The 57,671-nt window shown below is 39.1% G+C and carries 55 protein-coding genes and 1 pseudogene (2 of these 56 running past the window's edge); all 56 read left to right on the plus strand.

Annotated elements, in window-relative coordinates:
- Positions 1 to 1,950 carry the 3' portion of a flagellar filament capping protein FliD gene (fliD, locus tag Ga0466249_RS01160; protein ID WP_215827602.1) on the plus strand. The gene continues 171 nt to the left of window position 1, outside the view, so only the last 1,950 of its 2,121 coding nucleotides appear in the window; the start codon falls outside the window, past its left edge; its stop codon occupies positions 1,948 to 1,950.
- A gap of 99 nt (positions 1,951 to 2,049) precedes the next feature.
- On the plus strand, positions 2,050 to 2,265 hold the full coding sequence (locus tag Ga0466249_RS01165; protein ID WP_312889678.1) for an Rrf2 family transcriptional regulator: 216 nt from the start codon (positions 2,050 to 2,052) through the stop codon (positions 2,263 to 2,265).
- Positions 2,265 to 2,720 (plus strand): DUF8042 domain-containing protein, encoded by a 456-nt coding sequence (locus Ga0466249_RS01170; protein WP_512699360.1) that lies wholly within the window; start codon positions 2,265 to 2,267, stop codon positions 2,718 to 2,720. Before Ga0466249_RS01165 ends, Ga0466249_RS01170 begins: the two co-directional genes overlap by 1 nt.
- Entirely contained in the window at positions 2,707 to 4,572 is a 1,866-nt protein-coding gene (locus tag Ga0466249_RS01175; RefSeq protein WP_215827605.1) for a motility associated factor glycosyltransferase family protein, read from the plus strand. Before Ga0466249_RS01170 ends, Ga0466249_RS01175 begins: the two co-directional genes overlap by 14 nt.
- Positions 4,553 to 4,951 (plus strand): flagellar export chaperone FliS, encoded by a 399-nt coding sequence (fliS, locus tag Ga0466249_RS01180; RefSeq protein ID WP_215827606.1) that lies wholly within the window; start codon positions 4,553 to 4,555, stop codon positions 4,949 to 4,951. Before Ga0466249_RS01175 ends, fliS begins: the two co-directional genes overlap by 20 nt.
- Positions 4,952 to 4,953: 2 nt before the next feature.
- Positions 4,954 to 5,331, plus strand: coding sequence for a hypothetical protein (locus Ga0466249_RS01185; protein WP_215827607.1), 378 nt, complete (start codon positions 4,954 to 4,956; stop codon positions 5,329 to 5,331).
- A 38-nt stretch (positions 5,332 to 5,369) separates the two neighbouring features.
- Positions 5,370 to 6,356, plus strand: a complete 987-nt coding sequence (pseB, locus tag Ga0466249_RS01190) for a UDP-N-acetylglucosamine 4,6-dehydratase (inverting) (RefSeq protein WP_215827608.1) — start codon at positions 5,370 to 5,372, stop codon at positions 6,354 to 6,356.
- On the plus strand, positions 6,353 to 7,528 hold the full coding sequence (gene pseC / locus Ga0466249_RS01195) for a UDP-4-amino-4,6-dideoxy-N-acetyl-beta-L-altrosamine transaminase (RefSeq protein WP_215827609.1): 1,176 nt from the start codon (positions 6,353 to 6,355) through the stop codon (positions 7,526 to 7,528). Before pseB ends, pseC begins: the two co-directional genes overlap by 4 nt.
- 4 nt (positions 7,529 to 7,532) lie before the next feature.
- Positions 7,533 to 8,540 (plus strand): UDP-2,4-diacetamido-2,4,6-trideoxy-beta-L-altropyranose hydrolase, encoded by a 1,008-nt coding sequence (gene pseG, locus Ga0466249_RS01200; protein WP_215827610.1) that lies wholly within the window; start codon positions 7,533 to 7,535, stop codon positions 8,538 to 8,540.
- 32 nt (positions 8,541 to 8,572) lie between these two features.
- Positions 8,573 to 9,292: a cytidylyltransferase domain-containing protein gene (locus tag Ga0466249_RS01205; protein ID WP_312889690.1), complete on the plus strand. Its 720-nt coding sequence runs from the start codon at positions 8,573 to 8,575 to the stop codon at positions 9,290 to 9,292.
- 148 nt (positions 9,293 to 9,440) lie between these two features.
- On the plus strand, positions 9,441 to 10,451 hold the full coding sequence (locus tag Ga0466249_RS01210) for an NAD-dependent 4,6-dehydratase LegB (protein ID WP_215827612.1): 1,011 nt from the start codon (positions 9,441 to 9,443) through the stop codon (positions 10,449 to 10,451).
- Positions 10,444 to 11,154, plus strand: coding sequence for a nucleotidyltransferase family protein (locus Ga0466249_RS01215; protein ID WP_215827613.1), 711 nt, complete (start codon positions 10,444 to 10,446; stop codon positions 11,152 to 11,154). Before Ga0466249_RS01210 ends, Ga0466249_RS01215 begins: the two co-directional genes overlap by 8 nt.
- Positions 11,151 to 12,023: an NAD-dependent epimerase/dehydratase family protein gene (locus tag Ga0466249_RS01220; RefSeq protein ID WP_215827614.1), complete on the plus strand. Its 873-nt coding sequence runs from the start codon at positions 11,151 to 11,153 to the stop codon at positions 12,021 to 12,023. The genes Ga0466249_RS01215 and Ga0466249_RS01220 overlap by 4 nt, the downstream gene beginning before the upstream one ends.
- Positions 12,013 to 13,086: a radical SAM/SPASM domain-containing protein gene (locus Ga0466249_RS01225; protein ID WP_215827615.1), complete on the plus strand. Its 1,074-nt coding sequence runs from the start codon at positions 12,013 to 12,015 to the stop codon at positions 13,084 to 13,086. The genes Ga0466249_RS01220 and Ga0466249_RS01225 overlap by 11 nt, the downstream gene beginning before the upstream one ends.
- Positions 13,087 to 13,224: 138 nt before the next feature.
- Positions 13,225 to 14,238, plus strand: a complete 1,014-nt coding sequence (locus Ga0466249_RS01230) for an N-acetylneuraminate synthase family protein (protein WP_215827616.1) — start codon at positions 13,225 to 13,227, stop codon at positions 14,236 to 14,238.
- Between the two features lie 2 nt (positions 14,239 to 14,240).
- Positions 14,241 to 14,915: a cytidylyltransferase domain-containing protein gene (locus Ga0466249_RS01235; protein ID WP_215827617.1), complete on the plus strand. Its 675-nt coding sequence runs from the start codon at positions 14,241 to 14,243 to the stop codon at positions 14,913 to 14,915.
- The gene (locus Ga0466249_RS01240; protein ID WP_215827618.1) at positions 14,897 to 15,844 is read left to right on the plus strand and encodes a hypothetical protein; all 948 of its coding nucleotides are present in this window, start codon (positions 14,897 to 14,899) and stop codon (positions 15,842 to 15,844) included. Before Ga0466249_RS01235 ends, Ga0466249_RS01240 begins: the two co-directional genes overlap by 19 nt.
- Positions 15,838 to 16,545, plus strand: a complete 708-nt coding sequence (locus tag Ga0466249_RS01245; protein ID WP_215827619.1) for a WbqC family protein — start codon at positions 15,838 to 15,840, stop codon at positions 16,543 to 16,545. The genes Ga0466249_RS01240 and Ga0466249_RS01245 overlap by 7 nt, the downstream gene beginning before the upstream one ends.
- 2 nt (positions 16,546 to 16,547) lie before the next feature.
- Positions 16,548 to 20,279 (plus strand): AMP-binding protein, encoded by a 3,732-nt coding sequence (locus tag Ga0466249_RS01250; protein WP_215827620.1) that lies wholly within the window; start codon positions 16,548 to 16,550, stop codon positions 20,277 to 20,279.
- Between the two features lie 22 nt (positions 20,280 to 20,301).
- A complete protein-coding gene (locus Ga0466249_RS01255; protein WP_215827621.1) occupies positions 20,302 to 20,931 on the plus strand; it encodes a PIG-L deacetylase family protein in 630 nt (209 codons plus the stop codon).
- A 105-nt stretch (positions 20,932 to 21,036) separates the two neighbouring features.
- Entirely contained in the window at positions 21,037 to 21,792 is a 756-nt protein-coding gene (locus Ga0466249_RS01260; protein ID WP_215827622.1) for a cytidylyltransferase domain-containing protein, read from the plus strand.
- Between the two features lie 5 nt (positions 21,793 to 21,797).
- Positions 21,798 to 22,826, plus strand: coding sequence for a Gfo/Idh/MocA family protein (locus tag Ga0466249_RS01265; protein ID WP_215827623.1), 1,029 nt, complete (start codon positions 21,798 to 21,800; stop codon positions 22,824 to 22,826).
- Complete coding sequence (locus Ga0466249_RS01270) at positions 22,814 to 24,058, plus strand: DegT/DnrJ/EryC1/StrS aminotransferase family protein (protein ID WP_215827624.1); 1,245 nt, start codon at positions 22,814 to 22,816, stop codon at positions 24,056 to 24,058. Before Ga0466249_RS01265 ends, Ga0466249_RS01270 begins: the two co-directional genes overlap by 13 nt.
- Entirely contained in the window at positions 24,055 to 25,035 is a 981-nt protein-coding gene (locus Ga0466249_RS01275; protein ID WP_215827625.1) for a class I SAM-dependent methyltransferase, read from the plus strand. Before Ga0466249_RS01270 ends, Ga0466249_RS01275 begins: the two co-directional genes overlap by 4 nt.
- A complete protein-coding gene (locus tag Ga0466249_RS01280; protein ID WP_215827626.1) occupies positions 25,035 to 26,102 on the plus strand; it encodes a hypothetical protein in 1,068 nt (355 codons plus the stop codon). Before Ga0466249_RS01275 ends, Ga0466249_RS01280 begins: the two co-directional genes overlap by 1 nt.
- Before the next feature lie 23 nt (positions 26,103 to 26,125).
- The gene (locus Ga0466249_RS01285; RefSeq protein WP_215827627.1) at positions 26,126 to 27,211 is read left to right on the plus strand and encodes a 6-hydroxymethylpterin diphosphokinase MptE-like protein; all 1,086 of its coding nucleotides are present in this window, start codon (positions 26,126 to 26,128) and stop codon (positions 27,209 to 27,211) included.
- A gap of 107 nt (positions 27,212 to 27,318) precedes the next feature.
- Entirely contained in the window at positions 27,319 to 28,407 is a 1,089-nt protein-coding gene (gene gmd, locus Ga0466249_RS01290) for a GDP-mannose 4,6-dehydratase (RefSeq protein ID WP_215827628.1), read from the plus strand.
- Between the two features lie 47 nt (positions 28,408 to 28,454).
- The gene (locus Ga0466249_RS01295; RefSeq protein ID WP_215827629.1) at positions 28,455 to 29,564 is read left to right on the plus strand and encodes a glycosyltransferase family 2 protein; all 1,110 of its coding nucleotides are present in this window, start codon (positions 28,455 to 28,457) and stop codon (positions 29,562 to 29,564) included.
- 57 nt (positions 29,565 to 29,621) lie between these two features.
- Entirely contained in the window at positions 29,622 to 30,557 is a 936-nt protein-coding gene (locus Ga0466249_RS01300; protein WP_215827630.1) for an NAD-dependent epimerase/dehydratase family protein, read from the plus strand.
- A 13-nt stretch (positions 30,558 to 30,570) separates the two neighbouring features.
- Positions 30,571 to 31,803, plus strand: coding sequence for a DegT/DnrJ/EryC1/StrS family aminotransferase (locus Ga0466249_RS01305; RefSeq protein ID WP_215827631.1), 1,233 nt, complete (start codon positions 30,571 to 30,573; stop codon positions 31,801 to 31,803).
- A gap of 80 nt (positions 31,804 to 31,883) precedes the next feature.
- The gene (locus tag Ga0466249_RS01310; RefSeq protein ID WP_215827632.1) at positions 31,884 to 33,074 is read left to right on the plus strand and encodes a glycosyltransferase family 2 protein; all 1,191 of its coding nucleotides are present in this window, start codon (positions 31,884 to 31,886) and stop codon (positions 33,072 to 33,074) included.
- Between the two features lie 19 nt (positions 33,075 to 33,093).
- Positions 33,094 to 33,642 carry a UDP-4-amino-4,6-dideoxy-N-acetyl-beta-L-altrosamine N-acetyltransferase gene (gene pseH, locus Ga0466249_RS01315; protein ID WP_215827633.1) on the plus strand — a complete coding sequence of 183 codons (549 nt, stop codon included), beginning with the start codon at positions 33,094 to 33,096 and terminating at the stop codon, positions 33,640 to 33,642.
- Between the two features lie 35 nt (positions 33,643 to 33,677).
- Positions 33,678 to 33,980, plus strand: a complete 303-nt coding sequence (locus tag Ga0466249_RS01320; protein ID WP_215827634.1) for an acyl carrier protein — start codon at positions 33,678 to 33,680, stop codon at positions 33,978 to 33,980.
- A complete protein-coding gene (locus Ga0466249_RS01325) occupies positions 33,980 to 34,678 on the plus strand; it encodes an SDR family NAD(P)-dependent oxidoreductase (RefSeq protein ID WP_215827982.1) in 699 nt (232 codons plus the stop codon). The genes Ga0466249_RS01320 and Ga0466249_RS01325 overlap by 1 nt, the downstream gene beginning before the upstream one ends.
- Before the next feature lies 1 nt (position 34,679).
- Positions 34,680 to 36,029, plus strand: coding sequence for an ANL family adenylate-forming protein (locus Ga0466249_RS01330; protein ID WP_215827635.1), 1,350 nt, complete (start codon positions 34,680 to 34,682; stop codon positions 36,027 to 36,029).
- Between the two features lie 4 nt (positions 36,030 to 36,033).
- On the plus strand, positions 36,034 to 36,990 hold the full coding sequence (locus Ga0466249_RS01335) for an ATP-grasp domain-containing protein (RefSeq protein ID WP_215827636.1): 957 nt from the start codon (positions 36,034 to 36,036) through the stop codon (positions 36,988 to 36,990).
- Between the two features lie 5 nt (positions 36,991 to 36,995).
- A complete protein-coding gene (locus Ga0466249_RS01340) occupies positions 36,996 to 37,676 on the plus strand; it encodes an HAD family hydrolase (RefSeq protein ID WP_215827637.1) in 681 nt (226 codons plus the stop codon).
- Between the two features lie 32 nt (positions 37,677 to 37,708).
- The gene (pseI, locus tag Ga0466249_RS01345) at positions 37,709 to 38,758 is read left to right on the plus strand and encodes a pseudaminic acid synthase (RefSeq protein ID WP_215827983.1); all 1,050 of its coding nucleotides are present in this window, start codon (positions 37,709 to 37,711) and stop codon (positions 38,756 to 38,758) included.
- 13 nt (positions 38,759 to 38,771) lie between these two features.
- The gene (locus Ga0466249_RS01350; protein WP_215827638.1) at positions 38,772 to 38,987 is read left to right on the plus strand and encodes an acyl carrier protein; all 216 of its coding nucleotides are present in this window, start codon (positions 38,772 to 38,774) and stop codon (positions 38,985 to 38,987) included.
- Positions 38,988 to 38,993: 6 nt separating this feature from the next.
- Complete coding sequence (locus tag Ga0466249_RS01355; RefSeq protein ID WP_215827639.1) at positions 38,994 to 40,640, plus strand: HAD-IIIC family phosphatase; 1,647 nt, start codon at positions 38,994 to 38,996, stop codon at positions 40,638 to 40,640.
- Between the two features lie 34 nt (positions 40,641 to 40,674).
- Positions 40,675 to 41,499, plus strand: a complete 825-nt coding sequence (locus tag Ga0466249_RS01360) for an AAC(3) family N-acetyltransferase (protein ID WP_215827640.1) — start codon at positions 40,675 to 40,677, stop codon at positions 41,497 to 41,499.
- 11 nt (positions 41,500 to 41,510) lie between these two features.
- Positions 41,511 to 42,803, plus strand: a complete 1,293-nt coding sequence (locus Ga0466249_RS01365; RefSeq protein WP_215827641.1) for a DUF4910 domain-containing protein — start codon at positions 41,511 to 41,513, stop codon at positions 42,801 to 42,803.
- A 216-nt stretch (positions 42,804 to 43,019) separates the two neighbouring features.
- A complete protein-coding gene (locus tag Ga0466249_RS01370; protein WP_215827642.1) occupies positions 43,020 to 44,198 on the plus strand; it encodes a glycosyltransferase in 1,179 nt (392 codons plus the stop codon).
- A gap of 341 nt (positions 44,199 to 44,539) precedes the next feature.
- Entirely contained in the window at positions 44,540 to 44,833 is a 294-nt protein-coding gene (locus Ga0466249_RS01375; protein ID WP_215827643.1) for a zinc-ribbon domain containing protein, read from the plus strand.
- Between the two features lie 146 nt (positions 44,834 to 44,979).
- On the plus strand, positions 44,980 to 45,744 hold the full coding sequence (locus Ga0466249_RS01380; protein WP_215827644.1) for a basic amino acid ABC transporter substrate-binding protein: 765 nt from the start codon (positions 44,980 to 44,982) through the stop codon (positions 45,742 to 45,744).
- A 127-nt stretch (positions 45,745 to 45,871) separates the two neighbouring features.
- A complete protein-coding gene (locus Ga0466249_RS01385; RefSeq protein WP_215827645.1) occupies positions 45,872 to 46,537 on the plus strand; it encodes an amino acid ABC transporter permease in 666 nt (221 codons plus the stop codon).
- Positions 46,524 to 47,243, plus strand: a complete 720-nt coding sequence (locus Ga0466249_RS01390; protein ID WP_215827646.1) for an amino acid ABC transporter ATP-binding protein — start codon at positions 46,524 to 46,526, stop codon at positions 47,241 to 47,243. The genes Ga0466249_RS01385 and Ga0466249_RS01390 overlap by 14 nt, the downstream gene beginning before the upstream one ends.
- A 226-nt stretch (positions 47,244 to 47,469) precedes the next feature.
- A complete protein-coding gene (gene hpf / locus Ga0466249_RS01395) occupies positions 47,470 to 47,997 on the plus strand; it encodes a ribosome hibernation-promoting factor, HPF/YfiA family (RefSeq protein WP_215827647.1) in 528 nt (175 codons plus the stop codon).
- Positions 47,998 to 48,166: 169 nt separating this feature from the next.
- Positions 48,167 to 49,405, plus strand: a complete 1,239-nt coding sequence (fliB, locus tag Ga0466249_RS01400; protein ID WP_215827648.1) for a flagellin lysine-N-methylase — start codon at positions 48,167 to 48,169, stop codon at positions 49,403 to 49,405.
- A 6-nt stretch (positions 49,406 to 49,411) separates the two neighbouring features.
- A pseudogene (locus tag Ga0466249_RS01405) lies at positions 49,412 to 49,534 on the plus strand (sigma 54 modulation/S30EA ribosomal C-terminal domain-containing protein); the annotation flags it as partial.
- 201 nt (positions 49,535 to 49,735) lie between these two features.
- A complete protein-coding gene (gene secA / locus Ga0466249_RS01410; RefSeq protein WP_215827649.1) occupies positions 49,736 to 52,246 on the plus strand; it encodes a preprotein translocase subunit SecA in 2,511 nt (836 codons plus the stop codon).
- 3 nt (positions 52,247 to 52,249) lie between these two features.
- Positions 52,250 to 53,360, plus strand: a protein-coding gene (gene prfB, locus Ga0466249_RS01415; RefSeq protein ID WP_215827650.1) for a peptide chain release factor 2 whose coding sequence is annotated in 2 segments (ribosomal slippage) — positions 52,250 to 52,321 and positions 52,323 to 53,360 — 1,110 coding nt in all. Because the reading frame shifts where the segments join, the coding sequence is not laid out codon by codon here.
- Positions 53,361 to 53,374: 14 nt separating this feature from the next.
- On the plus strand, positions 53,375 to 54,067 hold the full coding sequence (locus Ga0466249_RS01420) for an LmeA family phospholipid-binding protein (protein WP_215827651.1): 693 nt from the start codon (positions 53,375 to 53,377) through the stop codon (positions 54,065 to 54,067).
- Between the two features lie 43 nt (positions 54,068 to 54,110).
- Complete coding sequence (locus Ga0466249_RS01425; RefSeq protein ID WP_312889679.1) at positions 54,111 to 56,153, plus strand: DUF5693 family protein; 2,043 nt, start codon at positions 54,111 to 54,113, stop codon at positions 56,151 to 56,153.
- Positions 56,146 to 57,240 (plus strand): polysaccharide pyruvyl transferase CsaB, encoded by a 1,095-nt coding sequence (csaB, locus tag Ga0466249_RS01430; RefSeq protein ID WP_215827652.1) that lies wholly within the window; start codon positions 56,146 to 56,148, stop codon positions 57,238 to 57,240. Before Ga0466249_RS01425 ends, csaB begins: the two co-directional genes overlap by 8 nt.
- Positions 57,241 to 57,257: 17 nt before the next feature.
- A protein-coding gene (locus tag Ga0466249_RS01435; RefSeq protein WP_215827653.1) for a YitT family protein crosses the window boundary here: on the plus strand, positions 57,258 to 57,671 show its beginning. The gene runs 432 nt beyond the window's last position; 414 of the gene's 846 nt are visible here — the first part of the coding sequence; it begins with the start codon at positions 57,258 to 57,260; the stop codon falls past the right edge of the window.

A 57,671-nucleotide genomic window follows, 5' to 3' on the forward strand; every position in this document is an offset into this window, starting at 1 on the left:
GCAACGATTAAAAACGGTTTATTTTCACTTCGGAGCGCCCTGAATGATCTGACTTACAATAGCGCCTACACGGGACGCACAGCTACTACAACGGATGCCACGATCGTGACAGGAGTATCACAAAATGGTGCTTCTACGGGTGCCTATGTTATTGAGGTAACTGGATTAGCGAAAACGACGCATGCGACAGGTGCGGCTTTGACGTTTGCCGATGGTACAGATGGTAAAGGAACTAAGGCGACTTTGACAGGTAGCGGTGCTAACACGGTAGGGGCAGGCGTGGATCGCAATTTGGCCTTTAATGATCCGACATCGCCTTATTTGGGCCGGATTACGGCTGGCTTTTTTACGGTGAATGATCAGCGTATCGATGTGACAGCTACAGATACTATCAATACGATACTGAATAAGATTAGTGCCTCAGGAGCTGGCGTTAATGCAACCATTGATGGTAGTGGTCATGTTGTATTGACGCAGAAAACTGTTGGTGCTACGCCGACAGTGAAATTTGGTGCCGAAGGCGATTCGAGCGGCTTTTTAGCACAAGTAGGGCTGAATACAACGACAGCCGTAGCAGGAACTGATCCCGATCAGCAGGAGGCCTTGAATACGAGTTTTGGTGCGGGTGCAATTACGGCGGGGTATTTCTCTATTAACGGTACCTATTTTTCTGTCGATCCGACTAAGGATACCATGGATTCCATTATTAATAAAATTAATAGTTCGACAACAGCTGGTGTATTGGCTTTTTATGATTCAACAACGAAACAGATGTCTTTGACGAATCAGACTGCTGGCAATAAGAACATTGACTTGGGCACGTCAGCGACAGATTCTTCGAACTTCTTGTCTAAGATGGGTTTGAAGGCTGGAATTCATAATAGCGATGGTACGGGTGGTTCGGTGGTACTAGGAGAGGACGCAGCTGTAAAGGTAAATGGCACTGCTGTGACACCGACTAATAATACAGTGACATTGAATGGCAATACTTTTACGATTAATAAGACGGGTACGGCTACCGTGACGGTGCAAAATGACACGGACTCGATTGTCAAAAAAGTTCAGGCCTTTATCACTGCGTACAATACAACCATTGATCAGGTTAATGGTAAACTCAATGAAGAATCATCCGATTCGACTGCGGACCATAAAGTCGGGGGCGATCTTTTTGGCGACCCTACTTTGGCTGATATTAGTGAGACACTGCGCAGCTTCAGTTATGCCACTGTTGCTGCGCAGCCTGCTACGATGCAGCAGTTATCGCAAGCGGGTATTACGACAGGTGCGGTCGGTCAATCCGTTGATGAAAGCAAGACGGGTCATCTATCCTTGGACGTGGATGTATTGAAGAAGGCACTGCAATCGGACCCTGGAGCAGTGGCATCACTATTTGGTAATTCTACCGCTTCTGTACTCAATGAAGCCGTTGGTACAAGTGACGGTGCAAAAACCGACTATACACTTAAGAACGGATCAATTTCCGCAGCTCCGACGATACAAACTGTTGATGGTAGTTTGACAACAACTTATAACGAAGTTACTACGTTCAGTACGGATGCTGCTACGCGTGCTAAGGAATATATGATTGATTATACGACAGGAAAAATTACGTTTGGTACGGCACCTGTTGCCGGAGCAACGATTAAGGCAAGTTACGATTATGATGTAAGCTCAGGCAATAATGCAGGTGTCTTTGTGCAAATGACAACACAATTGAGTAATTACACCAAGGTTGGCGGTGTTTTTGATTCTCTTACAGGATCTAATGGGTCCATAACGCAGATGGTGAAGTACAACAGTGATCGAATCAAAGATCTGCAGCTGAGGCTTAAGGATGAGCAGACGATGTTATATACGAAATATAACGCGATGCAAACGCTTTTACAAAGTTTACAAAGTCAAGGCAGCTTTTTAACGTCGGCCTTATCAAGTTCGTCTAGTTCCAAATAAATGATTTAAGAAGTAGCCAATAATTTTTATTGGCTACTTCTTAGGGGTGCAAATGTTTACTATTGTTTGGTTGTGTTCACTATTTGGGGGTAGTATTTGGTGAATAATCTGCATCAAGAGATACTATGGCTGCTTATGAACTACGAGACATCTTATGCCAAGCCGATGAATTCTGACAACATCGGCCGTCTGCTTCACGTAACGCCAGCCTATGTGCGTAGTCAACTGTCGCAGTTGGTGAAAAGTAAATTAGTTGGTGTGCGGCGGGGAAATGGTGGGGGATACTATATGATCAGAGAAAGAGGTTTATCGTGATGAAAAATTCGCAATCAGATTCATCAAAGTTCGTTCAACTGACGACTGTGTTAGCGGAAATGGCTGGATATTTACAGAATGTAGCGCAGGCTTATCAAACATTAGAGTTTGATTTTCAGTTAGACCAGCGGGCAGACTCACTAGAAAAGTTGCTTCAGGTAATGGAAGGGTTGAATTATTGTAAAAAAATGTTTAGTTCTGCTGCGTCTCTGTTAGGACTGAATGTTGCACAAAATATAGGCAGTGGAATGTCTATCAACGCATTTGCTAATGAATTGCAGAAATCCTTTGAACAGATTGATGAAGCAGCAGAAAATGGCGATTACTCCCTGCTAGCTGATCTTACGGAATATGATTTAATCTCTTTAGTTGAGCAAGCGCGACAATTGCTTGCTGTTATTCAGGAACAGTGTAATCAGCGGAAGGGATTGGAATTTGTTCATGATGGAAGATAAGTTTGGAAAAGAAAATTGGGTGGCGTTTTATAAACGCTATGGAACGGTAATCCCTGAGTATGTCGCAGCAGCCGAAAGCAAGCATCTGGAGCTGTTAGACAGCCGCAAGGGCTTGCCAACGGTTCGAATTACAACGGCGGAAGGTAAAAAAATATTTTTGCATAGCTCCGTTGACCCTGTTCAAGAAGCAGAAAAAGTTGTTCGGGGATTAGATGTTCTTTCAAGTAGTTTGGTTGTTGTTTATGGTTTTGGTCTAGGTTATCTTGTCGAAGCGCTGCATAAAAATATCGATGAAAGAATTCCAATTTTTGTCATTGAACCGGATCATGATTTGTTTCGTGCGGCCCTGAATACGCGGGATTTGCGAGCTGTTTTATCATCAGAGCGTGTCTTTATTATTGCGCCTAGTGATGAAGGATATGAAATTGCTACGAATTTTTTTGAGCTTTATGACTTAACGCGGTATAGCAACTTAGTGATTACGGGGTTGTCAGGACATCAAGCCGCTTATGCTAAGGCTTATGAAAAAACGGTTCATCAATTGAGTGATGCAGTGAATGCGAGGCTGGTTCAGGAGAAGACCATGAGCATCAATGGAGCTTCTATCATGTCCAACTCGATTTGTAATTTGCCGATTTATTATCGTTCACCAGGTATTCATACACTTTTCGATCAATTTAAAGGGATGCCGGCCATTATTGTATCAGCAGGTCCTTCATTGAATAAAAATATTCATTTATTGAAGAAAGCCAAGGGAAAAGCTGTTATTCTCGCTGTGGGTACAGCCCTAAAGGCACTCCAAAAGAACGGTATTGAACCGGACTTTATGGTGAGTATTGATCCAAATCCGATTAATTATGAGCATTTCAAAGCCGTGAATTTTCCTCATGTTCCTTTAATAACGGAAATGCAAACTTTTCCAAAAGTCTTAGAAAATCATCAGGGGCCTTTCTTTGTTACCGGGAACAAACCAATTTTAAAATGGTTTGAGGGTGTTATTGAAGAGAAGGGGACGACGGAGAGCGGCGGTTCTGTGGCTAATAATGCGTTGACAGTGGCTTATAAATTTGGTGCTGATCCGATTATTCTTGTGGGACAAGATTTGGCTTATGCCAGGGATGGGCATTCTCATGCAGCTGGAACGAATCATGAGAATATTGTTTATAATGGCGGTGAGGGTGGAAACTATTTTTTAGTGAAAGCCAATGATGGTGGAGAGATTTTAACTAATCGTGCTTTTTATCAATTTTTAAAATTCTTTGAAGTCTGGATTAAAAAATATCCGCAACCCGAATATATTAATGCTACAGAAGGCGGGGCCTTGATTGAAGGAACGAAGATCATGACGTTACAGCAAGTACTTGATGAGTATTGTGAAAGATCCGTTGATGTGCAAGGGATAATTAAAGAGGCGACAGATTCATTTACAGTGCCGGATGTGATGCCTTTCGTCATCAGACTTGAACAGTGCTTGGCTAATATAAAAACGATGGTGAAAGAAGCTTATTTGGCTATTAAGCGGTTAAATCAACTGGAACGGGCCTGCGAAAACGGGCAAGCACAAAAAATGAATCACTATAGCAAGGATGTAAAGCGTTGCTATGAAAAATTTGAGCAAAATACGGATGTTCGTGATGTAGTCGAATGGTTTTGTCACGATGATATTCAGCAAGTCCTTTATCGAACGCATCAAGCGGGTTTCAAAGAACAAGATGATTATCATGCTGCTGTTGCTGATTACAAAATATATTATGAGACGATTATTGCCGGGGCCAAGGTAGCGCAAGGTCTTATGGAAGATTGTGTGATAAAAATTAGGGGGAACGTAAGCGATGGCTGTGAATCCTTATGAACAATATCGGCGTATGCAAGTTGAAACAGCGAGTCAAGGAAAGCTGATTCTTATGTTGTATGAAGGAGCTATTAAGAACTTACATTTGGCGCAGCAGTGTATGGAGAGCAAAAACATCAATGGGGCCCACAGTTCTTTAATGAAGGCTCAGCGAATTATTCAAGAATTAAATATCACCTTGAATATGGATGCCGGTGAAATTGCCCAAAATTTGCGGGACTTATATGTGTATATGCTGGAACGTCTGGCAAAGGCTAATATGCAAAAGGATCGTGCGATTGTTAGTGAAGTGCTTGAACTATTGGCGGAACTCAAATCAGGGTGGGATGAAATTATTTTGAAGAAAAGTTCGCGAAATGCACCAGTACAGGTGAAATGAATATGAAACAGACAGGTGAGACGGAGTTGTTGTTCAAGCACTATTACAATATGCGCACATTATCCATTAAGCAATTTGAGGCCATTCAAGAAGATCAGCTGCTTATTGTGGAAGAGCTGATTGCACAAAAAGGAATCATGATTACGGAGATTAAAAAGTGGTATGAACAGCATGTCCTTTCTGACTATCCATCCGATGTTACGGCTGCATTAAGTGACATTATCCGTGAAATTCGGGACTATGAGGAAAAAAGTCAGCAGTTATTGACTGAACGGCAGGAGCAGGTGCGTAAGGTCATGGTAGTTAATCAGAAATCGAAATTGATTCAGCGGGCTTATGAAGATCAAGCTTTCCCACAGCAACTCAATATACAAAAATAATCGAGTCAGTGTGATTATACTATGAGGTGAAATGGTTCATGTTCAATAATAAATCAATTTTAGTAACTGGCGGAACAGGTTCTTTTGGCAAGCAATGCATTAAAACCATTCTAGCAAGGTATCAGCCGAAACGGGTTATTGTATTTTCCCGCGATGAACTCAAACAGTATGAAATGCAGCAGGAATATCATGCTCCTTGTATGCGGTATTTTCTTGGTGATGTCCGGGATAGCGAGCGACTCAAGCAGGCGATGCGCAATGTTGATTACGTGATTCATGCTGCGGCTTTGAAACAAGTGCCTGCAGCGGAATATAATCCAATGGAATGTATAAAGACCAATATTCATGGGGCTGAGAATGTTATTAAAGCGGCCATGGAAAACGGCGTTGAAAAGGTAATTGCTCTGTCGACAGATAAAGCCGCGAATCCGATTAATTTGTACGGAGCTACCAAGTTGGTTTCAGATAAATTATTTGTAACAGCCAATAACATCGCAGGCGGTCATCGTACAAAATTTTCTGTTGTTCGTTATGGAAATGTCGTGGGGTCACGCGGTTCCGTTGCTCCGCTATTTAAAAAAATGGTTGCCGAGGGAGCGGAGTTTTTGCCTGTTACGGACGAAAAGATGACGCGCTTTTGGATTACTCTGCCGCAAGGCGTCGATTTTGTACTCAAAGGATTTGCCCGGATGCATGGAGGAGAAGTTTTTGTACCTAAGATTCCTTCCAGTCGTATTGTAGATTTTGCCAAGGCGATTGCGCCGGATAAGCCGATTAAGATTATTGGCATTCGACCTGGGGAGAAACTTCATGAAGTAATGTGTCCGGCTGACGATGCTCATATTACCTTGGCTTTTGAAGACCACTATGTTATTAAACCATCTATCGTATTTTTTGCTCCTGTTGATTATCAAGTTAACGGTCTGGGCGAACAGGGCAAGCCGGTATCCGCAGGTTTTGAATATAATTCGGGAACGAATCCGCACTTTTTAACGATCGAAGAATTGCGGGAGATGATTGGATGATGAGTATTCCTTATGGAAGACAACACATTAGTGACGCTGATATTCAAGCGGTTGCTGAAGTATTGCAATCAGATTGGCTGACGCAAGGACCTACATTAGAACGTTTTGAGCAGCTAGTAGCGGATTATTGTGGTGTTCGTTATGCAATTGCTGTTTCCAATGCCACATCGGCACTGCACATTAGTTGTCTGGCGGCCGGAATGGGGCAAGGGGATGTAGCCTGGACATCACCTATTACTTTTGTGGCATCAGCCAATTGCGCCCTTTATGCTGGTGGACAGGTAGATTTTGTCGATATTGACGGACAAACTTATAATATGAGTATTGCAGCCTTAAAAAGCAAGTTGATTAAGGCTGCACAAGCGGGAAAGTTACCGAAGGTCGTTATCCCTGTTCATTTGTCGGGCCAGTCGGCTGAGATGGCTGCGATCTACGAGTTAAGCCGGAAATATGGTTTTACAGTGATTGAGGATGCTTCGCATGCCATTGGAGGTACTTATCGGAATGACAAAGTCGGCTGTTGCAAGTACAGTGATATGGCTGTTTTTAGTTTTCATCCGGTAAAAATTGTTACGACAGGCGAAGGTGGTATGGTTGTAACGAATCGACGGGATTTGTATGAAGAGTTGTTGCTTTTGCGTAGTCACGGTATTACGCGGGATGCTAATCTTATGACCGAACCCAGTCACGGCGGCTGGTATTATCAGCAGATTTCCTTAGGCTTTAATTATCGCATGACCGATATACAAGCTGCTCTTGGATGCAGTCAAATGACGAAAATTGATGAGTTTGTGAGGCGCCGTCGTGAGATTGCTGCCTATTATGATGAAAAATTGAGCGATTTACCCCTGCAGTTGCCTAAGCAGCATGAAGATACCTGTTCCTCTTACCATCTCTATATTATTCGGTTGAAACTTGATAAAATAGCTCTCAGTCACAAAGAAGTGTATGATGGACTTAGAAAAGCCGGTATTATGGTTAATTTGCACTATATCCCAGTTTATTCACAGCCTTATTATCAAAAGTTTGGCTATCAAGCGAGTGACTTTCCTGAGGCGGAAGCCTATTATCAAGAGGCCATCAGTCTGCCCATGTATTATGATTTAAGCACGGAGCAGCAAGATTATGTTATCGCTACTCTAAAGAATTTATTGCTTTCTTCCTGCAGGTGATTTTATGAATATTCCTATTTTTGGCAAACAAGAAACAATTTTATTTCGAGTCGATTCGTCTGTCATATTAGGCACGGGTCATGTGATGCGCTGTCTGGCCTTGGCTGACTGGTTGTCTGAGCGGGGAAGCAAAATTTTTTTTCTGTGTAAGTCTTTGTCTGGAAATGTTGCTCAACTGATATTGGATAAAGGGTATCCGGTTCAGTGGATAGATGGTGACAGTGAAGGGATTGAAGTGATCCGGTCCTTGAGCACAGGTGAAAAATGGGATTGGATGATAGTGGATCACTATGAACTGGACTATCGCTGGGAAAGTCAAGTGCGGTATTTCGTTGAAAAAATCATGGTGATTGATGATTTGGCTAATCGCCGTCATGACTGTGATGTATTGCTTGATCAAAACTATTTTGAAAAGATGGCTGAGCGTTATCGAGAATGGATTCCCAAGAATTGTGTTACTTTACTGGGTCCGCGTTATGCCCTGCTGCGCAGGGAGTTTTTCGCAGAAAGTGGCAAACTGCGGTCGCGCGATGGGATTGTCAGGCGAATGTTAGTTTCTTTTGGTGGCAGCGATCCAACGGATGAGACAAGGAAAGCATTGGATGCTCTCGAAATACTTAAGAAAAACGCGATTATTGTCGATATAATAGCTGGCGGCGCAAATCGGTGCCAGGCTGAAATAAAAGCACGTTGTGAAACTCATTCAAATTACCATTATTATGATTATGTATCCAATATGGCGCAAATGATGCAACGAGCTGATCTGATGATAGGCGCAGGCGGCACTACGACTTGGGAGCGCTGCTACATGGCTCTGCCATCGCTGACGATTGTCGTGGCTGACAACCAGCGTGAGACGACTCAGGCAGTTGCCAAAGCTGGGGCAACGATCAATTTAGGTTGGCATGAAGCGGTTACTCCGGCCATGATAGTGAATGCTCTTAAGAATATGATGTCTAATAGCGAGCTTTTACAGAAGATGTCTTGTAAGGCCCGAAAATTTATTGAATGATCCCAATGAAAGAGGTTGATCCTTTGAAAACGGTGATGATAGTACAAGCTCGCATGACTTCCACTCGGCTACCTGGCAAGGTATTAAAGGAAGTACTCGGCAAACCATTGCTGGAATATCAGATCGAACGACTCAGACGTATTTCGTCTGTTGATGAGATTGTCATTGCCACGACTGTCAATACTACGGATCAGCCGATTGTCGATTGTTGCAATCGACTGGGTGTAGCTTATTTTCGTGGTTCAGAAGAGGATGTGCTGTCGCGTTACTATGGAGCAGCTGTTGAACATCAGGCTGATGTGGTAGTACGGGTTACTGCTGATTGTCCGCTGATTGATCCGGAAGTTTGCGAAACAGCGATTCGACATTTTATTGAAAGTAAAGATAAATATGATTATTTAAGGCTTGAACACTATCCGCGCGGATTGGATACAGAAGTTTTCTCTTTTAAAGGGTTAGAAGAATGTTATAGAGAAGCGACTGCCCAACCTGATCGAGAACATGTTACGCCTTTTTTTTATCGACAGCCCGAGCGATATCGGGTGAAAAAATTATATTGCCCGGAAGATTTAAGCCATCATCGCTGGACAGTAGATACGTCAGAGGATTTTGAGTTGGTCCGTAGGGTGCTTGAAACGTTATATCCGATACAACCTTTTTTTACCATGGAAAACTGTCTGGAGCTATTACAGAGATATCCTGAGTGGTTAGAAATAAATGCAGCTATTCATCAAAAAAAGGTTGGGGAATAACATCATTCCAAGGGTGTAGCGGGTAGTAGAAAATAGGGACTAATAGACCATAGAGCTATGCAGGCCAAGATAGATAACAAGTAGAAAATATTATATTATTGAATGCCATACAACAATTACACATGGACGAAATAGGTGAGAGATTATAATGAATTTGAAAAATAAGAGGATACTTGTGACAGGAGCAGATGGATTTATCGGTTCACATTTGACTGAAACATTAGTTCAGCAAGGCAATGATGTTAGGGCCTTTGTGTTATATAATTCTTTTAATTCATGGGGATGGCTGGATCATTCATCGAAAGAAATTAAAGAGAACTTAGATGTATTTGCCGGGGACATACGTGATCCGCATGGTGTCAAAGAAGCGATGAAAGGCTGTGACATAGTATTACATCTTGCTGCGCTGATTGCGATTCCTTATTCTTATCATTCGCCGGATACTTATATAGATACTAATGTTAAAGGAACCTTAAATATTGTACAAGCTGCACGGGAATTAGGGGTGCAAAAAGTGGTTCAAACATCCACGAGTGAAGTATATGGGACGGCGCGTTTTGTACCTATTACTGAGGAACATCCACTTCAGGGGCAATCACCGTATTCAGCCAGCAAAATTGGGGCGGATCAGATTGCCTTGTCTTTTTACCATGCTTTTAGTACTCCGGTAGCAGTTATCAGACCTTTTAATACTTATGGCCCAAGGCAATCAGCAAGGGCTGTTATTCCTACTATTATTACGCAGATTGCTAATGGTAAGCGCAAAATCAAACTGGGTTCCTTAGCTCCTACCAGAGATTTTAATTATGTTAAAGATACAGTTCGCGGCTTTATAGCTATGGCTGAATCAGATAATGCAATAGGCCAAGTTACTAATATAGGCAGCAATTATGAGATATCAATTGGCGATACGGCGAAACTCATTGCTGAAGTTATGGGCGTCGACTTAGAAATTGAAACAGACGAACAGAGACTGCGACCAGAAAAAAGTGAAGTGGAACGGCTGTGGGCTGATAATACTAAAGCAAAAAAACTTTTGAGCTGGAAGCCTATGTATGCTGGTAAAGATGGCTTTAGGCGTGGATTGGAACGTACGATAGAATGGTTTTCATCGGGGGAAAATCTTAAAAAATATAAGGCAGGTATCTATAATGTCTAAGCGTGCCGTTGTTTTGGCAGGGGGAAAAGGTACTCGCTTGAGACCGTATACGGTAGTTCTTCCTAAACCATTAATGCCTATTGGCGATTATCCTATACTTGAGGTTATTATTAGGCAGTTGGCTTATTATCAATTTGATCATGTTACTTTGGCTGTCAATCATCAAGCTGATTTAATAAAGACTTTTTTTGGAAATGGCGAAAAATGGGGAATTAAAATTGATTATTCTCTGGAGCATAAGCCTCTTAGTACAATGGCGCCGCTTAAATTAATTCCGGATTTACCTGATAATTTTCTAATCATGAATGGGGATGTTTTAACAGATTTAGATTTTAATAGTTTTATGGAAGCACATATATTAGCAAACAATATTTTTACCATTGCTAGTAGTGAAAGAGAACAAAAATCGGAATATGGGGTTTTAGAATTAAATAAAGTCAATCGATTAGTTGGTTTTAAAGAAAAACCTGTTTTGAAATATAATGTTAGTATGGGTGTATATGCTGCAAGCAAGGAGATATTGTCTTATATACCGGCAGATGAAATTTACGGATTTGATCATTTGATGTCGGATTTAATCAATGACAATAATTTTGCAGCAGTGATGAAGCAAAATTGTTATTGGCTCGATATAGGTAGACCTGATGATTATATGAAGGCAATTAAAGAATTTGATCTTTTGAAAGCGAGATTTCTAAGATGACGAAGGTTTTTGTGACAGGAGCTACGGGTTTTATCGGTCAAGCGTTAATAAAAAAAATGATTTCACTTGGTTATGAAGTTCAAGGGTGTTCTACTCAAAATGGTGACATTGCTTGTCGGCAGACTTTAGAAAACTATGATTTCTCAGACGTTTCTCAAATATTTCACTTGGCAGCAAAAACCTTTGTGCCAAATAGCTGGGTAAATCCTGCTGAATTTTATCGGGTAAACGTTCAGGGTACCAATGAAGTGCTTGACATATGTCGTAAAAATCGGATTGGGTTAACCTATATTAGCGCGTATATTTATGGTAACCCACTATGTCTGCCGATTTCAGAAGATTGTTCTATTACCCCCAATAATCCCTATGGGCATTCAAAGTATTTAGCGGAGCAATTGTGCCGATTTTATTCTGAAAACTTTGGTGTATCAGTTAAAATTATTCGTCCGTTTAATGTTTACGGTAGTGGTCAAACGGAAAATTTCCTTGTTCCCACGCTTATTAAGCAGGCTTTATTAAATGATGAAATTAAAGTTAAGAACTTAGTGCCTAAAAGAGATTATGTTTATATTGATGATGTAGTAAGTGCAATAATTTCTGCCAGTCAGTTATCAAAGTTATTTGGTATATACAATATAGGGTCAGGATATTCTGTAAGCGTACAGGAAATTATTGATCGGGTTCAGCATATTCTGGGGTCTAATAAGCCCGTTGTTTCTGAAAATGAGATTCGGATTAATGAGATTAACGATGTTGTGGCGGATATTTCTTTAGCTATGAGCGAATTACATTGGACTCCGTTATGTTCTTTGGATAAAGGGTTAACAAAAATGGTTCATCATGCGAAGGAGTCTTATAATGTCCGTTAAAAATATACCGATTAATAAAGGTAATTATAGTATGGAACCCATTGCTAGAGAAGAATGTTTTGAACGCTATCGTGGCGAAGAATGGCCCAATGGATATCAAGAGTATCGAAATAACTGGACTGAGTATGCTAAAATGCAGGTTGTTTCTGATTATCCCTTATTAGTAGATCTGGAATTATCTTCTTTATGTAATTTGACTTGTCCAATGTGCTATACCATAACCGAAGAATTCAAGCAACATATACATGCAACACTGATGGATTTTGAATTATTTAAAAAGGTGATTCGCGAAATCGCTGGTAAAGTGCCTGCCATTAGATTAAGTTTACGGGGAGAACCAACGTTGCATCCCCATTTTATTGAAGCAATTAAATTTGCTAAAAAAAATGGTATTCATGAGGTTTCTGCATTGACAAACGGTAGTAAATTGTCAGCTGACTATTTTACAGATATGATGGAGGCGGGAATTGATTGGATTACTATTTCTGTGGATGGATTAAATGAGAAATATGAAAGTATTCGTAAACCATTGCAATTTGTGGACATTCTTCAAAAAATAAAAGACATACAAGTAATTAAGAAAAAAAATGCATGTCATAGGCCAGTTATTAAAATTCAGTCTATATGGCCAGCAATTAAGGAAGATCCCGAAACTTTTTATAATACTTTTGCTCCTTATACTGATTTGATTGCGTTTAATCCACTTATTGATTATCTTGGACAGGATAGTGAAATATTGTATGAGTCGGAATTTTCCTGTCCCCAACTTTATCAACGTCTAGTAATTGGTGCAGATGGTCTTGTTATGATGTGTTCCAATGATGAGAATGGTACAGTAATATTAGGTGATGCAAATATTGATACAATTCATGATATTTGGCATGGGAAAAACCTTGAGAATATACGGAAAGTGCATCGGGAACCAGATGGGTTTAGAAATATCCCTGTATGTAAACATTGTTATTTACCACGCAAGACGGAAGATTCTGAGCATGCTTGTGTTAATGGTAGAAATATTATTATTAAAAATTATGTAAATCGAAGTCAAGTTATTGGTCAATAGTTCAAAATTTTATTTGAAGATTTTTGCAGCATGATATGGTCATTTAATTGTGCAAGACAAAATTAGATGGTGGAATATAGCTGCAGATTTTAGTAAGGAAAGCATATATCAAGTGTTGAAATATTGGGAGTGATAGTTATGCTAAACAATTATTTGCAAGCTCGCTGCTATATAATTGCTGAAATTGGCGGTAATTTCACCAACTTTGAACAAGCGCAAAGATTGATTGATGAAGCTGCTGAATGTGGTGTTGACGCAGTCAAGTTGCAAACCTATCGAGCTGAAACCGTTGCAAGCAAATTGGCCCTATTTGATATGGAAAACACCGGAGTAGTTTCACAGTATAACTTATTTAAGACTTATGAGATTGATGAAGAATTACATCATAAAGTTTTTCAATATATTGCATCCAAAAAGTTAGATTGGTTTTCAACTCCTTCTCATACGGATGATGTAGATATGCTGGAAAAGTTTTCAATTTCCGCTTACAAAATTGGCTCGGATGATGCGGTAAATATTCCGCTCTTAAAATACATAGCACATCAGAGCAAACCTGTTTTTTTGGCAACGGGCATGTGCACGATGCAAGAGGTACATGACTCGGTTAATGCAATTTTAGAAGCGGGAAATGAGAAAATTACTCTTTTACATGCTGTTACCAGCTATCCTACTCATCCTGAAAATGTAAATTTGTTGGCTATGCAGGCCATGATGCGTGAATTTCCAGCATTAGCGATTGGCTATTCTGATCATACCTTGGGAACGACTGCTTGTATTTGTGCGGCAGCTATGGGAGCTAAGGTGATTGAAAAGCACTTTACCTATGATAAAAAGGCGCCCGGCCCTGATCACCTGTTATCCGCAGATCCAGTAGAGATGAAGGAAATTGTCAGTAAGGTACGTGAATTTGAGGTGATGAGGGGAAGCGGAATAAAGCGACCGGCTGATAGTGAAAAAAATACTCGTATTAATAATCGTAAGAGTATTGTTATTGTTAATCCAATACGTAAGGGGCAGGTCATTGGTGAACAAGATATTATTGTAAAAAGGCCGGGATACGGGATTGAGCCGAAGTTTTATCATCAGATTGTTGGGCGTACCGCTAATAAAAATTTAGAGGTAGACGATGTATTAATGTGGGGGGATTGTTAGATATGATTGGTGTCATTATCCAGGCACGAATGGGATCAAGTCGTCTACCAGGTAAAATTTTAAAACAAATTGGCAATAAGAAATTACTTGATCATATATTTTACCGATTGAAATTTCTTGAATATCCAGTGACTACGATATTGGCAACGACAATGTCAGTTAGAGACGATATTGTTGCAGAGTACTGTGCTTTAAATGGAATTCATTGTTTTCGCGGTAGTGAAAATAATGTTTTAGAAAGATATTATTTATGTGCAAAACAATATGAATTTCAGCATGTTATTCGTCTTACTGCGGATAATCCCTTTATCGATGTAGAAGAGATTGTGCGGTTGATTAATTTACATTTAAGGAGTCAGGCAGATTATTCACATTCATTTACAGCTTTGCCTGTTGGTGTTGGTAGTGAAATATTCTCATTTGCTGCTTTAAAACGTTGTTATCTTTTGGGAAAGGAACCACATCATGTTGAGCATGTAAATGAATATATCTTAGATCATCCTGATGAGTTTAAGATTGCTCTACTTAATGTAGATAAATCAAAAAATAGACCAGATATTCGATTAACTATCGACACGCCTGAAGATTACAAGAAAGCCTGTTATATTGCAGAACATGGCGGAAGCCAATTGATGACAACTGAAGAGGCGATACGTTTGTGTTTGCAATATGTATAGAATCTTCTCATGCTAGGGGTATGGGGCATTTTTTTCGAGCGTTAAATATCGTCGACTTTTTAAAAGAAAAGAATATACCTTATATTGTATTTGTTAATAATAATGAAACAACCCTAAATATGTTAAAAAATAGATCAATTGCTTTTGAAATTGTAGATTTATACGACTTTACAAGTAAGTGGGAAATTAAGCTGCTTGAGAAATATCCAATTGATATATGGATTAATGATAGACTAGATACTGATGCTCGGCATGTTAGAATGTTAAAATCATATCCGGTTTCTGTCATTACATTTGATGATAGGGGTACAGGAGCAGCATTGTCAGATTTGAATGTTGCTGCTATGACCTTTGAAAATATTGATGAGCTAGCAGGCCGTAAGATATTTACTGGCTTAGAATATTTGATATTGAATAAGCAAATAGATGTATATAAGAGAGTGAGAAAGAAGTGTGAAAAAATAGTAGTAACATTAGGAGGCAGTGATACTTATGGTGTTACTATTAAAGTAATTAATATTTTGAAAAAATATAAAAAAAAGGCGACAATCATATTAGGGCCTTCTTTTATCCATTGGAAATCTTTGGATAACGTATTGGACGATAATTTTGTTGTTAAATTTGCAGTACCATCTCTTATTGAAGAATTGCACAATTATGATATTGCTATTACGGGTGGAGGAGTTACACCTATTGAGGCCAATGCTGCTGGGTTACCTTGTATAATTATTGCCAATGAGATTCACGAAATTCAAATTGCAAAATATTTAGATTCTCTGGGGACATCTATTTTTGCTGGGTACTACCAAAATATGAATGAAAAAATGTTTAATAATGAATTTCAAATTGAAAAAATGAGTGAAAAAGGTCTGTCTTTAATAAAAACAGACGCTTTAGAAAAAATTTATAGGGAAATGATACTATGCTGAACTTATTAAATAAGACAGTAGTTATTCACCAGCCTGATTTTTTATCCTATTTAGGTTTTTTTGATCGATTATTAAAATGTGACTTATATGTAATACTTGATCATGTTCAATATGTCCGAGGAACAAGTCGAAGTTGGATGAATCGCGATAAAATTAAGACTGCTAACGGTGAAAAATGGTTGACACTCGGTGTAGAAAAGGCTCCTGTAGGTACGCCAATAAATCAAATTATGTTAAAAAAGAGTGTAGAATGGCGGGATAATAATTTAAATTTATTGCGAGAAAATTATCGGAAAGCTTGTTTTTTTGCAGAAATTTTTCCATATGTAGAAAAAATGTATGATTTTAAATGTGAAAGAATGATGGACTTTAGTTTGAATGCATTAGAGATATTATTGAGTTTACTCGATATAAAAGTTGAAATGGTATTATCAAGTACTTTAGATCCTCAATATAAAAGTAATGAAATGTTGGTAGATATATTGCAGAAGGTACAGGCAACTATTTATTTATCGGGAGTTGGTGCAAGAGACTATTATGATCCAGAACCTTTTGCTGCAACAAATATTGAAGTTATTTGGCAAGATTTTAAGCATCCCGTTTATCCACAACTTTATGGAGAGTTTATTCCGTATTTGAGTACTATTGATATGCTATTTAATTGTGGAACTGAACAATCACGGAATATAATTAGGAGCTAGTGATGGGAAATCTGCATTGGGAGCGAGGATCATTGTTCAATATAGTAATCAGGCGATTGCCAGACATTCACTTTATCGATACTGAGAAGGATTATACATTAAAATTATCGGAATGTGGAAGAAAAATACGATATTTGAGTGAAGTTATTCAAGTTAAATTTGGTGAGAAAAAGAAAATTGGTCTAGTTTTCCCTTCCGCTCCTGAACTAGTATTACAATGGTTAGCTGTTCTTGATGCTGGAAAAGAACCGTTAATTCTGCAATATCCCACCAAAAAACAGAGTCTTAATTATTGGCAGGGATCAGTATTACATACTATTCAAGAGATTGGTATTGAAGGCATAATTTGTGATAAACAATTAGAAGAGCTAAAGCCTATTTTTGAAGAAAAAACGACTGTGCTATTTTTTGATGGAAATTATGGGGAAGCTGATTCGGTATGCGAAAAAATAGTTAGCGGTTCTGTAATTCAATTGTCCTCTGGTACTACTGGTTATCGTAAGGCAGTAAGGTTTTCTATTCAGCAATTAGAAAAGCATGCTGTTAGATATAACAGCATGTTAAATTTAACTAATGATGATTGTATTGTGTCATGGCTTCCGTTATACCATGATATGGGTTTTATTGCTTGTTTTATTATGCCATTAATTCTTTCTATACCAATTGTTATGATGGATCCTATAACGTGGGTAGAAAATAGAGAATTGCTATTTGCGGCTATTTCTAAATATAATGGTACTATATGCTATATGCCTAATTTTGGATTTGAAGTAATGGCACATGTAAAATGGGGAAAACCATTGTCTACTATGAGGCATTGGATTTCTTGTTCAGAGCCGACGTATTATAAAACTATTGAGAAATTTTGTAAGGTAACAGGAACTGATTCTGGTATTGTTTCTACATGTTATGCTATGGCTGAAAATGTGTTTGCAATTTCAAAGAGTGATGGTTTTAAAATAAAGGAGCATAATGGTAAGCATACCGTAAGTTGTGGTGCTCTAGTTCCAAATACTTTTGTGAAATTTGTTGATGGCGAGATTTATGTCAAAAGCGATACATCTATTTCTTCTTATATGGATGGCGTATCTATTATAGACTCAGATGGATATTATCCGACTGGGGATATGGGGTTTATGGATGAAGGTCAGCTATTTATTGAAGGTCGAAAACATGATGTAATGATTCAGGCTGGGAAAAAATACATGCTAAGTGATTTGGATTTTCTTCTAAATGAAACTGTTCCTGATTGCAGAGGTCGTGGTGCCTGCGTGGCCATTGAGGATTCGAGAATGGGAACACAAACATTGTGTGTGATTTTGGAAAGAGAGAAATTCTTTGATAAAAGTGAATACAATGAAATTTATAAAAAGTTATCAGCGGTATTTCCTCTAGAAAGTTTTGAACTAGAGTTTGTGCCTGAAGAATTTATCACTAAAACATCATCAGGAAAAATAAACCGTAAAAAAACAGCTAATGATGTTATTTTGGCGCGAGAATGGCAGAAAAATGAAAAAGGTGTATCTGGAAAAAATATTAGGAATGAAATAGGACGTTTTTTTTCCTATTTGCCTTATGATCTACCTATAAAAGATGTGCTTGATTCACTTGGGTATGTTCTAATAAATGTTATTGCCGATGAATTTGGTATTAGTATTTCTCAGCAGATGAGTTTAGAAGAGATAATTGAAAAAGTGGACACTTTTTCTACTGATGAAGATGAATGTTTAGAAGAAGAGTGTCTGTATATTGTATCTTTATGGGATTATTGGGGGACTATCTATGAAGGAGATCCCGTTAAAACGGAACAGATTCAAAAAATTTCAGCGGAAATTGGTGTACCAATAAGATTTGAACATATTTGCCTGCCTCCGCGAGCAGAGCTTGTTTTAAATGATCTGATCTTCTCGGACTATTTTTTATGTCGGGACTACGATGATAGATATAAAGACTATTTAGATTGTATTCGCAAAATAAAACGAGCAAGTATTCTTCTTTTTAATGATGCATCAGAATATGGATTTGTAAAAGAACAATGCGTTTTTCCAAAAATGAATAAAAGTTTTAAGCGGAGTTCAAGTGCTGATTATCTTGCTGTTAGGTATCAAAAATATGCATGGCAGCATCATTTGTTGCCAATTGATTTAGTGGGAGCTTCTGAATTTCCAGTAACTAATCGAGATGAAATTTTCAAAAATCTTGTTGAGTATCTTGATATTCCTATATTTAGGGCAGCTTATTCGGGGACATGGCGGGATTATACTACGAATTGGGAATTTAAAGATTTTAATAATCAAAGTAATTATTATAAAGAAAACTTTTTTTCAGCACTTACTGATTTTCTAATCGCTAATAAGAATAAGTGGAAATTAAGAAGTTTTCCAAAATCAGATGCTATTGTCAAATATAATGATGCAATGCATTTTTGTGCATTTTGTATTAATCCTGCGGTCATAGAGAAAGTATTAAAACAATTTAATAGTTTTATAATTCATGGCTGGCCTAATAGCCTTCCTTATTTAACGAAGCGACTTAAAGAAGAAAATAAAGATTTTGTTTTTGTAACAACGCTTGATTCAAAAGATGGATTTGGAAAATTAGAACAGAAATATGAGTGTATTCTTCAGACTGGTCCATGGTTAATTGAGCGATATTGTAAGTCTTTGCTTCCTGTTATTCAGATAGTCGAGAGTAGTAGGACTACTCCTAAAATGGTTAATGTTCCTGCTGAATTAAAAATTGCAGACAGTGAATATTTTTTAGGATCCAAAGAAGAATTACAGATAATGCGTTTGTGTGATGCTAATGTCTTGGTTATGAGTGCAGAATTATTAACTGCTGATACCCATAGTGATATTTCCAGAATGATTGTAGAAAAAATGGGGTATGAATCCTATTTATGGGGAGTTGTTGATCTACATTCTGCATCTGATAATTATACTGAAGTTTTCAAGGCATTGGATATTTTGAGTACGATAACAGAGGATTGTCCGAGGTTGTATGAAAGGGAATTCTTACTTTGTGAAAAGCTTGGTGATCGGGATGGAAGTTTTCAATATCTAAAAAAATATATAGAAGTTGTTGATGATATCTCGCTATCACGCAGAATTCGGCATTACATTATTAATGTCTACGGTAAAGGCGAAAATAGCATTGAATTTTTGAGGGACGTACTACAATTTTTACATATAGAACCTAAAGATTCAAAAATGTTTTTAGTGTTAGCTGCGATCTTTTTTGAATTAGGGTTTTACGAGGAAGTATTGGAAGCTATAAGGAAGTATGAAAGTGTTGTTTTCTCGTCGAGCCAATTAACACAAATAATGGAGCACCATAGGTTATCTATAAATAAAAATATTAATGAGAAATACAAGAGTGCGGAATTTAGCGAAGGTATTTCTGGGACAAGCGAATTTGCTCAGTTGATACAATTAGAAGATGAAATTAGTTATGAAGATTTGAAAAATATAGATACGAAGTCAGAAAAAGATATAGTATTGATGAATTTGTTTGTTAGTATTACAGGATTACAGGCCATGTACCCTTTGAATTCAGAGTTTGTTTATCCTAATAAGGCAAGATGGTATTTTAACAAAGCGGAAATATGTAAAAGGTTAGGGCTACAAGAATGGAGAATTGAGTCATACAGGAAATTTCTTAGTTTTGCAGATGATTTTAGGGATGCAGATAAAATAAGTAAGGTAAATAGTTGGTTAGAGAATATCCAAAATTAAGATGGGTAAGGGGCTATTAGAAATGAATGTTTTAGCTGTAGGAGCACATTTTGATGATATTGAACTTGGATGTGGGGGAGCACTTGCGAAGCATGTGGCGTCTGGAGATAATGTTTGTGCTTATGTGGCAACTTTATCGGGTTTTACTAATCCGCAGCATAAAGTAATACGTTCAAATGAAACAGCTTTTTGTGAAGGACAAAAAGCTATGAAAATATTAGGCGTGGAACTGATATGCGGTGATTTTAAAACGCTTGAATTAGAATTTAATGAGGAACTCAATCAGGAACTTATTAAAATTGTTGAAGAGAAAAAGATTGATAAGGTTTACACACATTGGATGGGGGATATTCATCATGACCATCAAGCTGTGGCTAAATCTTCTATGCATTCTTGCAGACACGTTCCTAATATGTTAATGTACCGCAGTAACTGGTATCATTCAACACTTGATTTTAAAGGAAATTTTTATATTGATATTACTGATTTTTGGGATAAAAAGGAAAAAGCATTGTTGTCACATAGATCAGAATTGCAGCGGACCGCTTACAAATGGATTGATTTTTTTAAGAATGAGGCGGAAAACGCCGGACAAAGAATTGGTGTAAAATATGCGGAATGCTATGAGGTGGTTAAATGGCTGGAAAAGTAGAATGTTACTTAAGGCGGTTATTAGAGGTTTATTGGTTGGGAACGGGAGTAGCTTTGTACTAGATAGCGATTGTGCATTTCATTTTTATGTATTGGAGAAGAAAATATGAAGGTAGTTGGAACAATAGAAGCACGTATGGGGTCTAGTCGTCTACCGGGAAAGACAATGATGACTATTTATAAACAAGTAACTTTGTTGGAATGTGTTGTAACCAGGTTTGAATTGTGTAAAAATGTGGATGAAATTATTGTTGTTACCTCGACTAGTGAACAGGATGATGTGATAGAATCTTGGTGCAGGCAACATAATGTAAACTGTTTTCGTGGATCTGAAGAAGATGTTCTGGACCGGGTAGCGAGTGCACTAATAGAAAATAGTGCTGATGTAGTCGTACAAATGGGAGCGGATTCCGCTTATCTTGATTATGAGTTGCTTGATAAATTAGTCGATGTTTACTATTCGGGCGCTTATGATTATGTGTGCAATGACATAAAACTTACCTATCCGTTAGGAATTTATGGTCATGTAGTAAATGCAGCCAAACTTATTTCTTTGAATGAACGTGGAAATTTGTCACGGGAGGACAGAGAAGATGTGGTGCGTTATATATGGGAACACCCTGCGGAGTATAGTATCCTTAATATTGAAGCAGATGATAGATTACGATATCCGGGATTGCGTTTTACAGTAGATTATCTTGAAGATCTTGAGCAGGCCCGTGAAGTTTACGATTGTTTAGATAAAATTGATTTTACAACGGATGAGTTGATTGAGTTGTATAAATGTAACCCTATGTTGTTTGCGAAAACGAAAAATTTGGTGCAACGTTCGGCTGCTTCTATCAAAAAGGAAGAGATATAGTTATTATGAAAAAATTATCTGTTGCTATTATTGGGGCCGGTCAAATTGCTGGTGGGTATGATCAGCAAAAGATAAATGGCGATCAAGGAATTTATACTCACGCTGGAGCATATATGGCTCATGGTGGTTATGAACTTACTTCTATATGTGATGTGAACCAGGATCAAGCAGCACAATTTCAAAAATATTGGAAGGTTGAGCATAAGGTCACTGATATTGACAAACTTTTGGAGTCATATCATGATGTCGTTAGTGTATGTACGCCTGATGCTACTCACTATGAGCTAGTTAAAAGATTATTATTAAGTCATTGTTGTAAAACTGTATTTGTTGAAAAACCGCTGGCATTAAATTTGCAAGAAATTGCAGAGTTGCTTGAACTGGCCAATGCGAATCAGTGTCATATCGTAGTTGATTTTCAGCGTCAATATGAGATTTATCATAAGCAAATTCGAAGCCAATTAGCCCAGGCGATGGAATCAGTTCTTACTGTTAATGCCTATTATATTAAAGGCTTAGAGCATATTGGTGTGACGATGATTGATACTCTCGTTTTTCTATTTGGGCTGCCAGAGGCAGTTTTAACTTATAATCGTGTATATAATCAGGAGATTCGTGATTACACTTATGAATTTATTTTTTATTATTCACAGTTTAATGTGACTGTAAAGACTGTTGATTCGGAAGCTTATCATTATAATTATCATATTTTTGAAATTGATATGCTACTTACTGATCAAAGAATTGTAATTAATGATAATTCTCGGCAGATATTAGTGAGAACTGTTACTGATTATGCTTATTCGGGTGTGAAGGTCTTAAATGATCGTGAGCCGCTAGTAAATGATACTAAATATCAATATTCCTTAATTGATGCCGTTGATTATATCTCGCAAATTACAAACTCACAACGCAATCATGACGTGAGTACCCCTGTACAATCTTTTAATACGAAGTTGCTTATTGATGCAATAGTTAAGTCTTATATTAATCATCAAAAAGTATGTTTGGAGGAGAAAAAATGGAAAAGATAATAACAAAAGCATTTCCTATGTACAACCCTATTGGTGAGGAAGAAGCTCAGGCAGCAGCAGCTGTAGTCAGGACTGGAATATTATCGGATTTTTTGGGTAAACACAGCGAAAAATTTGGTGGTGGAAAGAATGTTCTTGAACTTGAAAAAAACTGGGCCGAATATCATCATGTCAAACATGCGATTTCTTTTAATTCAGCTACAACGGCATTGTTAGCTGGATTAGGTGCTTTGGAAGTGTGTCCGGGCGATGAAGTTTTGGTTATTGGTTACAGTATGTGTATTTCAGCAACGGCACCCTTGTTTTATGGTGCGATCCCTGTTTTTGTTGATATTGAAGAAGACTATTATTGCATGGATCCTGTCAAAATTGAAGATAAAATTACACCGCGTACAAAGGCAATATTACCTGTTGACTTATTTGGACAATCTTCAGATATGGTGAAGATCAATGCAATTGCGAAAAAGTATAATTTAAAAGTGCTCTCAGATACATCACATGCCCCTGGCTGTCGCTATCATGAGGGATTTGCCGGTACTTTTGCTGATGTAGGGGTTTATAGTTTGAATCAGCACAAAATTATACATTGCGGTGAAGGTGGCATTGCTGTAACTAATGATGATGAGATTGCACTTCGACTTCAATTGATTCGTAATCATGCAGAAGCGGTTGTGGACGATATGGGGTATTATAATTTGACAAATATGGTTGGCGGTAATTATCGTATGACTGAAACAGAAGCTGCCATTGCAATTGAACAGCTTAAAAAGCTGCCTGCTCTTATTGAATCTAGAATTAATTTGGCTAATTATTTGTCAGAGAAACTATCAAAATTAGAATATCTTACGGTTCCTAAGGTGCGTGAAAATGCGGAACACGTTTATTATCTTTATCCTCTGCGTTATGATGAAGACAAGGCGGGACTATGTCGTGAACAATATGTGGAAAACATTAGGAAACTTGGGATTCCTCTGTATCGTTTAGCTGGTGGTTATATTAAACCACTATATTTAGAACCGATTTTTTCTAAAAAGGAACAGTTAAAACATGGTTATCCTTATAGATTATTGAAGGATAATGAGCAACCAAATTATAGCCGTGGCATTTGCCCAGTTACGGAGAAATTTTATGATAAGGAATTTATTGTAACAGCCTATACTTATCCGCCATTAACGAAGTCAGACATGGATGATATTGTTAAAGTTTTCGATAAAGCAGCGACGATGCGATGAATTTAAATTATAATAAAGAATACAACAAAGCTATTCGAGCTTGGCTTCTTAAAAATTATAATTATGCTAAGCTCCTTTCGGAACAGAAACTGATTTCACGGGTTTGTCCAGTGTGCGGCTCGCAACAAAATCATTTTTTTGCTAATAATGGTAGTTTGAATTATGTCCAATGTAATGAATGTTCACTGGCTTTTATGAATCCTGCACCAGCTGGTGATAGCATTAATGAAGGGTTTCAAGGCGATGATGCTATTGTGATGGAATATTTTAATATTATGATGAAGTACAAAACCGCTTTGCCAGAAAAACCCGATCCGCTTATAGATAATAAATTATCTGATATTTATCGTATTAAATCCAGTGGAAGCTTACTTGATGTGGGATGTTCAGTGGGCGATTTTTTGCATAAAGCCAAATATTTTTATGATGTGGAAGGAGTAGAGGTAAATCCCTTTACTGCTGCTGTTGCTGAACAGTTTTTTACTATTCACAAGAATTATTTGTCAGAATTAAAACTGCCTGCTGATCAGTATGATATTGTGACTTTACATCAAATTTTGTATGGAGTACCTAATCCTGTTGGTTTGTTACAAGATATTTATAAGGTATTAAAGATTGCAGGAAAATTATATATTAACACACCCAATTCCGATTCTTTTGCTACTGAGTTTTACAAGGGGCAGGTGAATCATTTATATGGCTATACGACTCAACAGGTCTTTAATCGAAAGTCACTGGAAAGATTAGCTGAACTTACTGGTTTTCGGTTGCTGACTTTTCGTACTGAATGGCTCGATATATATACAACAGATATCCTTGAGTATATGCAGAACCCTCAGTTATTTATTCATAAACGAAACTGCTATGTAGAAAATTATGAGGAAAAGATTGCAGCTGAAGAAGCATTACATAGCCGTTTGAATTATTCACTGGGCAACCGAGGAAATTATTTAGTCGCAGTACTTGAAAAGGTGTAATGATGGCTAAAAAGGTGCTTTTTTTTAGTTGCGAGCCTGGTGGAGCCGAAGTTCTTATTCCTGTCATTCAATTACTACAAAATCACGATGATTATGAAGCTATTGTTTGTGGTTATGGCTACGGAAGCCAACGTTTTCAGAGAGAAGGGATTGTTCATCGCACGATTTGTTCGGTGAAATGTGGAGATTTTTCTCTGCTTGACGAGGTGCGTCCAGACTGTATTATTACGTCAGCTTGTAGCTTGCCTGAGCGGGATATGTCAGAAAAATTTTTATGGTATAATGCGCGAATGCGACATATCCCTACCCTTGCTTTTTTGGATTCTTGGCAAAATTATAGCAAGCGATTTAGTGGGGTGGGGTTGGCAGAACGTTTAGCTTATTTACCTGACTATATTAATTGTATTAATGATATTGGTCAGCGAGAAATGTTAGCAGAAGGTTTTTCAGCAATGCATTTGTTGACTTTTGGCCAGCCTTATCTGTCTAGGGTTGCCGAAACTATTTTCTTGAATGTTTCGAATATTAGACGGACTTATCATTTACCCGAAGATCGTCCTATTTATTTGTTCGTTTCAGAAGCCATAGCAGAGTATTATGGTAATTCCCGTGGCTATACACAGTATTCGGTTTTGAAAGAGTTTCTAAAAAATATTTATTCTTACTCATCAGAGGCTTGTATTTTGGTAAAACTTCACCCTAAGGATAATATTGAACTTTTTGGTGATATTCAAAAAGAGTTTTGTAAACAGGACGTGCGTTTTCTTGCTGAAGATATTCAATCTCAGGAATGTATTGCTGTTTCAAAGATGGTGTTTGGCATGACTTCGATCATGTTGCTGGAAGCTTATATTATGGGGAAAACGGTTGTTTCGTTGCAGCCAAACTTACAGGGGTCCGATTTGTGCGTATTGTCTAAATATAACTATATACCGGTTTTATATACTTCAGTTACTCGAGACTTAACTAAAATTATTCCGATCCATTCTAAGTTATTTCAATACCAATTTTGCAAGAAAAAATTTTTGGCGTTTTTACGAAAACTATTGGATGGTGAAAAATCATAAGTGAGCAAAGTAGTTTAATAACGTTGAAAAATAAAAAAATTATTCTTTTTGGAACAGGTAATGCTAGTAAAATAATTTCACAAGTAATTCCTTTTACTATTGCTTATTATGTAGATAATGATTGTAGTAAGTGGGGAACTGATTTTGAACAGCATTCTATTCAATCTCCTAAAATTTTGTGTGAAGAAGAACCCGATGATTTAGCGATTATTATTGCTAGCACTTATGATATTGATATAGCAAAGCAACTCGAAAATATGGGATTTAAGGAGAATATTCATTTTTGGAATGGTTGTGAAGTCTTTAAAGAACATTTAGGAAGAACTTTATCCACTAAGACTCCTTATGTTGAAAAGATGCTGAAGAAAAATAGTCTTCTAAAAAACAAATATTGCAATCAACCATGTTTTATTATTGGTAATGGGCCATCTGTTGCTAAGCAGAATTTATTATTATTGAAGGATAATATAAAAATTGTTGTCAGTTCTTTTCAGCAACATCCCCAATTAGCTGAACTTCATCCTGAATATTGGGTGATTGCGGATCCGGAATTTTGGAATAAACCAGAAAATGCACTCTATTCTATTTTGTCGGGTATTGAAAGAGAAAATTTTAAAATTTCCTTTTTTATGCAGAGTAAGGGAGTGGAGCGATTAGGTTCATTTATTCAAAGTAATTATTCTAATATAGATTTACATGCTTTTCACTATGATTGGAATAAAACTAATGTTAGTGATATGGATTTATCACTAGATGTTCCACCATGGGGGGAAAATGTTATTGTATGTGCGTTGATGTTGGCATTACATTTAGGATTTAATCGCATTTATCTCATTGGGTGTGACCATGATTGGTGGGGATATACCCGAGAACATTACGAACTGCAATGTGAAGGATACAAACGCTTTTATAATGAAAAGGAGCATGAAACTATGGCTGACAAGTTGTCATTCGATCACGCTGCTAAGAGCATTGAAGTTCAGCGTAACCAATATGAATTGATAAAAGCTTATGGTGATGCTAAAGGGCAACTGATTTATAATGCTACTGAGGGCGGACTTTTAGATATATTTCCTCGAATAAGTTATGAATCGTTATTTAGCAAATAATAGTAGAGAAAAATGAGACACTGGCAGAACGAAATTTTTCTATGTTTTTGGATTAGATTCATATTTTCAATGTAAGCCAGGATATTTTTCTGGAAGGAAGGTGTCACATGACTAGACGTGCATTAATTACGGGAATTACCGGACAAGATGGGGCCTATTTGGCAGAATTTTTGTTGGAAAAGGGTTACGAAGTTCATGGAATAAAAAGAAGAACTTCGCTTTTTAATACAGATCGAATCGACCATTTATACAAAGATCAACATGAAGAACATGTGAATTTTTTTCTCCACTTTGGTGATATGACTGACTCAACAAATTTGATTAGAATCATTCAGCAGGTACAGCCTGATGAAATTTATAATTTAGCGGCACAAAGTCATGTTCAGGTATCATTTGAAATACCAGAATATACAGCAAATGCGGATGGATTAGGTACTCTCAGGATTTTGGAAGCACTTCGTATTCTAGGCTTAGAGGAAAAAACTAAATTTTACCAGGCATCAACAAGTGAATTGTATGGTTTAGTGCAAGAAACGCCGCAAAAAGAAACCACACCCTTTTATCCTCGGAGTCCATATGCCGCAGCCAAACTTTATGGATATTGGATTACTGTTAATTATCGCGAGGCGTATGGGATATATGCATGTAACGGCATTTTATTTAATCATGAGTCACCATTACGCGGTGAAACTTTTGTGACGAGGAAGATTACTCGTGCCGTAGCTAATATCAAATTAGGATTACAAAAAAAATTGTATCTTGGAAATCTAAATGCAAAACGGGACTGGGGTTATGCGAAAGATTATGTAGAGGCAATGTGGCTAATGCTGCAGCAGGACAAGCCGGAAGACTTTGTTATTGCTTCAGGACAGACTCATAAAGTACGTGAATTTGTTGAATTGGCTTTCTGTGAAGCAGGCATTGAAATCGTATGGCACGGAAGCGGTATAGAGGAGAAAGGCGTGGATAGGGCTACTGGTAACGTATTGGTAGAGGTGGATCCGCGCTATTTTCGTCCCACAGAAGTGGAGTTATTACTTGGTGATCCAACAAAAGCGAGAGAAAAGCTTGGTTGGAGGCCTAAAACTACATTTGCTCAATTAGTATCTATGATGGTACAAGAGGATATAAAATCAGCACAACGTGATGTTTTATGTAGGAAAAATGGTTTTGAAGTGCGGCAATATAATGAATAGAATAGTGGATTATTCGTTATATATTTTATATTGTTGGAGGGGTTAATTTGTCATTACCCAAAATATCAATAATTACTGCTACTTTTAATAGTGAGAAATTTTTAGAGGACACTATATGTAGTATAATTTCACAGAGCTATCCTAATATAGAACATATAATCATTGATGGTGGATCTACTGACAAGACTCTGCAAATTGTTGATAAATATGCTGATAAGATAGCAAAGGTTATCTCGGAACCTGACGATGGTATCTATGATGCTTTTAACAAGGGGATAGATCTTGCTACAGGTGATGTGATTTTTTTCCTTAATTCTGATGATTATTTAGCTGATAATAAAATTATTGAAGAAGTTCTGAATGTTTTTCGATTCGATCCACGAGTGAATATTGTTTATGGCAACGTAACATTTATAGATGAAAAGAGTAAATATGAAAGTATAGTTGGCCAATTGACAACCGTGGAAGATTTAAAACAGGGTCGCATGCTTCCGTTTGCGGGTTTCTTTGTACGCAAGAAACTATTTAAACAGTATGGACAGTTTGATTTGTCTTATAAAATAACCGCTGATTTTAACTTTGTAAGTAAATGTTTTTTGAATGAGCCAGAGGCAACTTTTTATATAGATAAAGTAATTGCCTTTTTTAGAACTGGTGGATTAAGTAGTAATCCAATATTTCACAGAAATTTAATTAAAGAACAGAATGAAATAATTAGTAAACATTTTGGTATATCAGATACTGTCCAAGAGACGACTACGGATGTTAATGGTTTGTATAAGAGTTGGTTAGATATATTATTGCTGCAAAACAGAGGGATTTCTAATGTGTTACATATGTACGATGTGCAGAATGTCGCCATATTTGGCACAATGAAAACAGCACATTATTTATTGGAAGATTTAAGAAAGGAAAAAATTGATATTGTCTGTTTTTTAGACAATAATAAAAATATGCACAATCGTGCAATACAAAATATAGATATTTACTCGCCTGAACGGTTATTAGAGCATCCCAAAATTGTTGATGCGGTTATTTTATCAATTGAAAGTTATCGTGATGTAGAAATCAAAAGTGATCTTGAAAAGCTGTTAGAGGGTTCAAATATCAAGATTTTTTCGTGGAAAGAGTTAGTCAAAATGTCTACTGAAATCTAAGGATTAGGAGAATACAAAATTTAAAAATCCAGTTTTCATAAGTGAGGAATAAAAAAAATGCGTCTGTTACTAACTGGTGGATCAGGTATGGTGGGGCGAAATTTTTTAGAACATCCGGATAGTAGTAGTTTTGATGTTTTATCTCCAGCAAGTTCTGAACTAAACTTGTTTGATTATCATGCTGTTGAAAACTATCTACTGCAAAATAAGCCAGATATTATTATTCATGCTGCAGGGCGGGTTGGTGGAATCCAAGCGAATATACGTCAACCAGTAAGATTTCTGTTAGAGAATCTTGATATGGGGCGTAATATTGTTTGGGCAGCTCGGAAAGCAGGAATAAAACAGTTTATTAATCTTGGAAGCTCTTGTATGTATCCAAGAGATACTCTCAATCCACTCAAGGAAGAATTAGTACTCAAAGGAGAGCTTGAACCTACAAATGAAGGGTATGCATTGGCCAAAATTACGACTGCTCGCTTATGTCAGTATATAACAAGTGAGGATAGTACTTATCAGTATAAGACATTGATACCTTGTAATCTTTATGGTCGTTGGGATAAGTTCGCTCCAGTTTATGCCCATTTGATTCCTGCTGTTATTCGCAAAATACATGAAGCAAAAGTACAGGGGAAAAATACGGTTACCATATGGGGAGAGGGGACTGCAAGGCGGGAGTTTATGTTGGCAAGTGATTTTGCCAGCTGTTTAATAAGGGCGGTCAATCATTTTGAGACATTGCCTGCAATGATGAATGTTGGAATAGGTCGAGACTATACAATAGATGAATATTATAAGGCTATTGCAGAAATCGTTGGATATAAAGGAAGTTTTGTTCATGATCATTCTAAACCAGCTGGAATGAAACAGAAGATCGTCGATATTTCAAAACAGATAGCATGGGAATGGCAAGCAAAAACCAGCTTATGTGAAGGAATTACAGCGACATATAAATTTTTTATTGAAAATTATGTAGCACAAATAGTTTGCTGAAAGGAAGAGAAGAGTGCGAAAAAAAATTGGTGTGGGTTATGCCTATGTTAGTGAATTAGAAAAGAAATATGTAAATATGGCTTTAGATGCAGGCAGACTTTCACAAGGCGAATTCGTATATAAGTTCGAAAGACAATTCGCAAAGCTGCATAATCAGAAGTATGGAATTGCATGTAATAGTGGAACTTCTGCATTGCATGCTGCATTAGAGGCATTAAAAGAAAAATATAATTGGAAAGAAGGCAGTGAAGTTATTGTTCCGGCCATTACCTTTATTGCTACTTCAAATGCTTGTCTTCATGCTAGGCTGAAACCTGTTTTTGTGGATGTTGATTCTTTATCCTATAATATAAATCCGAAATTAATTGAAGAAAAAATCACCAAAAATACGGTAGCTATTATGCCTGTTCATACCTTTGGACAACCATGTGAAATGGACGAAATTGTAGCTATCAGTAAAAAATATCATCTTAAGATAATAGAAGATTGTGCTGAGGCTCATTTTGCTGTATATAAAGGACAACCAGTAGGGAGTTTTAGTGATATTTCTGGTTTTAGTACTTATGTGGCGCATACGATTACTACCGGGGTTGGTGGAGTTATTACTACTAATGACTCAGAATTAGCAGAAATATGCCGTTCTCTGATTGCACATGGACGAGCTTGTACATGTGAGAAATGCGTAGCTTCCAATTCGGAGTATGTTTGCAAACTACGTATGCAAACCGATATTGATAAACGTTTTATGATGGTAAGGATGGGATATAGTTATAGAATAGGTGAACTTGAAGGTGCTCTTGGAATTGCTCAATTGGAAAACCGTGAATATATTATGCAGACACGTAAAGAAAATGCAGCGTATCTTACGGAGCGGTTTAAAGATTATGAAGAGTTTTTCCAGCTACCTTATTATCCTAAGTATATTGATCATTCTTTTATGATGTATCCAATAGTAGTAAAGAAAACAGCACCATTTTCACGCAAAGAAATAATAGATTTTTTGGAACAGAATAATATTGAAAGTAGACCTATGCTTCCTCTGTTAAATCAGCCGATCTATAAAGAAATATTCGGTGATATTGAAAAGAACTATCCTGTGGCTCAATGGATAAATAATAATGGATTTTATATTGGATGTCATCATGGATTAAATGAAGATGACCTAGAATATATTGTAGCCAGGATAGCTGAGTTTATACAAGGCGTAAAGAAAGCTAAACAAACAACATCAATTGTTACTAAATAATCTAGTCGAAAATCTTATGCTTTTTTATAGGATATTTTTTTAAAATGTCAAATGAAGACTAATGAATATGGAGAATAACTATGAATTTATGTGATAAAAACATAATGATTTCAGTTGTAATCCCTGCTTATAATGTTGCAAAATATTTGGAACAAGCAGTTAACAGTATTTTGAAGCAAACGATTCTTCCCTATGAAATCATTATTATTGAGGATTGTAGTAATGATGAAACTTATTCTGTAGCAATGGAGCTTGCTAAAAATAATCCAGTGTCAATCAAGGTATATAAACAAGAAGAAAATAGTGGAGTTTCTGCTGCAAGAAATAAGGGAATTGAATTAGCGCAATCAGAATGGGTATTATTTATGGATGCTGATGATATTGCAGAACCAGCGCTTGTAGAAAAGGAGTGTCGCCGCGTTTATGAACTACAAAGTGTATGGAAAACGCCGGTTGTACTTGTGCATAGCGCCTATAGACAGGTTACGGAGGCTGGAAAATCATTAGGGCTTCTTAATTGGAAACAGGTTCAACCTGAAGAAATACTAGGATATGAATTAGTTAGAAATCATATTATTTCCACATCAGGTGTTCTGGTAAATAAGGACGTAGTACTTCGCGTTGGAGCGTTTAACACAGCCTTGAAGTATTCTGAAGATTGGGATCTATGGCTTAAACTGGCACAAGTTGGCGGATTTGGTTATGTCGATGAACCACTTGTATGTGTGCGAAGACATGATGGAAATGCATCTGGGAAATTGGCCAATATGCTTGATGGCGCGAAGGGTATTCTGAAACGCTATGATGTTTCCTTTATTGAGCGAGCAATTCATCAGCGGAAGCTATCATGGGAAGTGAATCAAGCAGATTTTATAGAGCTTCTTTATAGGCTAGATAAATGGCAAGAGGGATATGTTTTTGTTAGTACATTGATTGATCAACATCCTTCATTGGCTAGTGGCTATTTTCTTGATAGTTTATATCATTTATACTACCACAGTTGGGATAAGGCAAAGCAGTCATTGCTTTCTACAATCCACTATAACCCACAGCATGGTGCTGCCTTGAATAATTTAGGTGCAGTTTTAGGGATACAAGGAGAATATAGTCAAGCTAAAGAATATTTTAGACGGGCAAGTATGCTTTTCCCTATGTATATGGATGCAAATCATAACTCAAGTATACTAGGTAAATATAGTATGATACCAGTAAATGAAGTTAAATTTACTTGGCGTGAGTTGCGACCAGTATTGTTATCTTATACGGAGTAAGTGAATTGGAGGTGAAATAATGCCAAAACGTGAAGATTATCAGCTAAGATCCATGGCAGAAACGGATTTGGAAATTGTACTTAACTGGCGTAATTCAGATCATATACGGGCTAACATGTATAACGATCATATTATTACTATGGGAGAACATCAGGCCTGGTTTGCGAGAATGAAACAAAGAGAGGAAAGTGTTTTTCAGATATTTGAATTTCGTTCTCGTCCTGTGGGATTAGTGAATTTTACGGAAATAGATCAGAGCAGCAATAAATGTGTTTATGGATGCTATATAGGTGAGGACAAAGTATTACCTGGTTTGGGAGCCTATATGGAGTTCTTTGCTCTTGACTATATTTTTTTGGAAAAAGCTATTAGAAAAGTAAGTTGTGAGGTCTTTACATTTAACCAACATACGATTGCTATGCATAAAAAATTTGGCTTTAGAGAAGAGGGTTATCTCTCAAAACATATTCTTAAAAATGGTGCTTATAACGATATAAGGGTGTTGGCAATTTTCAATGAAGATTGGTTAAGTAAAAAGCCTCAATTGGAAAAAATATTGTTTAGATGACTAAGATAATAAATGGAGAGTTGGAGGTAGGGGTCATGGAACAACAAATATACGATTTGATCATAAAAGTATTGGCTGACTATAATGAGCAAAATGAAGAGCAGCGAATTTCTGTAGAAAAAGGAATGGATGCTCCGCTATATGGACTAGGTGGAACATTGGATTCTTTAGGTTTAGTACATTTTATTGTGGATGTGGAACAGGAGTTAGAAGATCAGATGGATGTTACCTTAGAAATCGTTAGCGAGAAAGCAATGTCTCAGACGACGAGTCCATTTTTGACCATCGGAACTTTAACGAAATTTATTCAAAAGTTGATACAAGAGCGTGATGAGTGATGGCTAGTTCTGTTACACTGATTACAGGTACGAGCAGAGGAATTGGTAAATATCTAGCCGAGTACTATGTGTCATTAGGTCATCAGGTTATTGGCTGTAGCCGACATAGGCCAGAGTGGTCGCTGGAGAATTATGAGCATTTTGAGGTTGCCGTAAATGATGAAATTGGTGTAAAAAAGATGTTTTCTGCCATTCGTAAAAAATATGGGAAATTGGATCACTTGATCAATAATGCTGGCATTGCTTCGATGAATCACTTTATGCTGACTCCAGTGGATACAGTGCGTAATGTCTTGGAAACGAATCTAATTGGTACTTTTTTGGTGACGAGAGAAGCAAGTAAATTGATGCAAAAACAAAAACAGGGGCGCATTGTTAATTTTTCTACTGTAGCTGTACCATTAAAGTTGGAAGGAGAGGCGATTTACGCTTCATCTAAAGCTGGTGTTGTTACGATGACACAAATACTTGCCAAGGAATTAGCTGAACTTGGAATTACAGTGAATGCCGTGGGTCCCACTCCCATCAAAACGGATCTGATACGTTCTGTTCCAAAAGACAAAATTGAGCGGTTGGTCGCACAGCAGGCGATAAAAAGATTCGGTGAGTTTCAAGATGTAGTCAATGTTATAGATTTCTTCTTACGCCCAGAGAGTAACTTTGTTACTGGGCAGATAATTTATCTTGGGGGGATATAACATGTATATTAATTTTTTAATGGAACGATTCGAGCAACAACGAACAAAAAAATTTATGGTTTGGCATGAAAAATTCTTTGATTACCAATGGTTGTTCCAACGTGTTAACTATTGGAAACAGATGATTGCAAATGAAGAAATCGAATTAAGTTCCGTTGTAGCTGTATATGGTGATTTTTCGCCAAATTCGGTTGCTTTATTTTTAGCATTAATCGATCATCAGTGTATCGTGGTTCCTCTTACAGAATCGGTATTACATAAAAAAGATGAATTTTTGGAAACGGCGCAAGTGGAATGTCTTATTTCCCTTAATGAAAGTGATGAAGCAAAAATAGCACGTTTAGAAAATCAAGCAAGTCATCCAATGCTTCAAGAACTGAAAATAAAAAAATGTCCTGGTCTGATTTTGTTTTCTTCTGGCTCTACAGGAAAAAGTAAAGCTGCAGTCCATAATATAACGGGAATGCTCGAAAAGTATCAAACACCACGTCCATCGCTCAAAACGATTACTTTTTTATTGTATGATCATATTGGCGGCGTAAATACTATGTTGCATACATTGTCTAATACTGGCTGCATATATACTTTAAAAGATCGCAATCCTGGTACAGTGTTGGCAGAAATTGAAAAACATAAGATTGAATTGTTGCCGACTTCACCGACGTTTATTAATATGATTTTATTAAGTGAGGCTTATAAACGATATGATTTAAGTAGTTTAAAAATTATTAGTTACGGTACTGAGCCAATGCCGGAAAGCACTCTTAGGCGATTACACGAACTGTTTCCTAGTATTAAACTTTTGCAAACATACGGGTTATCCGAAGTTGGGATTTTACGCTCTAAATCAAAGAGTTCCGATTCTTTATGGGTGAAGGTTGGCGGGGAAGGGTTCGAAACCCGCATTGTCAATGATATGTTGGAGATCAAGTCCCGTTCTGCCATGATGGGGTATTTAAATGCACCTAGCCCATTTACTGAAGATGGTTGGTTTAAGACTGGCGATGTTGTAGAACAAGATGGCGAGTATATTAAAATCTTAGGCAGAATATCTGAGATTATTAATGTGGGTGGGCAAAAGGTTTATCCGGCGGAAGTCGAGAGTGTTATCCAAATGATTGATAATATTGCTGAAGTGACTGTGTACGGAGAGCGAAATCCTATAACAGGTAACTTCGTTTGTGCTAAAGTTAGGTTAGCTAAAGAAGAGGATAAAAAGCAAGTGATTTACCGTATTAAAAATGTGTGTAAGGATAAGTTGGAATCTTTTAAAGTTCCCGTTAGAATTAAAGTGGTTCAAGAATTACAGCATAGTGCACGCTTTAAGAAGACACGTTGCGGTGGAGTTTGAGGGTATGTTTACCATACTCTTTACAGCAATCGGTAGGCGAGTGGAGCTAATAAAAGCTTTTCAGGAGTCTTTAAAAAGAAAAGGTATTGACGTAAAAGCATTAGGAGCCGATGCCAATCCATTGCTGGCATCGGCGGGGTACTTTGTGAACCAAGTTTTTCCTGTATCATGGGTGAATGAGGCGGGGTATATTGAAGCATTGCTGGAAATTTGTCATGCGCAGCAGGTAGACATGCTTGTTCCATTATTTGAACCTGAATTTTCTGCTCTTGATAAGCATCGGCAAGCATTTTTTAATGTCGGTACCTTTGTATTGCTTTCTAATCAAAATGCCCTGGAAATCTGCAATGATAAGTTTAATACTTACAAGTTCTTTGTTGAGAGTGGAGTAAAGACACCGAAGACTTTATTAGCAAGTGCCTTATCTGAAGACATTTCTTTTCCTATGTTTGTAAAGCCTTGTTCAGGTATGGGATCACAGGGAGCAAAAAAGGTTGTCTGTCCTATGGAATTAGAGAGTGCTTTAAGGTATGATCATAATATGATCGTTCAGCAGTTTATTAGCGGAACAGAATATACGGTGGATGTGCTGGCTGATTTTGACGGACAGGTGTTGGCCGTAGTGCCTCGTGAACGGCTGGAAGTACGTTCAGGTGAGGTGAGTAAAGGGAAGACAGTGGATCGCCCGGATATTATTGAGCAGGCAGTTGCGATTGTTGAAAAACTGGGTGCCATGGGTCCGTTGACGTTGCAGTGTATGGATACGGGAAGTGAGATTTACTGGATCGAGATTAATCCGCGGTTTGGTGGTGGTGTGCCTCTCTCGATTCAAGCGGGTGTGGATTATCCTTATATGTTGTATCAGTTGGCCCAGGGACAAAAGGTGCAGCCTTGTATCGGGCAGTATAAAAAGAATTTTCTTATGCTTCGGTATGATCAGGCTGTATACGCTGAAGGATGAGCCGAATGATATTTGTTTTTGATTTGGATGATACATTATATGATGAAAAAACCTTTGTCTATAGTGGATTTCGGGCTGTAGCCCGATTTCTGCTTGAAACTTATGCGATCCCTGAGAATGATAGTTATTCATTGATGATTGACCGCTTAAAACACGGTAGGGGTCGAATCTTTGATGATACGCTGCTGCCTTTTGGAGTTTACTCTAAACGTGTTGTTTTGCAGTGCCTTGGCGTATATCGGGGGCATCATCCGAAAATTGAGTTGTATGCTGACGCCATCAGGTGTATGGAACGGTTGAAGAAGGATTCGGTGTATATTGTTACAGACGGAAATAAACTTGTGCAGAAAAATAAATTAGTAGCTCTGGGACTTTATAATACTGTTAAGTTCTGTTTCATTACCCATCGTTATGGTGTACAACATGCCAAGCCGTCACCGCACTGCTTTCTGAAGATTTGTGAACGGGAAAAAGTTGTACCGTCAGAGGTTGTTTATATTGGGGACAACCCTTACAAGGATTTTGTCGGTATCAAGGCATTGGGATTTAAAACGGTTCGCATGATGCGTGGGCACTTTAAAAGTATTGTGAAGCCGGGCGAGTTTGAAGCACACATTCAAATTCAGTCTTTAGATGAATTGACAGAGGAGTTATTGCAAGATCTATCTAAAATATCGTATCAATAAGCCTGTTAAGGCTGTAATAGGGAGGCTAGATGATGCATCCAATTCAAATGAAACAATTTTCCCTTGGCAAAAATGAGCGACCCTTTGTTATCGCTGAAATGTCCGGCAATCATAACCAATCGCTGGAGCGGGCATTAAGTCTTGTCGATGCCGCTGCAGCAGCAGGAGTTCAGGCACTCAAGTTACAAACGTATACGGCGGATACGATGACGCTGGATATTGATGATAAGGAATTCCATATTGATGATGCGAACAGCTTATGGCAGGGGAGTTCGTTGTACAAGCTATATCAACAGGCCTATACGCCATGGGAGTGGCACAAGCCTATCTTTGACCGTTGTCGTGAGCATGGAATTCTGGGGTTTAGTACTCCTTTTGATGATTCGGCGGTGGATTTTCTGGAATCTCTGGCTGTACCGGCTTATAAAATTGCTTCTTTTGAATTGACGGATCTCCCTTTAATCCGTAAAGTTGCGGCGACAGGTAAACCCATGATTATGTCGACGGGTATGGCGACAATTGCCGAAATTGATGAATCCGTAACAGCAGCGAGGGCGGCGGGCTGTACAGATCTAGTGTTGCTTAAATGTACCAGCACCTATCCGGCTTCACCGGAAAATTCCCATCTTATGACTTTGCCGCATATGTCAGATTTGTTTCAATGTCCGGTTGGTATTTCCGATCATACATTGGGAATGGGCGTTTCATTGGCGGCAGTGGCTTTGGGGGCCGTTGTGATTGAAAAGCATTTTACGCTGTCACGTGCTGAAGGTGGAGTGGATTCTGCCTTTTCGATGGAGCCTGCTGAACTCGAGGCTCTAGTCAAAGAAAGCCAGGGGGCCTGGCAGGCACTAGGACAAATTCAGTATGGTCCGACAGAAGCGGAAAGGCCTTCGTTAAAACATCGCCGTTCGCTATATATTGTGGAGGATCTTCAGGCCGGAGATGTTTTAACGGCGGAAAATGTGCGGGCTATTCGTCCGGGAATGGGATTAAGCCCCAAATATTATGAAGTTGTGCTTGGTAAACGGGTAAAAAATTCGGTTACCAAAGGAACGCCTGTGGCGTGGAATTTATTTTAGAGGAGGGGCCACATTGAAAAAATTATTCGCTATCTTTAGCCGGGTGATGAAGGTTCCAGAAGAGAACTTGTCATTGGAAACAAGCAAAAATGAGCTGGAAAATTGGGATTCCCTGGCTCACTTACAAGTCATAGCTGAAATCGAGGAGGCTTTTTCCGTTTCTATTCCTTTTGAAGTGATTGCTCAGTTAACAACAATTGGTGATTTTGCGAAATACATAAAGGAGTGAAGCAGGGTGAACATTGCGATTTTATCGAATGTTAATGTGGATCTTCTGACAAAAAAGTTTACAACGGGAATGGCTGTTTTTTCACCGGCAGGCTATGGAGTTTGGATTCAGGAATTGTTAAATGAAAGCTCACAATTATACCACTTTGAACCTACTTTGGTATTTGTATTGCTTGATGCACGGGAATTGTTTGGTATAGAGCCGTCTGTTGAAGAATGTCTGACAGAAATTCAGCGGCTGCAAGTTTATTTTGAACAAATTTTGCAAAATAAACCACATATTAAATTTTTTATTTCTGATCTGGACTATCCTGAAAGGAATATTTCTCCTTATGGAGTTCGGTCTGTAGCTTCACAGGCTGAACTTGCCTGGAATACAATGCTGGTCCAATTAAGTCAAAAGTATTCTAATTTATATGTTTTTCGGCTAAAAGAATTGGTCTGTCAAGTAGGACGGGAAAAATTTTATTCACCCAAACTTTGGTACTTAGGCGGAATTAAATATTCGGGCACAGGCGATTCGCTGATTGCCGGTAAAATCGAGCAGATCGCGTCAATAAAGAACGGCGCGAGAAAAAAATGTCTTTTGCTTGATTTGGATAATACTCTCTGGGGCGGAGTGGTTGGTGAACTGGGGCCCAAGGGGATTGAACTGTCTGATTTTAAAGAAGGCGCTCGCTTTAAAGATTTTCAGCAAAAAATTAAGGAAATTAAAGAAACTGGCATTATTTTAGGATTGGTATCGAAAAATAATTGGACGGATGTATGTGAAGTCTTTGAGCAGCATAAAAGTATGGTGCTTCATGAAAATGATTTTGCTGTAATTAAGGTGAATTGGCAGGATAAGGTGGATAATATCCAGTCCATTGCTCAGGAATTGAATATTGGATTAGATTCCATTGTATTTGTTGATGATAACCCCGTAGAACGGGACGCAATAAAACAATTGTTACCTGAAGTCTCGGTACCTGATTTTCCTCAAGATACGACTCAATTGGAAAATTTCGGTGTAAAACTGTGGGAGGATTACTTTTTTGCTTTGGAGCTTAGCGAGGAAGATCGGAGTAAAACAGTTTTATATCAGCAGAATCATCAGCGGGCGGAAGCGCTAAAACATGCTGTTGACATGGGAGATTATTTACAATCCCTTGCTACAGTGATTTCAATTTGGCCTGTGCGTGTGGAAGATGTCGAACGGGTTAGTCAATTGACTCAGAAAACGAATCAATTTAATTTGACAACGAAACGTTACTTGGAAGAAGAATTGATTTATTTTCTGAAATCACCAGCCTATAGCGTATATGTTGTATCTGTCAAAGATTGTTATGGTGACAGTGGAAAAGTAGCTGTGCTTGTCCTTAAAAAAGAGGCTGACAAGGTGAAATTGGAGAATTTCGTCATGAGTTGTCGCGTTATGGGGCGTAGGATTGAAGATCAGCTGTTGGATTATATTGAGCAGCAAATGAAGCAAGCTGGATTTTCCCAATTGATTACTTATTATTATCCAACAACCAAAAATAAGCCTGTGGAAGGTCTTTTTGATCGGTTGGGTTATGAGCTTATCGATCAGGATGAAGCAGGAAATAAAACGTATGTACTTGACCTTAAAAATTGTCCTGAACGAGTGCATTATGCACGTTTAGTAGAAAGCTAATCAGACAGATTATGTAATTGGGGGAATCTTGGGGATGGTTGAACGGCCGTTATATAAAACCTCACAGGGTGTTTTAACTACGCTGGATGTCAAAGCAGCGTTGGCGGAAATTGGTATTTGTGCGGGCGATGTTATTTTTGTTCATTCTGATATTAGTGCTTTTGGAAAAATGGCGAATTTTGATCGGGACATGTTGCTTGGTTCGTTAGTAGATTGCATGTCTGAAGCAGTGGGTGACACAGGTACTTTGATCATGCCAACTTTTAGCTATAGTTTTTGTAAAGATGAAGTTTATGATTTAGCTGCAACGAAGTCGACAGTGGGAGTGTTAACGGAATTTTTCCGCAAACAGCCGGGTGTGGTTCGGACTCGTCATCCGATCTTTTCAGCCGCGATTCGGGGTGCCAAGCAAGAGCTTTTATTGCAAATAGATAATGACTCTTTTGGTCAAAATTCGATATTTGGCAAGTTACGCGATCTAAAGGGCAAAATTGTAATTTTTGGTTCTAGTTTTCGCTCATCAAGTACCTTTTTGCATTATGTGGAACAATCATTTGGTGTATCTTATCGATATTTGAAAACATTTGAAGGAAAAATTCATGAAAACGGAAGGACTCATTCGGCTACAGCAACCTTTTTGGTGCGTTATTTAGACCGGGTGGTAGAACTAGATACACAGCGCATGGAGAAGTATTTGTTGAAAAACGGCATTATGCGTTCTGTGAAACTGGGCGAGGGCACTATTCTTGTTGTGAATGCACAGGAACTATTTGATGCGGGGATGGAATGGCTTGAACAGGATCGTTATTTCTTATTAAGTCCCAATTCGCGGCAGTCTTTGCAAGCTTTGGCAGATTAAGGGGGGGTTACATGCAACAGGAAACAGAGCAGGGTAAGACGATGTATGAATTGCTGGAAAAACTTTTTCCTATTTGTCGCAGTATCACGGGAAATGGGTTTCGTGAATCCTTGAAGCTTATTCAGCAACAGATACCGGTTGGTATGCACGAGGTGCCAAGCGGTACGAAGGTGTTTGATTGGACGGTTCCTAAAGAATGGAATATTCGTAATGCCTATATTGAGGATGAAGCAGGTCATAAAATTATTGATTTCAAAAAAAATAATTTGCATATTGTTGGCTATTCGGTATCCGTGGATAAAGTGATTGATTTGGAAGAATTACAATCGCATTTATATTCGCTTGAACATCAGCCAGATGCCATCCCTTATGTTACCTCTTACTATAATGAACGTTGGGGATTTTGCCTTACTCAGCAGCAGCGGGATCAGTTGGTTTCTGGAAAATATCATGTGTATATTGATAGTGAATTAAAACAAGGTTCTTTAACTTATGGTGAGTTGATTATTCCTGGTCGTACTGAGCAGGAAATATTTTTGTCCACTTATCTGTGTCATCCTTCTATGGCTAATAATGAGTTATCGGGACCGGTTGTTACAACGAATTTGGCAAAATGGCTGGCAAGTGCACCAAGAAAATATACCTATCGCATTATCTTTATCCCTGAGACGATTGGTTCGCTGACGTATCTGAGCCGCAATATCGAGGCAATGAAGCGAAATATTGTTGCGGGCTTTAATGTGACTTGTGTTGGCGATGAACGTGCTTATTCCTTTGTGCCCTCTCGCTATGGAAAAACGCTGGCTGATAAGGTAGCTTTGCATGTTTTGCAGGTGAAAGCTCCTGAATTTGTTCGTTATACCTATTTGCATCGTGGTAGTGATGAACGGCAATATTGCGCTCCAGGCGTTGATTTACCTGTTGTTTGTGTTATGCGGAGTAAATATGGAAACTATCCGGAGTATCATACTTCATTGGATAATCTGAGCTTTGTAACTCCTCAGGCTTTGCAGGATAGCTTTGAATTACTTAGGGATTGTATCGAATTATTGGAGCGCAATGAGCGATATCAAGTGAATTGTTTGGGCGAGCCGCAGCTTGGTAAAAGAGGCTTATACCCAACATTGAGTGCCAAAGGATCTTACGGCGGTGTGTATCATATGATGAATTTCCTTGCTTATGCTGATGGAACAAATGATTTAATGGATATTAGCCAGCTTATTGGTGTGCCTGTTTCTGAATTATATCCTATTGTAGATAAGTTACTTGAAAATAAAATAATTTCTCCGAATTGTTTTCACTAATTTTTTACTTTGATGTTTTATTTTTCTTGCAATTCCACAGGAAAAATTCTATGATTAAATATAAGAATGTGGAGTAGTCACACAAGTATCTTTTAAGCTGCTAACAATAGAGGCTAAGGATTTATTGCTGATATGATGATAGAGAAATACTACCCGACTATTTGTCGGGTTTTTTTGTTTATACGAAATTAATTTATTTTATGGGAGGAAGTTATTTTGCGAATTATCCTTTTGCGCGGTCAGTCGCAATATGACGTATTAGGAATTTTTATTGATCAACTGGCTGTAGCTTTTAATCTTTGCAACATTGAAACGCATGTACTCAATATATTGGATGCCGATATGGAATCTCAACTTTTACAATTATTAGAGAAAAAAGTTGATTTTTTTATCAGCTTCAATCTGACGGGATTATTGAAGGTGAATAATTGCGAATGGTTGTTTGATGCCTTAAATATTCCTTTGATTTCTATTCTTGTTGATCATCCGATTCATCATTTATCACGATTGCAAGCAGGAATACAACATCTCTTAGTTGGTGTGGTAGATCGCGGTATGTTACCCTTTTTACAGCGCTTCTTACCGGAAATTCAATCACCATTTTTTTTGCCCCACGGAGCGATTGAATGTTCACATTCATTGCCTGCTATTCCTGATGGGCAGCAGAAAAAGCATCAGATACTGCTCTCTGGTACTTATTCTAGCTTAGAGGGAATTACGAATGAAATTCAAGCTATGCCTACGGAAATAAAAAACCTGTTGAGGGATATTATTGACCATGGGATCTGTCATGAAGGTCGATCGCTGATCGAAATAACAGAGTATGTTCTGTCTGAGAAAAATATTTTGGATGAAACTGTGTTAGTAGATCTTTCTATGACGTACTTGGAATATGTCGATAAATATATTCGTTCATATTGGCGGGAAAATGCCATCGATGGGTTGTTAAGCAATCAATGGAATGTGGCTGTTTGTGGTAATGGCTGGGAAAATCATCCTAAGTCTGGTGATTTATCTATCTACTCTGCAAGATCTGGTTTGGCTGTGATAGAATTAATGCACCAGGCCGAGATATGTCTTGATGTAGGTGCAAATTTTATTTATGGTGCTCATGAGCGAACTTTGACAGCTATGTTGAATTATATTCCAGTAGTGGTACATAGAAATGAATTTTATCAGAAAAATTTTGAGGATCAAAAACAGCTTATGCTTTATTCCCATAATAATAAAGAAGAATTAGCAGAAAAGATTTTCGCTTTGTTAGATCATCCAGAATATCAAATTGAAATGGGCATGGCGGCCCATGATGCTGTCGCTACTCGACACACTTGGCTACGGCGTGCTAAGAGCATTTTATCTCACTTTTATTTGTATCAGGATCGGACAAGGCAGTAAAACGCATGATATAGATTTCACTAATTTTTTACTTTGCTGTTTTATTTTTCTTGCAATTTCTGGTTAAAGATTCTATAATCTAGTGTAAGAACCTTTTTGCTTAGGTCTGTGGTTGAAAATCGATGCCAGTCGCAGGCAAAACGATCCACGTAAGGAGTCAAAAAATGATTTTGAGCATGGTGCGGCTTAGAAGTTAGACCTGCCGGCAAAAGAACCGAGAGAAAGAGTCGTGAGGGGATTAAGTTCCTAGTAGCTAAATTTCCAGCAGGCGAGTGTGGGGGCAAAGACCAGGTCGGCTAAGCATGATGGTTTTAAAAACATATGGTGAGGGGATATCATCAATGGCTTTCGAAGACAAGACGCTTAAATGCAAGGATTGTGGGTCTGATTTTATTTTCACCGCTGGCGAACAAGAGTTTTATGCAGAAAAAGGTTTTGAAAATGAACCAGCACGTTGCCGTGATTGTCGTATTGCACGGAAACGCAATCGTGATGGCGGAGATTATCAAGCTCCCCAACGTGAAATGCATGAAGTAGTTTGTGCTGAATGTGGCGTAGTCACACAAGTACCTTTTAAGCCGCGTAATGATCGTCCGGTATATTGCCGTGACTGTTTTAACAATCATAGAGGCTAAGCATTGATTCCTAACATGATAACGAATAGCACCCGACAAGAATGTCGGGTTTTTTTTGACCTTTTTTCTTGATTTTTTATGCACGTTTGATGTATAATTAAAAGAAAATGTACCGTAAATGAAATGATAAATGAGGAGGATAAGAAATGTTAAAGTGTAAGAAGTGGATTGCCTTCGGGTTAACCTTGATGGTGTCTGTTATGTTAGGCGGGTGCGGTGGTCAGTCAGCGAATTCCAAAGTTTTGAAAGTGGGGATGGATGCTGCTTTTGCACCTTTCGAATTTCAAGATGACAAAAGTAATGAGTATGCAGGCTTCGATGTGGATTTAATGAAGGCCATTGGCAAACAGCTTGGCATGGAAGTACAATTCCAAAATATTGGTTTTGATGGACTTATTCCTGCTTTGGATTCGAATAATATTGATGTCATTGCCTCAGGGATGACGATTAAAGAAGAGCGGAAAAGTAAGGTGACTTTTTCGCAGCCTTATTTTAAATCGGGTCTATCGATTTTGGTGAAGGGCGATAATCAGACAATTCATTCCTTTAAAGATTTAGAAGGTAAAAAGATTGCAGTGCAAATTGGCAGTTCGAGTGCCGATCTTGCTAAGAAGATTGCGAATGCCCAAGTTCGTGAATTTAATACACCGCCTGATGCTTTCATGGAATTAAAAAGCGGTGGTGTAGAAGCGGTCATCAATGATTTACCAGTCAATCAGGATTATATCAATCATGCGCCAAGCAATGAAGTAAAAATAGTGGGTGATTTGCTGCAAGCCGAAGATTATGGTTTGGCTGTGGCTAAGAAGAATACGGAACTGGCGAAAAAGATTGATGATGCCTTAAGTACGTTAAAGCAAAATGGCGAATATGATAAAATTTATCAAAAATGGTTCGGTGCGAAAAAATAATTTCTAAAGTGCCTCCGCAAGGAGGTGCTTTTTTTATATGCAAAAACTCCTTGCACTTTTATCCTAAATCTATGTATAATTATCAATGAAACAGCATGTAAGCCTGAGCTTGTAAGGAGATTTTGTTATGAATTTTGATTTTCAACTAATAGTAAATTCATTTCCCCTGCTTTTGGCTGGAGCAGGAATTACTGTTGAAATTACGACAATGAGTGTGACATTTGGCCTTTTAATTGGCATGTTTGTGGGGATTGGGCGTCTTGCAAAGACAAAGCTTGTTGCTTGGCCTGCCGCGATTTATGTGGATTTTATTCGTGGCACACCCCTGCTTGTGCAAATTTTTATTATTTATTTTGCTTTGCCCATGATTGTGGGGCAGCGCATTGATCCTTTTATTGCGGCGATTACAGCTTGCAGTATTAATAGTGGCGCTTATGTGGCGGAGATTTTTCGCGGCGGCATTCAGTCCATAGACAAGGGGCAGATGGAAGCGGGTCGTTCCCTTGGCATGACATGGGGGCAGACCATGCGATTTGTGATTTTGCCTCAGGCTTTTAAGCGGATTATTCCACCGCTTGGCAACGAATTTATTGCTATGCTCAAGGATTCATCCCTTGTTTCTGTCATTGGTTTTGAAGAACTGACGCGGCGGGGACAGCTGATTATTGCCCGGACCTACGGTTCGTTTGAAATTTGGCTGACTGTGGCTTTCATTTATTTGGTTATGACGCTAACGATTTCGCGGTTTGTTGCTTATTTGGAGCGGAGGTATAAAATCGATGATCCACATTGAGAATATTCATAAACAATTTGGCGATCTTCAGGTTCTGAAGGGGATTGATCTTCAGGTGGCTGAAAAAGAAGTGGTTGTCATTATTGGTCCGAGTGGTTCTGGAAAGAGTACGCTGCTCCGGTGTATGAACTATTTGGAAGAACCCACAGACGGACTGATTACGGTCGATGGCATTTCGCTGACAAGTGAGGCGAATATTAATAAGGTCAGGGAAGAAGTCGGTATGGTTTTTCAGCGCTTTAACTTGTTCCCCCATATGACGGTCCTTGATAATATTACACTGGCTCCTATGAAGGTTCGTAAATTAGCAAAGTCTGCTGCCCAAGGGGCGGCGCGGACTTTATTAACGAAGGTTGGCTTGTCTGATAAGGCGGAGGCTTATCCTGAACAGCTTTCAGGAGGACAGCAGCAGCGGGTAGCCATTGCTCGGGCACTAGCCATGCGGCCCAAGGTCATGCTGTTTGATGAACCGACTTCGGCTCTTGATCCGGAGATGATTAATGAAGTCCTGGATGTTATGAGGGATCTGGCTCGTGAGGGTATGACCATGGTCGTTGTGACTCACGAAATGGGTTTTGCCAAAGAAGTAGGGGACCGTGTTGTTTTTATGGATGGCGGAAAAATTGTGGAAGAGGGTCAGCCTGAACAGATTTTTGGTCATCCCCAGGAAGAAAGGACTCGCGCATTTTTGTCGAAAATTCTGTAGACCTTAGAAATGAAAACTGCACGGGATTCGTATGGCTAGTGCTCCACTGTTCTACTTGCTTCCCGCTTATAGCAAAACAATTCCTGTGCCTGGTTAGTGTTTGAAAAGACCGTGTTAGCGGTCTTTTCTTATTTTTTTATTAAAATGTTGTTAAGATTCATACAGGAATTATTAAAGGCGTGGTGAATTATACTAGTAGGAGACAGGAAAGAAGGGGATGTTATTCATGAAAATGAACGTACGCGGAAAAAACATCGAAATTACGCCAGCTTTACGAGATTATGTCGAAAAACGCGTAGGTAAAATCACAAAATATTTTGATGCTATTGGTGATATTTCTGCCGTCCTCAAAGTGGAAAAAGGTCATCATATTGTGGAGGTCACTGTACCGATTAATGGCATGCTATTACGGGGTGAAGAATCGACAAATGATATGTACACTTCCATTGATCTCGTTGTTGACAAAATTGAAAAACAAATAGAAAAATATAAAACGAAAATTTCTCGTAAGCTGAGATCCGGAACCTTTCGGGGTGATTTGGTACCGAATGTGAAAGAGACGGATCAAGAAGAATTTAAACTTGTACGGACGAAACGGTTTGCTGTGAAACCCATGGCAGCGGAAGAGGCCATTATGCAAATGAATCTTATTCATCATGATTTCTATGTTTTTATGAATTCCGAATCAGAAGAGGTCAATGTGATTTATCGTCGTAGGGACGGAAATTACGGTCTCATTGAACCGGAGTTTTAACTTAAAATTAAATATGTTATTAGGAAAAGCTGGGGAAAATTCCCGGCTTTTTACCTTTAGACAGGTATTTTTTGACTTTTCATAGACCTCCTGTTAAAATCATATTGCTAAGAATGTTAGAAAGGGCACAACTGTTAGCTGGGTGTTATTATAAGGGAGAGGTGACTTGATGCAAGGGAAGATGAGACCTATTTTACAACCTCATTACATGGAAAAATTTCACTGTATTAGTGAACAATGTGAAGATTGTTGTTGCATGGGGTGGCAAGTTCCAATTGATCATAAGACTTATCAAAAATATCGCAATTGTTCGGATAAAATTTTACAGCCCCAAATGCATCAGCAAATTACTCGTGTTCGCACTAATGCCAGTGAATTTAATTATGCTAAAGTAAGACTTAACGAAGAGAGTAGCTGTCCATTTTTGGATGAGGAACGATTGTGTTCCATTCAACGGAGACTGGGTGAAAAATATCTTTCCATTACATGTACCACCTATCCTCGAGTGACAAATCTTGTGGGTGGAAAAATGGAAAAGTCATTAACTGTATCTTGTCCAGAGGCGGCACGGTTAGTTTTATTAAATTCCGCATTGATGGAATTTGATCAAGCTGAAGAGGACAGCGCGATACGAAATCATGTGTTATATAAAGTAAATCCTGATGCTGTCTGTGTATCACCAAGCAAGTATTTCTGGGATATGCGGATATTTATTATTACATTATTGCAGGATCGTTCTTATTTTTTATGGCAAAGACTGATTATCTTGGGACTCTTTTGCCAGCATCTGACGGACTTGGTTAGTCAGGGAAAAAGTCATGATATTTTGCAAGCTATTACTCTTTATACTCATCGCGTACAGACAGGGGCTTATCGCGAGGAGTTGGAAAGGGCTCCCAAGAACATTATTGTTCAAATGGAATTATTTAATTTGTTGATTAAATGTCGGTTGGAAGGCGTGGTGAAAAGTCAGCGATTTGTAGAGTGTTTTAAGGACTTTTTTAATGGCATGGATTATGCGACCGGAGATAGTGAAGAACAGCTTGCTTTGCGTTATGAAAAAGCTTTTACACAATTTTATCAACCCTTTATGGGACAACATGAATATATTATGGAAAACTACCTTGTTAATTATGTCTTTAAGGAGTTGTTCCCTGTTCAGGGGCAAGGGCATATCTTTGATAATTATGTTTTGCTTGTTGTTCATTTTGCTATGATGAAAATACTGTTGACAGGTATGGCCGCTTTTTATAAGGAAAAATTTTCCGCCGATCATGTGATGAAAGCTTTTCAGTCGTACTCTAAAGAAGTTGAACATAATAAAAACTATTTGCTGGTAGTTATTCAATTTTTGGAAAGTAATCATTTTAATACGATGCCTTATATGAATGCTTTGATTAAGAATTGACCTGTAATTATGCAAATGAATCTGATTCATCATGATTTCTATGTTTTTATGAATTCCGAATCAGAAGAGGTCAATGTGATTTATCGTCGTAGAGACGGAAATTATGGTCTCATCGAACCCGAGTTTTGAACTTACAATTAAATATGTTATACTAGGGAAAGCCGGGAAAATCTCCCGGCTTTTACCTTTGAATCGGATGAACCACTTTTTGACTTTTCATAGACCGTCTGTTAAAATCATATAATAGGCAAAGGTATAGCCTGGCTGCTTGTTGAGCCGCTATTTTTTAGCTATAGAATTTTGGTATCCTGACTAGGGAGTTGATAGGTCTTGTTGAATTTTTTAAAGAAATTACTTGGTGATGATAATGAAAAAGAAATCAAGCGGATGCAGCGTTATGTAGATGAGATTAATGAACTTGAAGCGACGATGACAGGGATGAGTGATGTCAAACTTGTGGCGAAGACGAAGGAGTTTCAAGGGCGCTTGGCTGACGGTGAAACGCTTGAAGATATTTTGTCTGAAGCTTTTGCTGTTGTTCGGGAGGCTTCGCGGCGTGTTCTGGGTATGCGTCATTTTGATGTGCAGCTGTTAGGCGGTGTGACTCTTCATGAAGGCAATATTGCTGAGATGCGTACAGGTGAAGGTAAGACACTTGTGGCAACGCTTCCTGTGTATTTAAATGCCTTGACAGGCAAGGGCGTTCATGTCGTGACAGTGAATGACTACTTGGCTCGCCGTGACAGTGAATGGATGGGAAAACTTTATCGTTTTCTTGGTCTGTCTGTAGGTCTTATTGTGCATGGATTGGATTTTGCTGAACGCAAAATGGCTTATGCTGCCGATGTTACATATGGTACGAATAATGAGTTCGGTTTTGACTATCTTCGTGATAATATGGTTGTACAGCGTGATCAGATGGTGCAGCGACCGTTAAATTATGGCATTGTCGATGAAGTAGACAGTATTTTAATTGATGAGGCGCGGACACCGCTGATTATTTCCGGACCAGGGGAAAAATCAACGGAGCTTTATGCCAAGTTGTCTAAAGTTGCGCCGAAAATGGTGGCTGAGACAGATTATACGATTGATGAAAAAGCCCATACGGTGGCACCGAATGAAGCGGGTATTGCCAAGGCTGAAAAACTGCTAGGCGTTACTAATTTGTATGATGCGGAAAACATCGAATTGTCGCACCATTTTAATCAGGCTCTCAGGGCACAGTTTTTGATGAAACGCGATAAGGACTATGTTGTAAAAGACGGCGAAGTCGTGATTGTCGATGAGTTTACGGGTCGCCTTATGTTTGGTCGCCGTTATTCCGATGGACTTCATCAGGCCATAGAAGCTAAAGAAGGCGTGAAGATTGAACGGGAAAGCCAGACGCTGGCCTCCATTACTTTCCAGAATTATTTCCGTATGTACGAAAAACTGTCTGGTATGACAGGTACAGCGAAAACGGAAGAAGCAGAGTTTCGGAAAATTTATCAGCTTGATGTCATTATTATGCCAACGAACAAACCGATCATGCGGACGGACTTTCCTGATGTGATTTATAAAAATAAGAAGGCAAAATATAAAGCTGTTGTGGAAGATATTGTGGAGACGCACCGCAAAGGCCAGCCAATGCTTGTGGGGACGACATCTATTGTGCAGTCAGAGGCTTTAAGTGATTTGCTGAAAAAACGCGGCGTCCCTCATAATGTATTGAATGCCAAGTTCCATGAGATGGAGGCCCAGATTGTGGCGCAAGCCGGTCAGATGGGGGCTGTTACTATTGCGACGAATATGGCTGGTCGTGGGACAGATATTGTCCTTGGTGAGGGCGTAGCCGAAGTGGGCGGTCTTCATATTATCGGTACGGAACGACATGAAAGCCGTCGTATTGATAATCAGTTGCGTGGACGTGCCGGACGGCAGGGTGATCCTGGTTCATCGCGGTTCTATCTGTCCCTTGAAGATGATCTTATGCGTCTCTTTGGCTCCGATAATATTGCCGGGATTATGGAAAAGTTGGGTATGGAAGAAGACGAACCGATTGAGCACCCTTTAATTAGCCGGTCCATTGAACAGGCTCAGAAAAAGGTGGAAGGACGTAACTTTGATATTCGGAAACAAGTGCTGGAATATGACGATGTCATGAATCAGCAGCGCGAAGTCATTTACAGCCAACGCCGTCAGATCTTGATGGGCGAAAATATGCGTCCTCATATTTTCCCGATGATTGAGAAAATCATTGAACAGGGCATGGATCTCTATGCGAACGAGAAAGTTTATGAGGAAGAGTGGGATCTTGCCGGTCTAATTAATTACAGTGAGGAATATTTTGCTGTTGAGGGTCGGTTGAAAGCGGAAGAGCTGGCAAAACTCAGTCGCTTTGAACTTCAGGAAGATTTAGTGAAGGCCGCGACTGAGGCTTATGATGCCCGTGAAGCGCTGTTTGGCGAAGAAACGATGCGGGAACTTGAAAAGGTCATTATGCTCAAGGTTGTCGATGATAAATGGATGGAGCATTTGGATGCCATGGAAATGCTTCGTCAGGGGATTGGACTTCGGGCTTATGGTCAGAAGAATCCTTTGATTGAATATAAACTGGAAGCTTATGATATGTTCCAGCAAATGATTGAGCATATTCAAGATGAAATTGTAAAATATATTTACCGTGTCAATGTGATGACACAACAGCCTCAGGCTGCGGATCGGCTGCATGATGCAAGGACTTCCCATGGTGAAGAGGAAGAACATGTGAAATCGCCGATTGTGAATCATGATAAGGTGGGCCGCAATGATCTTTGTCCTTGCGGATCAGGCAAAAAATATAAGAATTGTTGTGGGAGATGAGTTTTGTTGTTAGAAGATTTACGGATTGAGATTGAAAGAGCAGGCAAGAAGTTACAGGAAATCAGGGTTTCCCTTTGACGTTGATAACAAGGAAATTGAAATACAACGGTTAGAACAAGAAATGATGGCACCCGGTTTTTGGGATGATCCGACAAGTGCGCAAAAGATGTCACAGCAAGTGACTCGCCTCAAAGATTCTGTTGTGGCCTATGACGATTTAACAAAGAAGTTGGCTGATACAAAGATTCTGTGGGAGCTTGGCATGGATGAAGCTGATGAAAGTGTCTATGATGATGTGGCAGGCACACTGTCGGCCATGCAGCAGGAAATTGATCATTTAGAACTGGCGCTCATGTTAAGCGGCGAATATGATGAGAATCATGCTATTTTAACGCTTCATGCCGGAGCAGGCGGTACAGAAGCGCAGGATTGGGCGCAGATGCTCTTAAGAATGTATGTGCGCTGGGCCGAAAAGAATGGTTATAAAGTGGAAACCATGGACTTTCTGGCTGGTGATGAAGCAGGTGTAAAAAGCGTCACTCTGTTAATTTCGGGGCCTCATGCCTACGGCTATTTGAAGGCGGAGAAGGGTGTTCATCGCTTGGTGAGAATTTCGCCTTTTGATGCGGCGGCGCGGCGTCACACGTCTTTTGTGGCGGCTGATGTTATGCCGGAAATTGATGATGCTGTGGAGATTGAGATTAATCCCGTTGATCTGCGTATTGATACCTACCGGGCCAGTGGTGCAGGGGGGCAGCATATTAATAAGACGGACTCTGCTGTGCGCATGACTCATTTGCCGACAGGGACTGTGGCGCAGTGTCAAAGCGAGCGCTCGCAGATTCAAAATCGTGAACAATGTATGAAATTGCTCAGAGCGAAGTTATTTGTTTTAGAGCAACAAAAACAGCAGGAACTGAAAAATGAAATTGGCGGCGAATATCGAGCCATTGAATGGGGAAGTCAGATTCGTTCGTATGTTTTCCATCCTTATAATCTTGTAAAAGATCACCGTACAGGTGCAGAAACAGGCAATGTGCAGTCTGTCATGGACGGCGAAATTAATTTGTTTATTGAAGCCTATTTGAAACAAGCGGGAGCCAAAAATGAGTAAGAGAGGGTGAGCAGATGAGACGAAAGGGAATCTTGTTGATTGGCATTCTGCTGGTTGTGTTCATCATTGCAGATGGATTTTTGCCAGGACTTGTGTCTCGTTATGCTGTGCAAAGTCTGAAGGAACTAACAAACAGTGATAATGTGACTGTCGAGGTCCATAAGACGCCGGCTGTGCTAATGCTTACAGGCCAGTTTGATCAAGTGACGGTGGATGCCGAACAGGCAAAAATTGATAAGATTACCCTCAGTAGTATGCAGGCAGTACTCAAGGATGTACAGCTTGATATGAACGCCCTTTTGACGCAAAAAAAGTTTGTTCTCAAGTCTGTGCGTGATCTCACTGTCACAGGGACGGTGCCACAGGCCGAGCTTGCCCGGTTTTTAGATGCCAATGTCAAGGGCAGTCACAATGCGGAAGTCCTGATTACGCCAGACAAGGTGACAGTGAGTACGAATTTGTCTCTTGGGGCGATAGCCAAGGTGGTTGTTACACTGGAAGGCAAGATTGTGTCAGACGGACAAAAACTTAAATTTGTGACAGACCGTTTTTTACTTAATCATGTTCTTGTTGGGAATATCGGCGGGACCATGCTGACGGAAATTCCCTTGCTTGATTTGAAGAAGCTGCCCTTTGGTACGACGATTCAGGATATTGTACTCGAAAATGGACAAATTGTTATTATAGCAGGAAATCATGCACAATAACGAGTAATCCATGAAGGGTCAAAGAATAAAGGTGGAGAAGATTGTGGCCTATCGATATAATAAAATATTTAAGGTGCTGGTCATTGTCGGACTTGTCGCAGCTTGTGGCATATGTGTACAAAGATTTCAGCTGGAACAAAATAATCGGACCGTGGAACTTGTCTTGGATTATGAAGACATTGTCGAGCTTTCTGAAGTGGAGGGCGTGTCCCTTGAATCACTCTTAGGTCAGTTTAAGGAAGCGGGGCTTACTTCACTTGCTGTCTATGATACGACGCTGGAAAAGTTAAACAAGAGTGGTAAGGTGACAGCTATACCTGGTGCAACGATTCTCCATCAGTATCGGGAAGGTACCTTAACAGATCCCTTCTGGCGGAATTTAGCTGTCAGCGGGAGAATCGCAGCGGCTGAGACCTATGTCATCGGTAACAATGATCAGGCTTTTGCTGAGGTTAAGAGTGATTTGGCGCGCCGCTTGAGTCCTGATCGGGTTGAACAGCTTGCGGATGGAGCTTTTCCGGTTTTAGCTGTGAAGGCTAATTACGAAAAAGTGGTTAAATGGAATTTGGGTTTGTCATCGGAGGAGATGCAAACTGTGGCAGCTCACGGGTATTATGTGGTGCCACGGCCAACGAATTATCTGAAGGTAAAGCCGGATGATGTTCAATCTGTATTTGACCGGATTCGTCCGATTGATCATGTATCATCTATTATGTTTTCTGGTGATGAAGTAACAGGCTATCCTGGCTTAATTTCGCAGGTAGCTCAGGAATTGAAAGCCAAAGATCTAACACTGGATATGATTGAGCATCCTTTGCAACTGCAATTTATGAAACAAGAAGGTTTACTTCCACTTGCCGTGTTGAATGACTACCGTTCAGCACGGGTCTATGTGATTCCTAAAGATGAGCAGCCCAAATTAAAATTGGATGAAGCGGTTCATCGCTGGTTGCTTACGGATGAAGAACGTAATATTCGCGTGAATTTATTGCGTAAATATGATATTCCCGCGCAAGGCATGACACTTCTTGAAACAAATTTAAAATATGTGCAAGGAATTCGTGATTTGCTTACGGAAAAGGGCTTTACTTTGGGTCGCGCTTCGGTGTTTCCTGTTTATTACCCGAGTCCTTGGCTGTTATCGCTGATTATTCTGGGGTGCTGGGCGGCTGTGTGTCTCTTAGTGTCAGCCATTCGGCCTGTTCCTGATAAATATCTCTATATGTTACTGATTGTGCCGACAGTCATTATGCTGGTTCCCATTTTAAAGGGCAGCGGCACTCTTGTTCGGCAGGCAGCGGCAACGCTCTCTGCTGTGACACTTCCTGTTCTTGCCATGACTTATCAATTGGACAGGTGGCGTGAAGACAAGGCCCAGGATTTTTCAATTGGTAAGATTTTGGGCAAGGGACTTTCGAATTTGGCCGTTGCTTTTGCGATTGCCATGGTGGGAGGCCTCTATGTAGCGGCTCTTCTGGGTGATGTGCGTTTTTTCCTTGAGATGGAAATTTATCGTGGCGTCAAGGTAACTTTTGTGCTTCCCCTTGTCTTGATTTTTATTGTTTATTTAACACGATTCAATTTGTTTCCTCAGATGAAGACCCAAAAAATTGGACCGCAACTTCGCCAATTACTCAATATGACAATTACCATGAAAAGTATGTTGGCACTGGCTGTTGTTGCTATCGTTGCTTTGGTTTATGTTGGACGATCAGGCCATACTGCGGGTGTTCCTGTGCCTAATTTCGAAGTGCAAGCACGAGCTTTTTTAGAAAATGTCTTGTACGCCAGACCCCGTGAAAAGGAATTTTTGATTGGTCATCCGGCATTTTTGTTGGCTGCTATGGCTTTTTATCAACGTTGGCCACGGTTTGTGCACTTTGCATTGACTATATGTGCTACGATTGGTTTGATGTCTCTTGTAGAGACATTTGCCCATATTCGGACGCCTGTCTTCATGTCTTTTGACAGAGGTATTAATGGCGTTGTGTTTGGCGCGGTGATTGGTGTGGTCGTTGTGCTTGGGGTACAGTTCATTCGTGTTCTGGTGAAACGGGCTGGAAGGAGAACTTTTTCTGATGAGTGAGATAGTCATATCGGGCTATTATGGCTTCGCCAATGCTGGCGATGAGGCCATGCTGGCTGCGATGATCGAGGCTTTCACTGATTTAGAGCCGAGTGTTTCGATTACAGTTATCTCAGGTAATCCGAAGGACACGCGTGAGCGTCATGGAGTCAAGGCTTTATATCGCCTCAATTATCCTAAAATATTTGCTGCTATTGCACGCTGCGATTTATTGATTAGTGGTGGCGGCAGTTTGCTGCAAGATGTTACAAGTGATCGCAGTATTTATTATTATTTGAGTATTGTTTTCATTGCTAAACATCTTGGCAAGCCTGTGATGCTTTATGCGCAAGGGATTGGCCCGGTGCGTAAGGCCATGGCGCAGGCTGCGATGCGTTACATTGGTAATAAGGTGGATTTGATCACCGTGCGTGACGAAGGTTCACGGGCGGAGCTTAAGTATTTGGGTGTGGATCAGCCGCCAGTTTTTGTGACAGCTGATCCTGTTCTTGCCATGCATCCTGTGGACAGACAGATTGGGCGGACAATTTTGCGCAAGTATCGTGTGGAAGGGGCCCGTCCAATTGTTGGTATTAGCGTGCGCGAATGGAAAGATTGGGGACATTATAAAACCGTTTTGGCTCAGACTGCCGACTATCTTGTGAGAAACTATCAGGCAAGAGTCGTGTTTTTGCCTATGCAGTGGCCTGATGATTATGAGGCCGCCCAAAAGGTAGTGAGTCATATGCAGGAATCAGCAACACTGCTTGAAGAAGAATATACGACAACTGAAATGTTATCTCTTGTGGGAAATTTGGACTTATTAATTGGTGTTCGTTTACACGCATTAATTTTTGCCGCTGTCATGCATGTGCCGCTGCTTGGTATTTCTTATGATCCGAAAATTGATCGTTTCTTAGAGACCATGTCTGTTCATCATGTTGGATCGCTCCAGTCTGTTACTTTTGAAGCCATGGTGAAGCATATTCAGGCTTTATGGCCGGAAATGCTGCAGTCCAACGACTCTCGGCAAGCGCGGATTAATGAATTACGTAATAAGGCTTTTTCCAATGCGGAACAGGCATTAGCATTAATTGATCACAAGTAAATAAAGGGGATGACTATTTGAAGAGATGGATGAGGGACGCATGTGGCATTACTGTCGGTGCTTTGCTTAGCGCTGTTGCTTTGAATATGTTTTTAATTCCTAATAAAATTGCTGCAGGCGGTATTACGGGACTTGCCATTGTTTTTCATTATTTATTTGGCGTGCCTGTTGGCATGACAAGTTTGGCCCTTAATATTCCGCTGTTTTTGATCGGCGTCAAGATGTTTGGCAAGCGCTATGGATTGAATACCTTGTTCGGAGCGGTTGTCTTGTCTTTTGCTATTGATGGTCTGGCCCCTTTTGTGCCGGTGCTCACAAATGATACGCTGCTTTCCTGTCTTTATGGCGGCGTTCTTGACGGGCTTGGTCTGGGGCTGGTGTTTAAATTTAACGGGACGACGGCTGGCACCGATTTGGGGGCAGCCATTATT

This window comes from Pelorhabdus rhamnosifermentans (assembly GCF_018835585.1).
In the GTDB taxonomy this organism is placed as follows: Bacteria; Bacillota; Negativicutes; order UMGS1260; family UMGS1260; genus Pelorhabdus; species Pelorhabdus rhamnosifermentans.

What these genes read in the sequence shown, in the direction of transcription:
- Ga0466249_RS01325 (WP_215827982.1), top strand. Translation starts at nt 33,980, where the DNA reads ATGGCTAGTTCTGTTACACTGATTACAGGTACGAGCAGAGGAATTGGT.
- Ga0466249_RS01275 (WP_215827625.1), top strand. Translation starts at nt 24,055, where the DNA reads ATGAATTTAAATTATAATAAAGAATACAACAAAGCTATTCGAGCTTGG.
- pseG (WP_215827610.1), top strand. Translation starts at nt 7,533, where the DNA reads ATGAATATTCCTATTTTTGGCAAACAAGAAACAATTTTATTTCGAGTC.
- Ga0466249_RS01385 (WP_215827645.1), top strand. Translation starts at nt 45,872, where the DNA reads ATGAATTTTGATTTTCAACTAATAGTAAATTCATTTCCCCTGCTTTTG.
- Ga0466249_RS01320 (WP_215827634.1), top strand. Translation starts at nt 33,678, where the DNA reads ATGGAACAACAAATATACGATTTGATCATAAAAGTATTGGCTGACTAT.
- Ga0466249_RS01255 (WP_215827621.1), top strand. Translation starts at nt 20,302, where the DNA reads ATGAATGTTTTAGCTGTAGGAGCACATTTTGATGATATTGAACTTGGA.
- Ga0466249_RS01210 (WP_215827612.1), top strand. Translation starts at nt 9,441, where the DNA reads ATGAATTTGAAAAATAAGAGGATACTTGTGACAGGAGCAGATGGATTT.
- Ga0466249_RS01340 (WP_215827637.1), top strand. Translation starts at nt 36,996, where the DNA reads ATGATATTTGTTTTTGATTTGGATGATACATTATATGATGAAAAAACC.
- Ga0466249_RS01235 (WP_215827617.1), top strand. Translation starts at nt 14,241, where the DNA reads ATGATTGGTGTCATTATCCAGGCACGAATGGGATCAAGTCGTCTACCA.
- Ga0466249_RS01310 (WP_215827632.1), top strand. Translation starts at nt 31,884, where the DNA reads ATGAATTTATGTGATAAAAACATAATGATTTCAGTTGTAATCCCTGCT.
- Ga0466249_RS01390 (WP_215827646.1), top strand. Translation starts at nt 46,524, where the DNA reads ATGATCCACATTGAGAATATTCATAAACAATTTGGCGATCTTCAGGTT.
- Ga0466249_RS01225 (WP_215827615.1), top strand. Translation starts at nt 12,013, where the DNA reads ATGTCCGTTAAAAATATACCGATTAATAAAGGTAATTATAGTATGGAA.
- Ga0466249_RS01170 (WP_512699360.1), top strand. Translation starts at nt 2,265, where the DNA reads ATGAAAAATTCGCAATCAGATTCATCAAAGTTCGTTCAACTGACGACT.
- fliB (WP_215827648.1), top strand. Translation starts at nt 48,167, where the DNA reads ATGCAAGGGAAGATGAGACCTATTTTACAACCTCATTACATGGAAAAA.
- hpf (WP_215827647.1), top strand. Translation starts at nt 47,470, where the DNA reads ATGAAAATGAACGTACGCGGAAAAAACATCGAAATTACGCCAGCTTTA.
- Ga0466249_RS01220 (WP_215827614.1), top strand. Translation starts at nt 11,151, where the DNA reads ATGACGAAGGTTTTTGTGACAGGAGCTACGGGTTTTATCGGTCAAGCG.
- Ga0466249_RS01250 (WP_215827620.1), top strand. Translation starts at nt 16,548, where the DNA reads ATGGGAAATCTGCATTGGGAGCGAGGATCATTGTTCAATATAGTAATC.
- pseI (WP_215827983.1), top strand. Translation starts at nt 37,709, where the DNA reads ATGCATCCAATTCAAATGAAACAATTTTCCCTTGGCAAAAATGAGCGA.
- Ga0466249_RS01265 (WP_215827623.1), top strand. Translation starts at nt 21,798, where the DNA reads ATGAAAAAATTATCTGTTGCTATTATTGGGGCCGGTCAAATTGCTGGT.
- pseC (WP_215827609.1), top strand. Translation starts at nt 6,353, where the DNA reads ATGATGAGTATTCCTTATGGAAGACAACACATTAGTGACGCTGATATT.
- Ga0466249_RS01185 (WP_215827607.1), top strand. Translation starts at nt 4,954, where the DNA reads ATGAAACAGACAGGTGAGACGGAGTTGTTGTTCAAGCACTATTACAAT.
- Ga0466249_RS01300 (WP_215827630.1), top strand. Translation starts at nt 29,622, where the DNA reads ATGCGTCTGTTACTAACTGGTGGATCAGGTATGGTGGGGCGAAATTTT.
- csaB (WP_215827652.1), top strand. Translation starts at nt 56,146, where the DNA reads ATGAGTGAGATAGTCATATCGGGCTATTATGGCTTCGCCAATGCTGGC.
- Ga0466249_RS01270 (WP_215827624.1), top strand. Translation starts at nt 22,814, where the DNA reads ATGGAAAAGATAATAACAAAAGCATTTCCTATGTACAACCCTATTGGT.
- Ga0466249_RS01335 (WP_215827636.1), top strand. Translation starts at nt 36,034, where the DNA reads ATGTTTACCATACTCTTTACAGCAATCGGTAGGCGAGTGGAGCTAATA.
- Ga0466249_RS01375 (WP_215827643.1), top strand. Translation starts at nt 44,540, where the DNA reads ATGGCTTTCGAAGACAAGACGCTTAAATGCAAGGATTGTGGGTCTGAT.
- Ga0466249_RS01365 (WP_215827641.1), top strand. Translation starts at nt 41,511, where the DNA reads ATGCAACAGGAAACAGAGCAGGGTAAGACGATGTATGAATTGCTGGAA.
- pseH (WP_215827633.1), top strand. Translation starts at nt 33,094, where the DNA reads ATGCCAAAACGTGAAGATTATCAGCTAAGATCCATGGCAGAAACGGAT.
- Ga0466249_RS01420 (WP_215827651.1), top strand. Translation starts at nt 53,375, where the DNA reads ATGAGACGAAAGGGAATCTTGTTGATTGGCATTCTGCTGGTTGTGTTC.
- Ga0466249_RS01380 (WP_215827644.1), top strand. Translation starts at nt 44,980, where the DNA reads ATGTTAAAGTGTAAGAAGTGGATTGCCTTCGGGTTAACCTTGATGGTG.
- Ga0466249_RS01360 (WP_215827640.1), top strand. Translation starts at nt 40,675, where the DNA reads ATGGTTGAACGGCCGTTATATAAAACCTCACAGGGTGTTTTAACTACG.
- gmd (WP_215827628.1), top strand. Translation starts at nt 27,319, where the DNA reads ATGACTAGACGTGCATTAATTACGGGAATTACCGGACAAGATGGGGCC.
- Ga0466249_RS01215 (WP_215827613.1), top strand. Translation starts at nt 10,444, where the DNA reads ATGTCTAAGCGTGCCGTTGTTTTGGCAGGGGGAAAAGGTACTCGCTTG.
- pseB (WP_215827608.1), top strand. Translation starts at nt 5,370, where the DNA reads ATGTTCAATAATAAATCAATTTTAGTAACTGGCGGAACAGGTTCTTTT.
- Ga0466249_RS01260 (WP_215827622.1), top strand. Translation starts at nt 21,037, where the DNA reads ATGAAGGTAGTTGGAACAATAGAAGCACGTATGGGGTCTAGTCGTCTA.
- fliS (WP_215827606.1), top strand. Translation starts at nt 4,553, where the DNA reads ATGGCTGTGAATCCTTATGAACAATATCGGCGTATGCAAGTTGAAACA.
- Ga0466249_RS01330 (WP_215827635.1), top strand. Translation starts at nt 34,680, where the DNA reads ATGTATATTAATTTTTTAATGGAACGATTCGAGCAACAACGAACAAAA.
- Ga0466249_RS01280 (WP_215827626.1), top strand. Translation starts at nt 25,035, where the DNA reads ATGATGGCTAAAAAGGTGCTTTTTTTTAGTTGCGAGCCTGGTGGAGCC.
- Ga0466249_RS01245 (WP_215827619.1), top strand. Translation starts at nt 15,838, where the DNA reads ATGCTGAACTTATTAAATAAGACAGTAGTTATTCACCAGCCTGATTTT.
- Ga0466249_RS01175 (WP_215827605.1), top strand. Translation starts at nt 2,707, where the DNA reads ATGATGGAAGATAAGTTTGGAAAAGAAAATTGGGTGGCGTTTTATAAA.
- Ga0466249_RS01230 (WP_215827616.1), top strand. Translation starts at nt 13,225, where the DNA reads ATGCTAAACAATTATTTGCAAGCTCGCTGCTATATAATTGCTGAAATT.